This is a genomic window from Exiguobacterium sp. SH5S4 (assembly GCF_004337045.1).
In the GTDB taxonomy this organism is placed as follows: domain Bacteria; phylum Bacillota; class Bacilli; order Exiguobacteriales; family Exiguobacteriaceae; genus Exiguobacterium; species Exiguobacterium aurantiacum_A.
The window spans coordinates 171672-229054 of record NZ_SJUQ01000002.1; the positions used below are offsets into that span (position 1 = coordinate 171672).

59 protein-coding genes and 1 other annotated feature (2 of these 60 cut by a window edge) are annotated in these 57383 nt (G+C 52.9%); of the genes, 6 read left to right on the forward strand and 53 right to left on the reverse strand.

What is annotated here, in order from left to right; translation table 11 throughout:
- The 35 genes from EVJ32_RS02090 to EVJ32_RS02260 form a co-directional block, all read right to left on the reverse strand.
- On the reverse strand, positions 1 to 645 hold the 5' portion of the coding sequence (locus EVJ32_RS02090) for a DUF4097 family beta strand repeat-containing protein (protein ID WP_131456248.1). Its footprint begins 186 nt before the window's first position; the window shows 645 of its 831 coding nt (coding positions 1–645); its start codon is at positions 643 to 645; its stop codon lies off the left edge, out of view.
- Positions 646 to 748: 103 nt separating this feature from the next.
- Positions 749 to 1375, reverse strand: a complete 627-nt coding sequence (gene pyrE / locus EVJ32_RS02095; RefSeq protein ID WP_131456251.1) for an orotate phosphoribosyltransferase — start codon at positions 1373 to 1375, stop codon at positions 749 to 751.
- Complete coding sequence (gene pyrF, locus EVJ32_RS02100) at positions 1359 to 2063, reverse strand: orotidine-5'-phosphate decarboxylase (protein WP_131456253.1); 705 nt, start codon at positions 2061 to 2063, stop codon at positions 1359 to 1361. Before pyrF ends, pyrE begins: the two co-directional genes overlap by 17 nt.
- Entirely contained in the window at positions 2038 to 2964 is a 927-nt protein-coding gene (locus tag EVJ32_RS02105) for a dihydroorotate dehydrogenase (RefSeq protein ID WP_131456256.1), read from the reverse strand. The genes pyrF and EVJ32_RS02105 overlap by 26 nt, the downstream gene beginning before the upstream one ends.
- Positions 2961 to 3680 (reverse strand): dihydroorotate dehydrogenase electron transfer subunit, encoded by a 720-nt coding sequence (locus EVJ32_RS02110; RefSeq protein WP_131456258.1) that lies wholly within the window; start codon positions 3678 to 3680, stop codon positions 2961 to 2963. The genes EVJ32_RS02105 and EVJ32_RS02110 overlap by 4 nt, the downstream gene beginning before the upstream one ends.
- Positions 3677 to 6880 (reverse strand): carbamoyl-phosphate synthase large subunit, encoded by a 3204-nt coding sequence (carB, locus tag EVJ32_RS02115; RefSeq protein WP_131456260.1) that lies wholly within the window; start codon positions 6878 to 6880, stop codon positions 3677 to 3679. The genes EVJ32_RS02110 and carB overlap by 4 nt, the downstream gene beginning before the upstream one ends.
- Position 6881: 1 nt before the next feature.
- The gene (locus EVJ32_RS02120; protein WP_131456262.1) at positions 6882 to 7964 is read right to left on the reverse strand and encodes a carbamoyl phosphate synthase small subunit; all 1083 of its coding nucleotides are present in this window, start codon (positions 7962 to 7964) and stop codon (positions 6882 to 6884) included.
- Positions 7942 to 9222, reverse strand: a complete 1281-nt coding sequence (locus tag EVJ32_RS02125; protein ID WP_131456265.1) for a dihydroorotase — start codon at positions 9220 to 9222, stop codon at positions 7942 to 7944. Before EVJ32_RS02125 ends, EVJ32_RS02120 begins: the two co-directional genes overlap by 23 nt.
- Positions 9219 to 10124, reverse strand: a complete 906-nt coding sequence (locus EVJ32_RS02130; RefSeq protein ID WP_131456267.1) for an aspartate carbamoyltransferase catalytic subunit — start codon at positions 10122 to 10124, stop codon at positions 9219 to 9221. The genes EVJ32_RS02125 and EVJ32_RS02130 overlap by 4 nt, the downstream gene beginning before the upstream one ends.
- Before the next feature lie 130 nt (positions 10125 to 10254).
- On the reverse strand, positions 10255 to 11556 hold the full coding sequence (locus tag EVJ32_RS02135) for a uracil-xanthine permease family protein (RefSeq protein ID WP_070327546.1): 1302 nt from the start codon (positions 11554 to 11556) through the stop codon (positions 10255 to 10257).
- 49 nt (positions 11557 to 11605) lie between these two features.
- On the reverse strand, positions 11606 to 12139 hold the full coding sequence (gene pyrR / locus EVJ32_RS02140) for a bifunctional pyr operon transcriptional regulator/uracil phosphoribosyltransferase PyrR (protein WP_070327547.1): 534 nt from the start codon (positions 12137 to 12139) through the stop codon (positions 11606 to 11608).
- A 192-nt stretch (positions 12140 to 12331) separates the two neighbouring features.
- Positions 12332 to 13243, reverse strand: coding sequence for an RluA family pseudouridine synthase (locus EVJ32_RS02145; protein ID WP_131456269.1), 912 nt, complete (start codon positions 13241 to 13243; stop codon positions 12332 to 12334).
- On the reverse strand, positions 13243 to 13716 hold the full coding sequence (gene lspA, locus EVJ32_RS02150) for a signal peptidase II (protein WP_131456272.1): 474 nt from the start codon (positions 13714 to 13716) through the stop codon (positions 13243 to 13245). The genes EVJ32_RS02145 and lspA overlap by 1 nt, the downstream gene beginning before the upstream one ends.
- Before the next feature lie 59 nt (positions 13717 to 13775).
- Complete coding sequence (gene ileS / locus EVJ32_RS02155; RefSeq protein WP_131440331.1) at positions 13776 to 16502, reverse strand: isoleucine--tRNA ligase; 2727 nt, start codon at positions 16500 to 16502, stop codon at positions 13776 to 13778.
- Between the two features lie 49 nt (positions 16503 to 16551).
- Positions 16552 to 16772 (reverse strand) — a binding site (T-box leader).
- A gap of 2 nt (positions 16773 to 16774) precedes the next feature.
- Entirely contained in the window at positions 16775 to 17320 is a 546-nt protein-coding gene (locus tag EVJ32_RS02160; protein WP_016509011.1) for a DivIVA domain-containing protein, read from the reverse strand.
- Positions 17321 to 17338: 18 nt separating this feature from the next.
- Positions 17339 to 18109: a YlmH family RNA-binding protein gene (locus tag EVJ32_RS02165; RefSeq protein ID WP_070327551.1), complete on the reverse strand. Its 771-nt coding sequence runs from the start codon at positions 18107 to 18109 to the stop codon at positions 17339 to 17341.
- Positions 18110 to 18382, reverse strand: coding sequence for a YggT family protein (locus EVJ32_RS02170; RefSeq protein ID WP_070327552.1), 273 nt, complete (start codon positions 18380 to 18382; stop codon positions 18110 to 18112).
- Between the two features lie 4 nt (positions 18383 to 18386).
- Positions 18387 to 18854, reverse strand: a complete 468-nt coding sequence (locus EVJ32_RS02175) for a cell division protein SepF (RefSeq protein WP_070327553.1) — start codon at positions 18852 to 18854, stop codon at positions 18387 to 18389.
- Between the two features lie 23 nt (positions 18855 to 18877).
- Positions 18878 to 19531: a YggS family pyridoxal phosphate-dependent enzyme gene (locus EVJ32_RS02180; protein WP_070327554.1), complete on the reverse strand. Its 654-nt coding sequence runs from the start codon at positions 19529 to 19531 to the stop codon at positions 18878 to 18880.
- Complete coding sequence (gene pgeF / locus EVJ32_RS02185) at positions 19528 to 20289, reverse strand: peptidoglycan editing factor PgeF (protein ID WP_131456276.1); 762 nt, start codon at positions 20287 to 20289, stop codon at positions 19528 to 19530. Before pgeF ends, EVJ32_RS02180 begins: the two co-directional genes overlap by 4 nt.
- Positions 20290 to 20342: 53 nt before the next feature.
- A complete protein-coding gene (gene ftsZ, locus EVJ32_RS02190) occupies positions 20343 to 21488 on the reverse strand; it encodes a cell division protein FtsZ (protein WP_070327556.1) in 1146 nt (381 codons plus the stop codon).
- A gap of 47 nt (positions 21489 to 21535) precedes the next feature.
- Positions 21536 to 22825 carry a cell division protein FtsA gene (ftsA, locus tag EVJ32_RS02195; RefSeq protein WP_070327557.1) on the reverse strand — a complete coding sequence of 430 codons (1290 nt, stop codon included), beginning with the start codon at positions 22823 to 22825 and terminating at the stop codon, positions 21536 to 21538.
- A gap of 228 nt (positions 22826 to 23053) precedes the next feature.
- On the reverse strand, positions 23054 to 23824 hold the full coding sequence (locus EVJ32_RS02200; protein WP_131456279.1) for a cell division protein FtsQ/DivIB: 771 nt from the start codon (positions 23822 to 23824) through the stop codon (positions 23054 to 23056).
- Between the two features lie 13 nt (positions 23825 to 23837).
- Positions 23838 to 24914, reverse strand: coding sequence for an undecaprenyldiphospho-muramoylpentapeptide beta-N-acetylglucosaminyltransferase (murG, locus tag EVJ32_RS02205; RefSeq protein ID WP_131456281.1), 1077 nt, complete (start codon positions 24912 to 24914; stop codon positions 23838 to 23840).
- The gene (gene murD, locus EVJ32_RS02210; protein ID WP_236639464.1) at positions 24911 to 26248 is read right to left on the reverse strand and encodes a UDP-N-acetylmuramoyl-L-alanine--D-glutamate ligase; all 1338 of its coding nucleotides are present in this window, start codon (positions 26246 to 26248) and stop codon (positions 24911 to 24913) included. Before murD ends, murG begins: the two co-directional genes overlap by 4 nt.
- Positions 26249 to 26263: 15 nt before the next feature.
- A complete protein-coding gene (gene mraY / locus EVJ32_RS02215) occupies positions 26264 to 27223 on the reverse strand; it encodes a phospho-N-acetylmuramoyl-pentapeptide-transferase (RefSeq protein WP_131456285.1) in 960 nt (319 codons plus the stop codon).
- A gap of 21 nt (positions 27224 to 27244) precedes the next feature.
- On the reverse strand, positions 27245 to 28549 hold the full coding sequence (locus EVJ32_RS02220) for a UDP-N-acetylmuramoyl-tripeptide--D-alanyl-D-alanine ligase (RefSeq protein ID WP_201739051.1): 1305 nt from the start codon (positions 28547 to 28549) through the stop codon (positions 27245 to 27247).
- Between the two features lie 58 nt (positions 28550 to 28607).
- Positions 28608 to 30716 carry a penicillin-binding transpeptidase domain-containing protein gene (locus EVJ32_RS02225; RefSeq protein ID WP_236633991.1) on the reverse strand — a complete coding sequence of 703 codons (2109 nt, stop codon included), beginning with the start codon at positions 30714 to 30716 and terminating at the stop codon, positions 28608 to 28610.
- 38 nt (positions 30717 to 30754) lie between these two features.
- Positions 30755 to 31117: a cell division protein FtsL gene (gene ftsL, locus EVJ32_RS02230; protein ID WP_083273972.1), complete on the reverse strand. Its 363-nt coding sequence runs from the start codon at positions 31115 to 31117 to the stop codon at positions 30755 to 30757.
- A 23-nt stretch (positions 31118 to 31140) separates the two neighbouring features.
- On the reverse strand, positions 31141 to 32073 hold the full coding sequence (rsmH, locus tag EVJ32_RS02235) for a 16S rRNA (cytosine(1402)-N(4))-methyltransferase RsmH (protein WP_070327564.1): 933 nt from the start codon (positions 32071 to 32073) through the stop codon (positions 31141 to 31143).
- A gap of 168 nt (positions 32074 to 32241) precedes the next feature.
- Positions 32242 to 33798, reverse strand: coding sequence for a bacillithiol biosynthesis cysteine-adding enzyme BshC (gene bshC, locus EVJ32_RS02240; RefSeq protein ID WP_236633990.1), 1557 nt, complete (start codon positions 33796 to 33798; stop codon positions 32242 to 32244).
- Between the two features lie 24 nt (positions 33799 to 33822).
- Positions 33823 to 34182 carry a DUF3397 domain-containing protein gene (locus EVJ32_RS02245; protein ID WP_131456290.1) on the reverse strand — a complete coding sequence of 120 codons (360 nt, stop codon included), beginning with the start codon at positions 34180 to 34182 and terminating at the stop codon, positions 33823 to 33825.
- Positions 34176 to 35015, reverse strand: a complete 840-nt coding sequence (locus EVJ32_RS02250) for a ketopantoate reductase family protein (RefSeq protein WP_131456293.1) — start codon at positions 35013 to 35015, stop codon at positions 34176 to 34178. The genes EVJ32_RS02245 and EVJ32_RS02250 overlap by 7 nt, the downstream gene beginning before the upstream one ends.
- Positions 35016 to 35124: 109 nt before the next feature.
- Positions 35125 to 35298, reverse strand: a complete 174-nt coding sequence (rpmF, locus tag EVJ32_RS02255; protein WP_081338944.1) for a 50S ribosomal protein L32 — start codon at positions 35296 to 35298, stop codon at positions 35125 to 35127.
- A 22-nt stretch (positions 35299 to 35320) separates the two neighbouring features.
- Positions 35321 to 35848: a YceD family protein gene (locus EVJ32_RS02260; protein ID WP_070327567.1), complete on the reverse strand. Its 528-nt coding sequence runs from the start codon at positions 35846 to 35848 to the stop codon at positions 35321 to 35323.
- A gap of 157 nt (positions 35849 to 36005) precedes the next feature.
- Here EVJ32_RS02260 and EVJ32_RS02265 point away from each other — a divergent pair, with 157 nt between their 5' ends.
- Positions 36006 to 37136, forward strand: a complete 1131-nt coding sequence (locus EVJ32_RS02265) for a tRNA(Met) cytidine acetate ligase (RefSeq protein ID WP_236633988.1) — start codon at positions 36006 to 36008, stop codon at positions 37134 to 37136.
- On the opposite strand, the gene EVJ32_RS02270 is transcribed toward EVJ32_RS02265, so the two are convergent.
- The 5 genes from EVJ32_RS02270 to EVJ32_RS02290 are packed head-to-tail and all read right to left on the reverse strand — an operon-like array spanning position 37115 to position 39922.
- Complete coding sequence (locus EVJ32_RS02270) at positions 37115 to 38107, reverse strand: SepM family pheromone-processing serine protease (RefSeq protein WP_131456297.1); 993 nt, start codon at positions 38105 to 38107, stop codon at positions 37115 to 37117. The two genes, EVJ32_RS02265 and EVJ32_RS02270, sit on opposite strands and share 22 nt — an antisense overlap.
- Positions 38104 to 38598 carry a pantetheine-phosphate adenylyltransferase gene (gene coaD, locus EVJ32_RS02275; protein ID WP_016509015.1) on the reverse strand — a complete coding sequence of 165 codons (495 nt, stop codon included), beginning with the start codon at positions 38596 to 38598 and terminating at the stop codon, positions 38104 to 38106. Before coaD ends, EVJ32_RS02270 begins: the two co-directional genes overlap by 4 nt.
- 4 nt (positions 38599 to 38602) lie before the next feature.
- Positions 38603 to 39169, reverse strand: a complete 567-nt coding sequence (rsmD, locus tag EVJ32_RS02280; protein WP_131456299.1) for a 16S rRNA (guanine(966)-N(2))-methyltransferase RsmD — start codon at positions 39167 to 39169, stop codon at positions 38603 to 38605.
- A 53-nt stretch (positions 39170 to 39222) separates the two neighbouring features.
- A complete protein-coding gene (locus tag EVJ32_RS02285; RefSeq protein ID WP_016508973.1) occupies positions 39223 to 39486 on the reverse strand; it encodes a YlbG family protein in 264 nt (87 codons plus the stop codon).
- Positions 39470 to 39922 carry a YlbF/YmcA family competence regulator gene (locus EVJ32_RS02290; RefSeq protein ID WP_070327571.1) on the reverse strand — a complete coding sequence of 151 codons (453 nt, stop codon included), beginning with the start codon at positions 39920 to 39922 and terminating at the stop codon, positions 39470 to 39472. Before EVJ32_RS02290 ends, EVJ32_RS02285 begins: the two co-directional genes overlap by 17 nt.
- Positions 39923 to 40043: 121 nt before the next feature.
- Here EVJ32_RS02290 and EVJ32_RS02295 point away from each other — a divergent pair, with 121 nt between their 5' ends.
- Positions 40044 to 40799 carry an ATP-grasp domain-containing protein gene (locus tag EVJ32_RS02295; RefSeq protein ID WP_201738306.1) on the forward strand — a complete coding sequence of 252 codons (756 nt, stop codon included), beginning with the start codon at positions 40044 to 40046 and terminating at the stop codon, positions 40797 to 40799.
- A gap of 102 nt (positions 40800 to 40901) precedes the next feature.
- The gene (locus tag EVJ32_RS02300; RefSeq protein ID WP_131456303.1) at positions 40902 to 41252 is read left to right on the forward strand and encodes a YugN family protein; all 351 of its coding nucleotides are present in this window, start codon (positions 40902 to 40904) and stop codon (positions 41250 to 41252) included.
- 84 nt (positions 41253 to 41336) lie between these two features.
- Here EVJ32_RS02300 and EVJ32_RS02305 read toward each other — a convergent pair whose 3' ends face one another.
- The 9 genes from EVJ32_RS02305 to cyoE form a co-directional block, all read right to left on the reverse strand.
- The gene (locus EVJ32_RS02305) at positions 41337 to 41612 is read right to left on the reverse strand and encodes a hypothetical protein (RefSeq protein WP_131456305.1); all 276 of its coding nucleotides are present in this window, start codon (positions 41610 to 41612) and stop codon (positions 41337 to 41339) included.
- A gap of 5 nt (positions 41613 to 41617) precedes the next feature.
- Positions 41618 to 42232 (reverse strand): SCO family protein, encoded by a 615-nt coding sequence (locus EVJ32_RS02310; protein ID WP_131456307.1) that lies wholly within the window; start codon positions 42230 to 42232, stop codon positions 41618 to 41620.
- 20 nt (positions 42233 to 42252) lie between these two features.
- Entirely contained in the window at positions 42253 to 42714 is a 462-nt protein-coding gene (locus tag EVJ32_RS02315) for a DUF420 domain-containing protein (RefSeq protein WP_016509532.1), read from the reverse strand.
- Between the two features lie 23 nt (positions 42715 to 42737).
- Complete coding sequence (locus EVJ32_RS02320; protein ID WP_131456309.1) at positions 42738 to 43661, reverse strand: cytochrome c oxidase assembly protein; 924 nt, start codon at positions 43659 to 43661, stop codon at positions 42738 to 42740.
- A gap of 136 nt (positions 43662 to 43797) precedes the next feature.
- Positions 43798 to 44127, reverse strand: a complete 330-nt coding sequence (locus EVJ32_RS02325) for a cytochrome C oxidase subunit IV family protein (RefSeq protein WP_083273975.1) — start codon at positions 44125 to 44127, stop codon at positions 43798 to 43800.
- A 1-nt stretch (position 44128) separates the two neighbouring features.
- Positions 44129 to 44755 carry a cytochrome (ubi)quinol oxidase subunit III gene (locus tag EVJ32_RS02330; protein WP_131456311.1) on the reverse strand — a complete coding sequence of 209 codons (627 nt, stop codon included), beginning with the start codon at positions 44753 to 44755 and terminating at the stop codon, positions 44129 to 44131.
- Complete coding sequence (gene ctaD, locus EVJ32_RS02335; protein ID WP_016509535.1) at positions 44756 to 46624, reverse strand: cytochrome c oxidase subunit I; 1869 nt, start codon at positions 46622 to 46624, stop codon at positions 44756 to 44758.
- Between the two features lie 38 nt (positions 46625 to 46662).
- Positions 46663 to 47640: a cytochrome c oxidase subunit II gene (gene coxB, locus EVJ32_RS02340; protein ID WP_131456349.1), complete on the reverse strand. Its 978-nt coding sequence runs from the start codon at positions 47638 to 47640 to the stop codon at positions 46663 to 46665.
- Between the two features lie 96 nt (positions 47641 to 47736).
- Complete coding sequence (cyoE, locus tag EVJ32_RS02345) at positions 47737 to 48663, reverse strand: heme o synthase (RefSeq protein WP_071399537.1); 927 nt, start codon at positions 48661 to 48663, stop codon at positions 47737 to 47739.
- Positions 48664 to 48996: 333 nt separating this feature from the next.
- On the opposite strand from cyoE, the gene EVJ32_RS02350 reads away from it, so the two are divergent.
- Entirely contained in the window at positions 48997 to 49899 is a 903-nt protein-coding gene (locus tag EVJ32_RS02350) for a COX15/CtaA family protein (protein WP_131456312.1), read from the forward strand.
- Positions 49900 to 49965: 66 nt separating this feature from the next.
- Here EVJ32_RS02350 and EVJ32_RS02355 read toward each other — a convergent pair whose 3' ends face one another.
- From EVJ32_RS02355 to EVJ32_RS02370, 4 genes are all read right to left on the reverse strand, one after another.
- Positions 49966 to 51321, reverse strand: a complete 1356-nt coding sequence (locus EVJ32_RS02355; RefSeq protein ID WP_131456314.1) for a cryptochrome/photolyase family protein — start codon at positions 51319 to 51321, stop codon at positions 49966 to 49968.
- Positions 51322 to 51374: 53 nt separating this feature from the next.
- A complete protein-coding gene (locus EVJ32_RS02360; protein WP_070327582.1) occupies positions 51375 to 54824 on the reverse strand; it encodes a pyruvate carboxylase in 3450 nt (1149 codons plus the stop codon).
- A 26-nt stretch (positions 54825 to 54850) separates the two neighbouring features.
- The gene (locus EVJ32_RS02365; protein WP_131456316.1) at positions 54851 to 56086 is read right to left on the reverse strand and encodes an FtsW/RodA/SpoVE family cell cycle protein; all 1236 of its coding nucleotides are present in this window, start codon (positions 56084 to 56086) and stop codon (positions 54851 to 54853) included.
- Between the two features lie 86 nt (positions 56087 to 56172).
- On the reverse strand, positions 56173 to 56451 hold the full coding sequence (locus tag EVJ32_RS02370) for an Fpa/YlaN family protein (RefSeq protein ID WP_070327584.1): 279 nt from the start codon (positions 56449 to 56451) through the stop codon (positions 56173 to 56175).
- 172 nt (positions 56452 to 56623) lie between these two features.
- On the opposite strand from EVJ32_RS02370, the gene EVJ32_RS02375 reads away from it, so the two are divergent.
- Positions 56624 to 57091 (forward strand): hypothetical protein, encoded by a 468-nt coding sequence (locus EVJ32_RS02375; RefSeq protein ID WP_070327585.1) that lies wholly within the window; start codon positions 56624 to 56626, stop codon positions 57089 to 57091.
- Positions 57092 to 57238: 147 nt separating this feature from the next.
- Positions 57239 to 57383, forward strand: partial view of a multidrug efflux MFS transporter gene (locus tag EVJ32_RS02380; RefSeq protein WP_131456351.1) — the 5' portion only. It continues 1055 nt past the right edge of the window; 145 of the gene's 1200 nt are visible here — the first part of the coding sequence; its start codon is at positions 57239 to 57241; the stop codon falls past the right edge of the window.

The following is a 57383-nucleotide window of genomic DNA, read 5'->3' on the forward strand; positions in this document are numbered from 1 at the left end:
CTGGACGGTCAGCGCTTGGTTGACGACGACGTCACGGATTGTCGCGTCCCGATACGACCGGATGTCGCCCGTGACGACACGAACCGTCTCAAACGTGGCATCGCTTCTCGTCTCGACCCGAAGCCGGTCGCTTTCAAGTTTCTTCAGATTGACCGCGTTGGCATCGAGAACAATGGTTTTCGCGACCAACCCTTGTCCGGTCACTTGCTCAGCCGTCACTTCGATCGATGTCATCGAACTTGGCAACGCGACCCGGATTTTATAACGGGACGGCTCCGCGCTTGCCCGACTCCCGAACTGGCTCATCGGTCCATACCGTTCGACGACGGAAATCGTGTCCCCGACCGACTTCACTTTAATGCGACGTTCTTTCGAATTCGTCTGCAGTACTTCGATCTGAACTTTTTCGTTCGTGCTCCGGATAAATTCAACATTCCCATGCGCCGTCTCAAGCCGAAGCTTTTTCATCTGGTAACGGTCCTCATACTTGTCCCCTAGCGCCAACATGTGACTGAATACGAATAAATTCACGAAAAATAATAAAGGTAACACCGTGAGGACGAGACCGAATGCGATTTTGCGATGTTTAGGGATGTTTTGAAACCGTGCTTTCAATGACTGTCCTTTAATTCTAGAATACGCCATAGTTCTCTCCTTTTTCGACTGCTTTCCCTATTCTAACACGTTCAGTATCACATGTTGCCAAATGAAAAAGAATCCGCCCGGAGGTGGATTCTTCAAAAAATATTTATGAAGAAACTTGCTCACTCCAACCATGCGGATTAGTTCGCCATTCCTCCAACGAAGTAGCTTCTTGTTTAGTGATCATCCGTTTTTTGACAGCGACTTTAATCAACTCGTTGATCGTCGTCAACGCCGAATAGTGCAGCTCATATTCGAGTGAATTGATTGCCAGAACTGGGAGGTTATAAGAGAAAATTGCTTGAATCTTGACGACCTCTCCGCCCGCCGCTTGAATTGCTCGCGCCGCCTCCATGCTCGATTTCCCAGTCGAGAGCAGGTCTTCGATGACGACGACACGCGCTCCTTTGTCGAATCGACCTTCAATCTGGTTGCCTTTCCCATGTTTTTTCGCACCCGACCGGACGTAGATGAGTGGTAGACCGAGTCGGTCGGCTAAGAGCGTCGCATGGGGAATCCCGGCCGTCGCCGTTCCCGCGATGACGTCGGCGTCGAGCGGACGGACGGCGTCGACAAGTGCATCGATAATCTGTGAACGCACTTCTGGATAACTGAGCGTCAGTCGGTTATCACAATAAATCGGGCTTCTTAACCCGCTCGACCATGTGTACGGTTCATTCGGTGATAAGGTGACGGCTTCAATCGATAATAATGCCTCAGCGATTTGTCTCATACGTTTGGCTCCATTCCTTCATAAAGTATTCGTAAGCTGCGTTCGGATCGGCTGCCCGGGTGATCGGGCGCCCGACGACGATAGCTGATACACCGGCGTCAAAAGCGGCTTGCGGTGTCGCGACCCGGACTTGATCGTCTGTCGTTTCGTTGATTCGGATGCCGGGCGTCACCGTCAAAAACGGTGAACCGAGCGCTTGTCGAATCGCGCGGGCTTCGTGAACGGACGCGACGACCCCATCGAGTCCTGCCCGTTTGGCAAGTCCCGCTTGTCGCAAGACGGCCTGCTCGAGACTTCCGCCAATTCCGAGTTGTTCTGACAGCATCCGCTCGTCGGTCGATGTCAGTTGGGTCACCCCGATCAATGTGGTCGTGTCGTTCACATCACGCAACCCATCCAATGCGTAGCGCATCATCGTCTCACCGCCGAGCGTATGAACGTTCGTCATTTCAACGCCGAGCCGGCCGATTTGGCGGAGCGTCCGCCTTGCCGTCTCCGGGATGTCATGAACTTTGACGTCTAGAAAGACCGGGTAACCGCTCGCGACGAGTTCTTCGACGAACCGTCCACCTTCACGGTAGAACAGTTCCATGCCGACTTTGACGGCCGGGCGTTTGTCAATTTTTTTTAAGAGTGAAAACGCTTCGTCACGTGTTTCGACATCAAGCGCGAGATACAACCTGTTCATACGCCTTCCCCCTAACGTCTAAAATATGATCGATGCCGAGTTCATCGAGCCGGCCTGGCAACGCCTCGATGATTTCCTGACATACGTATGGGTTTTCAAAATTGGCAGTCCCGACCGCGACCGCCGATGCACCCGCATAGATAAATTCGAGCACGTCGTCGACCGTCCGCACACCGCCCATGCCGATAATCGGGATATTGACCGCTTGGGCGACTTCGTACACCATCCGGATGGCGACCGGCTTGATGGCCGGACCGGATAATCCGCCAATTCGGTTCGCTAAGATCGGTTGACCGGTCGTAACGTCGATCCTCATGCCGACGAGCGTATTGATCATCGTGATGCCGTCGGCGCCGGCCGCTTCGACCGCACGTGCCATCTCCGTGATCGACGTGACGTTCGGGGATAGTTTGACGTATACCGGTTTTGTCGACGCCGCCTTGACGAGGCGCGTCAGTTCGGCCGCCATCAAAGGATCGGTCCCGAACTGCATGCCGCCACACTTCACGTTCGGGCACGAGATGTTCAGTTCGAGTGCTTTCACGCACGGGTCGGCGCTCATTTTCCGCGCGACATGGATGTATTCTTCTGGGGTCGAACCCGCCACGTTGGCAATAATTTCAGTGTCAAACTTGGCGAGGAATGCCAACTTGGCTTCAACAATCGCGTCGACACCCGGATTTTGTAATCCGATCGCATTCAACATCCCTTGCGCCGTCTCGGCGACACGCGGTGTCTCGTTCCCGAACCGCGCCTCCCCGGTCGCCGCTTTGATCATGATGCCCCCGAGGATCGACAAGTCATACAGCTTGGCGAACTCTTCGCCGAATCCAAAACAACCGGACGCCGGCATGATCGGATTTTTTAACGATAAGCCGGGTAGTTCGATGTGTAATCTCATAACGTCACCTCTTCTGCCCGAAATACCGGTCCGTCACTGCACACTTTCACGTAACCGTCCGGCGCTTTGCACACACAGGCGAAGCACGCCCCGATGCCGCAACCCATCCGGTTCTCGATCGAGATGTAGCGTTCATTAATATGCGACGCAGCGACCGCTTTTAACATCGGCTCCGGACCACAGCTGAACAAGACGTCGGCGTCGATTCTAGCGAGCGGTCCGGTCACGAACCCCGCCTCTCCATACGTTCCGTCGACCGTCGTGATGATCGTCTCGCCGAGTTCGCGGAACTCGTCTTCATAAAATACACTCGCTTCTGAATCAAACCCGAGAATCGCCACCGTTTCGATTCCGCGCGCGGCGAGCATCCGTCGCGTGTAATAGAGCGGCGGCACCCCGATCCCCCCGCCGACGAGAACGACGCGCTTGCCGTCTTTTGCGAGCGGGAACCCGTTACCGAGCGGACCGAGGACGTCAAGTTCGTCCCCGGCTCGTCTCGTCGCGAGTTCGGCCGTCCCGGTCCCGACCACTTTGTACAGAAACGTGACGACGTCTGCTTCGACGTTAGCAACCGACAGCGGCCGGCGCAACAGTTCGGACGTCTTCACATGGAAAAACGTGCCCGGTGCGATCGTTCCATCACCGATTCGCACTTTCATTTCCATCGTCGCTTTCGCGATCTCCCGGTTCGATAAGATGGTCGCCCGTTGTCTCATACAGTCACCCCGAATTCGGTGAACGCCGGCAGGCTCGTCGTCTGGAACGATAGGCTCTCGATGACTTGCAAGAGCGCCTTCACCGTGTCGAGCGACGTCAAGCAGAGCACACCTTGCTCGGCCGCGGCCCGGCGGATAATGAATCCGTCTTTTGTCGCTAAGGCGTCGCGTGTCGTCGTATTCAAAACGATGTCGACATCGCCCCGCTCGATGACGCTCAGCATCGTCTCACCCGCTTCATGGATCTTCCCGACTTGTCGGACCGGCAACTCGACTGCCGTAAGTGCCATCGCCGTTCCTGACGTCGCCATCAGGCGGAAGCCGAGGCGGTTGAAGCGACGGGCGATGTCGAGCGCTTCGTCTTTGTCTTGATCAGCGACCGTCAACAAGACGTTTCCTTTCAAGGCGATCGTCATCCCGGCAGCGACGAGTCCTTTATAGAGCGCTTTTTCAAGCGTTCGGTCCGTCGCCATGACTTCCCCCGTCGATTTCATCTCTGGCCCGAGTGACGGGTCGACTTCTTTTAATTTCGCGAAACTGAACACCGGCACTTTGACCGAGATAGCGTCAGATTCTGGGTGCAAGCCCGTTCCGAGTCCGAGCTGCTTCAACGTCGTCCCGAGAATCGTCTGCGTCGCGATGCGTGCGACCGGCAGTCCCGTCACTTTCGAGATGAACGGCACCGTCCGGCTCGCCCGTGGGTTGACTTCGATGACGTACAAGTCGTCCGCATAGACGAACTGAATGTTGAGCAACCCTTTGATGCGGAACGCTTTGGCGAGTTTGATCGTGTAATCGACGACTTTTTGTTTTAACGCCTCGCTCAGCCGTTGCGGCGGATAGACGGCGATCGAATCGCCAGAGTGGACCCCGGCCCGTTCGATATGTTCCATGATGCCCGGGATGTAGACGTCCGTCCCGTCGCAGATGGCGTCGACTTCGATTTCGATCCCGGTCAAGTAGCGGTCGATGAGGACGGGACGATCTTTCGAGGCGACGACGGCGTGGCGCATATACCGCTCGAGCTCCGAACGCTCATAGACGATCTCCATCGCCCGGCCGCCGAGGACGTACGATGGGCGGACGAGTACGGGATAGCCGAGCATGTCGGCACAAGCGACCGCTTCCTCGACCGTGACCGCGGTCTTGCCCGGTGGTTGGGCGAGCCGTTCTTTCGTGAGCGTCGCCTCGAACGCTTTCCGGTTTTCGGCCCGGTCGATGTCTTCAAGTGACGTCCCGAGAATTTGTACGCCGTTCGCTTCGAGCGAGGCCGCTAAGTTGATTGCCGTCTGCCCGCCGAACTGGACGATGACCCCGAGCGGTCGTTCATTGCGAACGACTTCTAATACGTCTTCTGTCGTGAGCGGTTCAAAGTAGAGACGGTCTGAGATCGAGAAGTCGGTCGATACCGTCTCCGGGTTGTTGTTGACGATGATTGCCTCATATCCGGCGTCACGGATCGTTTGGATCGAATGGACGGTCGCGTAGTCGAACTCGACGCCTTGACCGATTCGGATCGGGCCTGAACCGAGTACGAGGATGGACGGTTTATCCGTTTTCACCGCTTCGTTCTCGACTTCGTACGTCCCGTAAAAGTACGGCGTCTCCGAGGCGAATTCGGCGGCACACGTGTCGACCATCTTATACACTGGCCGAACGTTCCACTCATCGCGTAACGACGCGATCGTCTCGACGGCTTGGTCCGTGATGCGGGCGATCATGCGATCACTGAACCCACGTTGCTTCACATCGCGCAACCGTTCCTCTGTCAACGGCTCGTCGCGCAACGCTTCTTCCTCACGCCAAATCCGATCGAGTTTTGATAAGAAGAACCGGTCGATTTTCGTCAAGCCGTGAAGCTGTTCTGTCGAGTAGCCGCGGCGAAGCGCCTCGTACAGCATCCACAACCGTTCGTCGGTCGGTGTCGTCAGTTCTCGTTCCAGTTGTTCAGCCGTCAATTCGGAAAGGCGTGGTACGTACAAGTCTTCAGTACCGAGTTCGAGCGAACGGACGGCTTTCAATAGCGCTTCTTCTAAATTTCGACCGATGGCCATGACTTCGCCCGTCGCTTTCATTTGTGTGCCGAGACGACGGTCCGCGGTCTCGAACTTGTCGAACGGGAAGCGCGGGATTTTAGCGACGACGTAGTCGAGCGCCGGCTCGAACGAGGCGTAACTCGTCTCCGTCACCGGATTTTTTAGTTCCGACAACTTGTAGCCGACCGCGACTTTCGCGGCGAGCTTGGCGATCGGGTATCCCGTCGCTTTTGAGGCGAGAGCCGAACTCCGCGAGACGCGTGGGTTGACCTCGATCACGTAGTACGTGAAGCTGTCGGGGTCGAGCGCGAACTGGATGTTACATCCGCCTTCGATGCCGAGCGCCCGGATGATGTCGAGCGAGACGCTGCGGAGCATTTGGTAATCACGGTCAGACAACGTCTGGGTCGGGGCGAACACGATCGAGTCACCGGTATGGACACCGACCGGATCGAAGTTTTCCATGGCGCAGACGATGATAGCCTGGTCGCTCGAGTCGCGCATCACTTCATATTCGACTTCTTTCATGCCGGCAATCGACTCTTCAAGCAGCACTTGCGTCACCGGACTCGCCTTGAGTCCCGATTCGACGATCTGCTCGAACTGTTCCCGGTCGTGGGCGATTCCCCCACCGGTCCCGCCGAGCGTATAAGCCGGACGAATGATAATCGGATAGCCGATCCGGTCAGCGAAGCTCCAGGCGGCGTCGAGTGAATGGACGATATCGCTGTCTGGGACGCCATGACCGAGCTTGTACATGAGATCGCGGAACTGTTCCCGGTCTTCTGCCTGCTCGATCGCCGACAGTTTCGTTCCGAGCAGTTCGACGCCGCAGTCGCGGAGCACGCCGCGCTTATCGAGCTCGACCGCCAAGTTCAGTCCGGTCTGCCCCCCGAGTGTCGCGAGAAGCGCGTCCGGACGTTCTTGACGGATAATCCGCTCCACGAACTCCGGTTCGAGTGGTTCGATATAGACGCGGTCCGCCGTCGACGGGTCAGTCATAATCGTCGCCGGGTTCGAGTTGACGAGGATGACTTCGTAGCCCTCTTCTTTTAAGGCAAGACACGCCTGGGTACCAGCATAGTCAAATTCTGCCGCTTGTCCGATGACGATCGGGCCGGATCCGATCACAAGGATTTTCTGAATATCTGGTCGTTTTGGCATGTCACATTCCTACTTTCTGTCTGTTTTCGTTGACGAGTGTCATAAAGCGGTCGAATAAGTCGTTGGCGTCATATGGTCCTGGCGCCGCTTCCGGATGATATTGCACCGAGAACGTCGGATGATGTAAATGTTTGACGCCTTCGATCGTCCCGTCGTTGACGGCGCGATGCGTCACGATGAGCGGCGTCTCAAGGAGCGACGTCTCGTCGACGGCGTAGCCGTGGTTTTGTGACGTGATCGTCACAGCACCGGTCTCAAGCTCGAGGACAGGATGATTGGCACCACGATGCCCGAACGGAAGCTTGAACGTGTTGGCACCGCTCGCGAGCGCAATCAACTGATGGCCGAGACAGATCCCGAACATCGGGAGTTTTGGCATGAGTGCTTCGATCAGCGGGAGCGCCGTCGGTACGTCTTTCGGGTCGCCTGGTCCGTTCGAGAGCATGACCCCGTCCGGCTCATACCGCATCACTTCTTCAGCCGTCACGTCGTGCGGCAAGACGACGACTTCACAGTCGCGCTTCAACAATTCACGCATGATTCCGAGTTTGGCCCCGAAATCGATGAGGGCGATCCGGCGGCCGCTCCCGGTGCTGACGTAAGCCCGTTTCGTCGAGACACGTGCCACTTGATCGGTCGGGAAGCTCGCTTCAAAGCGCATCGAAACGTCTGCCCACGTCGACTCACCGTCGATCAACACGCCGCGCATGACGCCGCGTGAACGAAGGTGACGCGTCAACATGCGCGTATCGACAGCTTCTAGACCTGGTATCCCGAAGCGTTCGAGCGTCTCCGGCAACGTCGCCGTCGAGCGGAAGTTCGACGGCAAGTCACACGCCTCTTTGACGATGAGCGCTTTTGCCATCGGGACGGTCGTCTCAAAGTCTTCACGGTTGACGCCATAATTTCCGATGAGTGGATTCGTCAGCACGATGAGCTGGTCACAATAAGACGGGTCCGATAAAATCTCTTGGTAGCCGGTCATTCCCGTTTGAAAGACGACTTCCCCGATCGTCTCGGCGTTCGCACCGAACGCCTTGCCTACAAATGCTGTCCCGTCTTCAAGCCATAATGTTCGTTTCATCGAATCTCCCCTTATATACGATTTCTCCGGCCACGATCGTCACGACTGGCCAACCTGTGAGTCTTTTCCCAGCGAACGGTGTGTTCTTCCCTTTTGACGCGAACGTCGCCGGGTTGACCGGACGCAACGTCTCCGTATCGATCAGCGCGAGGTCCGCCGCCCGGCCGACCTCAATCAAGCCGTAAGGCAGACCGAACACCTCGCTCGGTCGTCTCGTCATCCAGTCGATGAGCGCCGCCTCTTCCATTTGTCCCGTTTTGACGAACGTCGTGTAAAGGAGCGGGAACGCCGTCTCGAATCCGGTGATTCCGAACGGGGCGCGCTCCATCCCTTGTGCTTTCTCTTCAGCCGTGTGCGGGGCGTGATCGGTCGCAATCAAATCGATCGTCCCGTCGAACAGCCCTTCGAGCAACGCCGCGCGGTCGTCTTGGCTCCGTAGCGGCGGATTCATCTTAAAGTTCGGATCTAACCCCGGGATGTCGTCTTCCGATAAGACGAGGTGGTGCGGTGTCACTTCCGCCGTGACGTGGATCCCGGCCCGTTTGGCGTCACGGATGACGCGGACCGATTGACGTGACGACACGTGACAGACGTGATAGTGGCAGCCTGTCTCTTCGGCGATCAACACGTCACGAGCGATATGGATGCTCTCGGCGAGACTCGGGATGCCTTGGATGCCGTGCGTCTCACTAAACTTCCCTTCATGGACCGAACCGGCCTTGAGCGTATTGTCTTCGCAATGGGCCACGACCGCTTTCCCAAGCCGTTTCGCTTCCCGCATCGCCTGACGCATCATCGCCGCCGACTGGACGCCGACCCCGTCGTCTGTGAACGCGAACGCGTCCGCAAGTGACGGCATATCGACTTGCTCGACCCCGAGCTGCCGTTTCGTGATCGCCGCGTACGGGAGCACGCGGACGCTGGCGTCACGCTCGATCCGTGCGAGCAAGTCATCGAGCGTCGCCCGGTCGTCTGGGACCGGGCGTGTGTTCGGCATCGCGCAAATCGTCGTGAACCCTCCGGCCGCAGCCGCAGCCGTCCCGGTCTTGATCGTCTCTTTCGCCTCGCCACCCGGCTCGCGCAAATGGACGTGGACGTCGACGAGACCTGGGATCAACAGCTTCCCGTTAGCGTCAATCACTTCGTGTCCTTCGGTCGTCCCGTCGTAATCGACCGAACGGATCGTACCGCCCTCGATCAACAGATTGCTCGTCCGTTTCGTCTTCCCGTCATACCACGTTGCGTGTTGAATAATCATTGTTGTCCCCCTAATGCTCGATTTAAGATGGCCATCCGTGCGTAAACACCGTTCGTCATCTGTGGAAAGATGCGCGATGACGGATGTTCGATCAAACTGCCGGCGATCTCGACGTCCCGGTTGACCGGGGCCGGATGCATGATGATGGCGCCTTGTTTCATCCGCTCGACCCGCTCGACCGTCAAGCCGTAGCGCGCATGATAGTCTTCTTTAGAAAAGATGTCGCCCATAATGTGGCGCTCGTGCTGAACGCGGAGCAACATGACGACGTCGCAGTCCGGTAAGATGTCATCAAGGTCGCGGTGCGAAAGCCCCATCGAACCATCCCACCACGATTCCGGGCTACAACCGACGACGTTCGCTCCGAGCCGTTTCAACACGCCTGCGTTCGAGCGGGCGACCCGGCTATGGACGAGATCGCCGCAGATAGCGATATTCAAGCCTTCGAACGTCTTGAACTCTTCATAAATCGTGACGAGGTCGAGCAGTGACTGTGACGGGTGTTCCCCGCTCCCGTCCCCGCCGTTTAAGACTGGGATCGTCAGCTTGCTGACGAGCTCATGGTAGTATCCCGCTTCAGGATGGCGGATGACGAGCGCGTCGACCCCGATCGCTTCAAGCGTCTTGCACGTGTCGTATAACGTCTCGCCTTTCGTCACCGACGACGTCGCCACGTCGAACGGGATCTCTTGGATGTTCAAGTGCCGCTCGGCCATTTGAAACGAGTTTTTCGTCCGCGTCGAGTTTTCGAAGAACAAGTTCGCGACCGTCTTCCCGTCAAACAGCGGTGGCATGTCCCCTTGTTTGTAGCGGAGCGACTCTTCGATCATCCCCATGATCTCTTCGAGGGTGAGCGTATCTAAGCTGACAAAATGGTTCGGTTGTTGTTTGATCAAATTCATGTTCGTCTCCTCCTTTTGTTTGAAGGCAAAGAGAAAAGGCGTCTCTTCACCTACGTGAAGGGACGCCTTCATTTGGGTAGATTGCACCCAAATAAACGAGCCTTCACTTTGCCGACCTCACGGGATCGAATTAAAAGTTACTTGCCTGTTTCGTTTCTTCAGTTGTATCGACCGAAGCCGGTTCGACTTCTTCTTTCGGCAACACCGCGTTCAAAAGAATACCGACGACCGTCGCGAGCGCCATCCCTTGGACCGGGAAGCTGCCGAGTTGGACCATCGCCCCGCCGAGGCCGACGACGAGAATGACCGAGGCGATGATGAGGTTGCGTTTCTCGGCGAGGTCGACGTTGCTGTCGACCATCGTCCGCAGTCCGTTCGAGGCGATGACACCGAACAAGAGGATCGAGATACCGCCTTTGACCGGATTCGGGATTGTCGAGATGAACGCCTCGACGTGACCGAGGAAGCCGAAGCTGATGGCCATGAGTGCTGCTCCCGCGATGACGTAGACGCTGTACACTCTCGTGATCGCCATGACCCCGTTGTTTTCACCGTACGTCGTACACGGCGGTCCACCGAGCGCTGAGGCGACGGCTTTGCCGACGCCGTCGCCGAGGAGCGTCCGGTGCAGGCCTGGATCTTTCATCGTCTCGCGTCCGATGATTTTCGACGTGACCATTTGGTCGCCGATGTGCTCCGTCATCGTGACGAGCGCGACCGGGACGATGGCAAGGAGTGCCCCGACTTGCCACATCGGCATGTAGTCGACGAACACCATCGTGAAGTCAGGCAGTTGGAACAGGCTCGCTTGACCGATGGCCGAGTAGTCGATGATGCCGAACATGGCGGCGATGGCGTATCCGCCGACGATGCCGAACAAGATCGGAACCGCGCCCCATACTCCTTTTAACTTTGTCATCGCGAGGATCGTGATGCCGAGCGTGAGCAGGGCGACCGTAATGAACGTGCCGTTATACGCTCCGTCGCGGTTCATCGACATGTCGATGGCGACCGGTGCGAGCGATAAGCCGATGACCATGATGACCGGGCCGACGACGACCGGCGGCAACAGTCGTAACAACCAACCGACGCCCGTCTTAAAGATGATGAGCGACACGACACCGTAGACCGAACCGGCGATAATACCGCCGAACAGTGCGGCTTCGACGCCCCATTGCTGGCTGACCGCGATGATCGGTGCGATGTAGGCAAAACTTGACCCGAGATACGTCGGGACTTTGAATTGGGTGATGACTAGGAATGAGAGCGTGGCCACACCGGAAGCGACGAGGGCGACGGACGTGTTCAGTCCGGTCAAAATCGGGACTAAGATCGTCGCTCCGAACATGGCGAAGACGTGTTGCAGGCTGAAGAGCAGCCATTGCGGCAAGTGAGCGGGACGCTCGTGGATGTTGAGGATGGGGTTTTTCATAAATAGTTCTCCTTCCTGGCCTCTCTGGACCACCTTAAAGGTTTTGGATTTATTGCTGTTGGATGTACACTTCGTCTGTCGTGTCGACTTCACTGAGTCGGACCACGACTTGTTCTGTTTTCGATGTCGGGACGTTTTTCCCGACAAAGTCTGGGCGAATCGGCAACTCGCGGTGTCCCCGGTCGATCAAGACGGCGAGTTGGATGTAGTCCGGCCGGCCGTGGTCGACGAGTGCGTCCATCGCGGCCCGGACCGTCCGTCCCGTGTACAGGACGTCATCGACGAGGACGACCGTCTTGCCATTGATGTCGTGCGGGAGTTCGGTCGCTTTCACTTCTGGGTCGAGCGACTTCTTCGATAGGTCGTCCCGGTAGAGCGTGATGTCTAAGTTACCGAGCGCGATCGGTTTTCCTTCGATTTCTTCGATGCGATGGGCGAGTCGGTCGCCGAGCGTCTCACCGCGCGTTTTGATCCCGACGAGGACGACGTTGTCCGTTCCTTTGTTGCGTTCAATGATTTCATGGGCGATTCGCGTCAAGGCGCGTCGGATCGCGGCTTCGTCTAGTATGGTCGAGCGTTTCATATGATTCCTCCTCTCGTAATCTATAAAAAAAGAAGACTTCCTCATCCGGCTGGAAAGGAAGTCTTCACGAAGGCAAACAAGTGCCGTATATGATAGACGGTTGTGGCCGCGGCCACGATCCTTTCACAGCCTCTCTGGACTGGGTTTAAAGGTGTTATGCTTTCTAGACTATAAATCTGAATCGGTTGAAAGTCAACGTGTTTTCTCGATTTTGTCCAATTTTGCGAGCTCTGCCTCAAAGTCGGTCGGGAGTGCCGCCTCGAACTCGAGCCATTCGTTCGTCCGCGGATGATGGAAGCCGAGCGTGGCTGCATGGAGCGCTTGCCCGTTCAAATCGATCGTCCGACGCGGTCCGTATTTCGGGTCTCCGGCAAGCGGGTGGCCGATATAGCGCATATGGACACGGATTTGATGCGTCCGTCCTGTCTCGAGCTTGCACTCGACGAGCGTGAAGTCTTTGTAGCGTTCGAGCAGACGGAAGTGTGTCACCGCTTCTTTCGCGTTCTTGTCTGTAACCGTCATGCGCTGACGATCGTTCGTGTCGCGCCCGATCGGCGCCTCGATCGATCCGAGCTCATGGACGAGCTCGCCGTGGACGAGTGCGACGTATTCACGTTTGATCGTTCTGTCTTTCAACTGTTGCGCGAGTGACTCGTGCGCCATATCGTTTTTCGCGACCATGAGCAGTCCCGTCGTATCTTTATCGATGCGATGGACGATACCCGGACGCTTCACCCCATTGATGCCTGAGAGGTCGTCACAGTGATACAACAGCGCGTTGACGAGCGTGCCAGACGTATGACCGGCCGCAGGGTGCACGACCATGCCACGTGCTTTGTTGACGACGATGACATCCTCGTCCTCGAACACGACGTCGAGCGGAATATGTTCGGCGAGGACTTGGAGTTCGACGGCTTCTGGCACCGTCACGACGACTTCGTCCCCTTCTTGCAGTTTATAGTTCGGCTTCACGACTTGACCGTTGACGAGCAGGTCCCCCGCCTTGATCCAGTCTTGGATTTGCGAACGTGACCAGTCACTTCGTTCGCTCATCCATTTATCGATCCGTGCCTTTTCTTCGGCGACAAATGTGTAAGTTTCCATTACGATTGTCCCCTTTCTTTGTTTAATTTTTCTTCGAACAAGACGCCGATGATCATAAAGATGACCCCGAACGTGAGTGCCATATCGGCGACGTTAAAGATTGGGAAGTTGTAGCCAAACGGGTACGTGTCGACGAAGTCGACGACCTCGCCCCGGAACAGACGATCGATAAAGTTGCCGATCGCTCCGGCGAGCAGTAAGCCGATACTGTAGCCGAGCAGTTTGAACCCGTTCACTTCTTTATGCAAGAAGTAGATCAGACCGACGACAACGACGGCGGTGACGACGAAGAAGAACACCATCTGTCCTTCGAGCATGCCCCAGGCCGCGCCTCTGTTGCGGTACGATGTCAAATAGAGCCATCCCGGGATCAATTCGATCGATTGACCGATCGTCATCGTCTGGACGACGATCCATTTCGTCACTTGGTCGAGCAAAATGAGAACGACTGCTAATCCGTAATAACGTTTCATCAAATTCTCCTTTCAAGTCATAAGAAACCGGAGTGGACTGTGCGCCACTCCGGTCCGGCTCATGCGATGACTTCTGTACAGCGCGGGCAAAGTTCTGGATGATCTGCGTTCTGACCAAGTTCGGTCGAGTACGTCCAGCAACGGGCACAAGCGGCACCGTCTGCTTTCGCGACGCTGATCTTCGCCGTCGCGTAGTCGACGTCGGCCGTATCGACGTAGTCGAGTTGTGACACTTGCAGGAGTTGACGAACGTTATCGATCGTGTCGAGCAGCGCTTTCGTCTCACCCTTCGGCGCGACCTGAAGTTTCGCTTCGAGCGGTTTCCCGATCAACTTCTCGCCGCGGGCGATCTCGATCGCTTTCAAGACGTCGTCGCGGAACGTGAGGAATTTCGACCATTTCGCGAGTAATTCCGTCTCTGCTTCCGTGAGCGGCGCCACTTCTTCAAGGTCCGACAAGAAGACGCTATCCGCCGTCTTGGCCGGGATTTCTTGCCAGACTTCGTCCGCCGTATGCGGGAGGACCGGGGCAAGCAGTTTCGTCAACGTGATGACTGCATCATACATGACCGTCTGAACGGCACGACGACGCGCATCGTTTTCACGTTCGATGTAGAGGATGTCTTTCGTGAAGTCGAGATAGAACGACGACAACTCGTTGACACAGAAGTTGTGGCTCATGTGGTAAACAGCCATAAAGTCGAACGTATCGTACGCTTTGACGACTTTCGTCTGAAGTTGTTTCAGCTTCGTCGCCATGAAGCGGTCGGCTTCCGGCATATCTTCGAACGCGACGCGCATCGACGGATCGAACCCGTTCAAGTTACCGAGCAAGAAGCGTAACGTGTTACGGATCTTCCGGTATACTTCTGACACTTGTTTAAAGTTGTCATGCGAGGCGCGGACGTCTGACTGATAGTCGACAGACGCGACCCAAAGACGTACGATTTCAGCACCGTACTGTTTCACGAGGTCGTTCGGTGCAATCGTGTTGCCGAGCGATTTCGACATCTTCCGGCCGTCGCCGTCAAGGACGAAGCCGTGACTGAGGACGTTGCGATACGGTGCTTTGCCGGTCGTCGCGACTGCAGTCGACAGTGACGAGTTGAACCAACCACGGTATTGGTCCGAACCTTCTAGGTACAGGTCGGCCGGACGGCGCAAGTTGTCGCGCTGTTCGAGCACGCCTGCGTGTGACGAACCTGAATCGAACCAGACGTCCATGATGTCGACTTCTTTACGGAACTCGCCGTTTGGACTGTTCGGATGTGTGAAGCCGGATGGCAACAAGTCTTTCGCTTCGCGCTCGTACCAGACGTTTGATCCGTGCTCATGGAACAAGTTGGCGATATGGTCGATCGTTTCGTTCGTGATGATCTCCGTTCCGTCTTCTGCGTAGAAGATCGGGATCGGCACACCCCATGCCCGCTGACGGCTGATGACCCAGTCGCCACGGTCACGGACCATGTTGAACAGGCGCGTCATGCCCCATTCCGGTACCCAGTTCACTTCTTCGATCTCACGCAACATGTCGCTGCGGAAGTCTTTGATCGAAGCGAACCATTGCGGTGTTGCCCGGAAGATGACCGGCTTTTTCGTACGCCAGTCGTGCGGGTACGAGTGCTTGATGAATTTGAGCTTCAACAAGTTGCCATTTGCTTCGAGCTTCATGCCGATCTCTTTGTTCGCATCTTCATAGAACAGTCCTTCAAAACCTGGTGCTTCGTCCGTCATATACCCACGGTCGTCGACCGGGCACAACACGTCAAGTCCGTACGCTTGGCCGACACGGTAGTCGTCTTCCCCGTGGCCAGGTGCGATATGGACGCAGCCTGTCGCTTCAGCCGTGACGTGGTCGCCAAGGATGAGGAGTGACGTCCGGTCGTAAAGCGGGTGCTGTACCGTCATGTGTTCGAACTCGCGTCCGTTCCAAGATCCGCTCACTGAGTACTCATCCCAGCCAAGTGCTGTCGTCACTTCTTCGACGAGCGTCTCGGCAACGATATACCCTTTGCCATCATGCTCGATCCGTGTGTATGTCAGCTCATCGCTGACAGCGATCCCGAGGTTGGCCGGAATCGTCCACGGTGTCGTCGTCCAGATGACGAAATGGTCGGTCGTCCCGAGGACGCCTTTGCCATCGACGACTTGGAACGCCACATAGATGGCTGGTGATTTTTTGTCATAGTACTCGATTTCCGCCTCAGCGAGTGCCGATTCAGAAGACGGTGACCAATAGACCGGTTTTTTCCCTTTATAGATGTATCCTTTTTCAGCCATCGTGCCGAACAGGCGGATTTGCGCCGCTTCATATTCAGGCTGGAGCGTGATGTATGGATTGTCAAAGTCAGCGAGCAGTCCGAGACGCTTGAACTGTTCACGTTGTGAGTTCACTTGCTCCATCGCGTAAGCGGCACATTTTTCGCGGAACTCGGCGACAGTCATCTCTTTACGGTTGACGCCTGCTTTTTGAAGCGCGTTCTCGATCGGAAGACCGTGTGTGTCCCAACCTGGGATCATCGGTGATTGATAGCCGTTCAACGACTTGAAACGGACGATGATGTCTTTTAACACTTTGTTGAGTGCATGGCCCATATGGATGTCACCGTTTGCGTACGGAGGTCCGTCATGTAGAATGTATTGCGGCTTTCCTGCATTCTTTTCTTGAACGCGGTTGTATAAGTCCATCTGCTCCCAAGCCTCGTGCATTGCTGGCTCGCGCTTCGGCAAATTTCCACGCATCGCGAATTCTGTATCAGGCATCAATAATGTGTCTTTGTAGTTCATTGAAACTCCTCCTGCATCTTTTTTGAAAAACAAAAAAAACCCGCCCCTAAATAGGGACGAGTTCATCGACTCGCGGTACCACCCTACTAATCTCAAGTAGACCTTGAGACCGCTCTCGGTAACCGATAACGAGGTCAAGCGGTCACGCTTACTCAATTCAGCATGACACTCATAGGGGATACCAAATAAAGTCTTTCTCTTAGGCTTGCACCTTCCCTAAGTCGCTTCGTAGGTGTGACTTTATTGACGTGTCCTAATCAACGTATTGTTTATTATCCGTGATGTTTGTTTGGTGTGACTTCGTCGTCATTATACGCAAGTTCACTCGTATCGTCAAGAACCGTCTGGACAGGCGGCTCTCCGACAATCGTGTCCCATTCGGTACTATTTAGAAGTTCCATCTGTGCGTCGACGAGAACACGGAACCGGGTCCGGTACAGTTCGACTTTTTTCAACATTTGAATGACTTCACGCTCTGCCATCTGCTCTTTACGCGACGCTTCCTCTTCTCGGGCGAGCGCTTCGCGTTCAGCCTGCTTCAAGATGAGGCTGGCTTCTTTGGCCGCATTGGTCTTGACTTCTTCTGCCGCCTCTTGTGCGACGATAATCGATTTATTCAATGTGTCTTCCATCGAGGAGAAGTAGTCAATACGGGCTTGCATATCGTTGACGAGTTCTTCGTACCTTCTATTTTCACGAATCAATAGCTCAAACTCTTTAATGATTTGATCTAAAAATTCATTGACCTCATCGATATCGTACCCGCGAAAACGAGTCGAGAACTCTTTGTTATGAATATCAATCGGTGTCAACGCCATTCGACTTTCCTCCTAAATTCAACGTATGATGCCATACTGGATTTTTATTTTCTCACGCTTTGTCGAGCCGAGGATTGCCGTCAATTTGACACGACCGTAACCCCGGATTGAAACCAAATCGTCTGGTTCGAGTAAAAAACTCGCGTCCGTGATCGCTTTATGATTGACTTTGCAGTCACCATGTTTGACGAGCGCCTGTGCTTTCTGGCGCGACAGACCGAGCACCTCGCTCACGACCGCATCAAAGCGGAGTGAGGAGACGATGCCAAACTCGTCGCTCCATTTGACTTCTGGGACGGTCAAAATCGATGCGGCCGGCACATCAGACAACCGCACCCGGGCTTTGCCGACGCGATCCACGTTCATTTCGATGAATCCAGCCGCATCAGCCGTCGTCGCGAACTGAGCGATCCCGTCAGCGAGGACAACGTCGCCAAACTTTTGCCGCTTCAGGCCCGCGTTAAGAAGCGTGCCTGTCACTTGGCGGTGGGTCAAGTCGACAAACTTCGTCGGATAATCGATTTGAAGAATCTTGACTTCAAAGTCGTTCACGTCGAGCTCATAGTAGTCGGGCGTCAATAAAAGCCGTTTCCGCTCAGCTCCAGGGAAACCGCCGTCCTCGTAGATGGCGAGCCGTTTGCCAACGAGTTGCCTGACGATTTGTTGCTCACGTGGGTCTAAAAAATCCGTCAATTTAAACAAGTAGTTGTCCTCGACTTGTCGCACCCAGTCGAGCACTTGCTCGACAAACGGGCGTTCATTCGGTCGATAATGATCGAAGACGCTCATTTACAGACCGAAAATCGCTCGCACTCCTGCTTGCGCCATACGAAGCACGAACAGGGCGACGATTGGAGAAATGTCGAGCATACCGCCGATTGGCGGGATGATCCGACGGAACGGGTTAAGAAACGGCTCACACAAGTATGTCAAAATTTGTCCGAATTTTGATTCTCTCGCATTCGGGAACCACGATAATAAAATATAGGCAATCAAGACCCAACTATAATATCCAAGAAGCGTAACAATCGTATTGCCTAATGCAGGGATCGCATTTTCCATTCATTTACCACCCTTTACTGTTTAGTTCGTCCTCCGAAATCAAATTCGAAATCGATCCAGTCAATTCGATATTGTTCGGAGCACATAGAATCGTGTTATGTCCAATCGACGTCATCGTTCCTTCTAGGGCGTAAACGACACCCGACAAGAAGTTTACAACTTGACGAGACTGCTCTTTCGACATGCGCTGAAGGTTGACGATGACGGCACGATTTTCTTTCAACTGGTCGCCAATATCTTGTGCCTCGGCAAAGACGCGCGGTTCAGCAAGAACGACTTTCGAACGTTCTTTCTTCTTCGTGTTTAGCGCGACGAGGTTGTTCGATGGTTTCGGACGCTCCTCGGTTTTGACGAGCGCATCAGTCGTCGGTTGAGTGTTCGTCTCTGCGACAGCATACTCTTCCCCTTCATACGCGTGATTCGGATCTTCCTCAAGTCCAAAGAAGTCTTTCATTTTGTTTTTGATTGACATAACGGATTCCTCCTTAGAATATATTATTGCACAAGTACGGTCCCAATACGAACAAACGATGCGCCTTCTTCGATTGCCAACTCGTAGTCGTTAGACATACCCATCGACAATTCGTTGCATGGTGCATGTTCGAAGCGATTTGCCGCGACGCGGTCGCGCAATTCGCGTAAAGCACGGAATGTTTCACGGATCACACCTTCATCTTCTGTGAACGGAGCCATCGTCATCAGTCCGATGACCCGAATATGGCGATACTGTCTACAGTTCTCGATGAACGGGATGACTTCCTCTTTTTCAAGCCCATGTTTTGACGTCTCGCCCGATACGTTCACTTGGACGAAACAATCGATGACACGGTCGGACCGTTTGTCAATCTCTTCGGCGAGCGATAATCGGTCGAGCGAATGGATTGCGGCAACATGATCGATGACTTGTCTCACTTTGCGCGTCTGTAGACTGCCGATAAAATGGAACTTGGCGTCCGACGGCATCGCATTGACTTTCTCGAGCAAGCCTTCCGGACGGTTCTCACCGAAATCACGGACACCTTCTGCGTAAAGCGCGTTCGCGACGTCGACACCGACCGACTTCGTGACCGCAATGAGCGTCACCGCTGTTTCCGATTGAAGGTTCTCAATATTCTGTCTCACTTGTTTGACGTTATCAGCTATGCTCACAATTTCTTCTCCTTGACGAGGACGGCGGCAAATCGACGCTTGGCGTCTCCGTTCCGATACGAGAAAAAGTCTCGATTGGAAGCGGTCGATAAGTTCGACTGCGTGACGTCCATGTTTCTTTCGACAGCGAGTGTCTCATTGACTCGTTGCAATGACAGATTCGCATGACGTTCTGATTCGTTATACACCGAGGCCGCATATGCTTCGGGCGAGACGGCATTGACGGCATCGAGGACACGGCGGTCGACTTCATAATGCTCGGCCGTGATGGCCGGTCCGACGTACATCTCGATGTCGTGTTCCGGAACCCCGAGCCGAGCGAATGCGTCCGCCATCGAAGACACGATGTTTCCGACCGTCCCTTTCCATCCGGCATGAGCCATGCCGATGATTCCGTGATCTTTCGCACAAAAGAACAACGGGACGCAATCGGCGAACACGAGAGCGAGTGGCAAATCGGTAGCGGTCGTGACGAGTCCGTCAGTCGCTTGAATCGCCTCATCGTATCGATAGGCGCCTTTGCCCTTGTCCGCTTCGTCGACGGTCGCGACACGCGTCCCGTGCACTTGATCGGCCCAAACCGAATCGATAAGCGACAAGTTTGCTTCGGTGAAGAAACGTTCCCGGTTGGCAATGACTTGTTCCGCGTCATCGCCGACGTGCAGACCGACATTGCCTTCATTGTGTCCATCCGTCCGCGTCGTCACATAAGCCAGATAGCGATACGCCTCGGTTTCCCATGTATGTATGAGTTGCATACCAGTCTCCTTTTTTAGAAAAAGGGGGTGCCGAGAACGGCACCCCCTGTTGTTTAGTTACGGCGTTGTCTTACGAACGCTGGGATGTTGATCGTCTCGTCTGGGACGTCCCCACCATAGACTGGTCTATGGAAGTTCCCTTCTTCTTGTTGAGCAGGTTCAGTCGGTTTCGGTTGAACTTCTTTGTTCGCCTCAGGCTCCGCTTGTTTCTTCGGTTGCTGAAGGAACGGGTTCGTGCCTTGTGACTCTTCCGCAAACTCAGTCGCGATGACAGTGACGATGATCTCCTCGTTCAAGTTTTCGTTGATGACCGAACCAAAGATCAAGTTCACTTCTTCATCAGCGGCGCTTTGAACGATTTGAGCAGCCTCTGTTACTTCATACAAGCTGAGGCTGAGTCCACCTGTAATGTTCATCAAGACACCTTTCGCGCCTTCGATCGAAGACTCGAGCAGTGGAGATGAGATCGCCTTTTTCGCTGCTTCGATGGCACGGTTTTCACCAGTCGCCACACCGACACCCATGAGCGCCGATCCTTTTTCCGTCATGATCGTTTTCACGTCGGCGAAGTCAAGGTTGATCAAACCAGGGATGGCGATCAAGTCTGTGATCCCCTGGACACCTTGGCGAAGCACGTTATCCGCTTCGCGGAACGCTTCGATCATCGGCGTGTTCCGCTCGACGATTTCAAGCAACTTGTCGTTCGGGATGACGATGAGTGTATCGACTTTTTCTTTGAACGCTTGGATTCCGTGTTGCGCATGCTGCATCCGTTTGCGTCCTTCGAACATGAACGGTTTCGTGACGACACCGACTGTGAGCGCTCCGATTTCTTTTGAAATCTCAGCGATGACTGGTGCAGCGCCCGTACCTGTTCCCCCACCCATACCGGCAGTGACGAAGACCATATCGGCACCGTCAAGTGCTTCGATCAATTGCTCACGGCTTTCTTCAGCCGCTTTCTTACCGATGTCCGGGTTCGCACCGGCACCAAGGCCGCGTGTCAATTTAGCGCCAAGCTGAAGCTTGACGTCCGCTTTCGACATATTGAGTGCTTGTGCGTCTGTATTGACCGCGATGAACTCGACACCTTGCACTCCGTGCTCGATCATTCGGTTGACGGCGTTTGAACCACCACCACCGACTCCAATTACTTTAATTTTTGCTACGGCGTCAATCGCCTCATCAAAGTACATCATTTCAGGTATCCCCCTACGTAATTTCCAATTGTTAACACATCATCAGCTTACACGCCAAATAATTTTTCCATTAAACGCCCGAATCCATTTTTAGATTCGCGCTCTGTTGTTTCAGGCTCGTCATCACGATCGATGTCGCGTTCTGTCCCGCCAGTTGGTGTCGGAACAGTCACGCGCTCATCTGGCTTCTCAAGTTGCGACTTCGAGACATGATGGTCGCTCATGAGCACATACTTGAGAACGCCGACAGCCGTCGCGTATTTCGGATGTCTGACACCAATCGACGAAGGTTGGTAGAGTCTTGTCTTTTGACCCATGACGCGCGTCGCCAATTCCTGGATGCCAGGCAAGGCAGCCGCTCCGCCACAGAGGAGATAACCTCCGCTGAGCGGTGGAACACCTACCTTTTGCACTCTATTCAACACGAGTGTGAACATTTCCTCTATTCGCGCCTCTAAAACGTAACTAATTTCTGTTTGTGGCTCGAATGCCACTTCCCCATTAATATTCGTGAATGAGAATCCTTCAGAAGCGTCCGCCATTTCTTCGAGCGCGAGTCCGTATTCTTCTTTCGCCACTTTTGCGTCTTGGTACTTACAGTTGAGTTTATATACCAAGTCTCGCGTCATGTGGTCCCCGCCGACTGGGAGGATATACGAGTAGACGAGATCACCGCGATAAAATACAGAGACGGTCGTCTTTTCGTGTCCGATGTCGACGAGGCCGATCCCAAGGTCGATTTCATCGACGGAAGCAGCACTCATTCCGAGCGCCAAGTTACCGAGTACAAATCCTTCTAGCGTAAGGCCTGCCCGTTCAATCGAACGACGGATGCTATGTAGGACCGTTTTTGAACCCGTTACCATTTTTCCGTGCATCTCTAACCGGTAGCCGAGCATACCACGGGGATCGACGACCCCTGTCTGTTGGTCGACTGTGAACGACGTCGGGATGACATCGATGACGCTCATCTCATCCGGCAAACGCATCACTTGCGCCGAATTGATGACTTCGATGACGTCGACGTCCGTGATCTCTTGGTCTTCTCGTTTCACCGATGCGATCCCATGACACGGGGCAATTTGGATATGTTCCCCTTCGATGGCAACATATACCGAACGAACTTGATCACCGAGCGCCGCTTCGGCATGTTCGACGGCTTGCTTAATGGCTTGAACCGTTTTATCGATGTCGACGACGGCGCCACGTTTTACTCCTGCAGACGGGGCGCACCCCTCCGCCAAAATGTTAAGCGTTCCTCCGAGCAATTCGCCCACGACGAGCTTAATTTCTGACGTTCCTATATCCAATGCGGCAACATAACCGTTCGCTTCCAAAAGGGAAACACCTCCGCGCTTAAATTTCTGTTTCTGAATTTCCGTTACATTGTTACAGATATCCAAAAATATTGATAGGTCCGGCAAGATATCTCACGTCTAAGTTTACAACAAATAACATAGTGAGAAAAGGTAGAATCCTACAAATTAAGCGGTTTTGGGGTGTCAATTCGATTACAAACCATAAAAAAACAGTCCTTACGTGTCTAAGGACTGTAAAAAATCAGATTATTCTTTCGTTTTTTCGTAAGGGACGAAATAAAAGCCTCCGTCCATGACGACGGTTCCGCGTTGACCTTTTGGGATGTTTTCAAAGATATCCCCGTATTTTGAGACGGTTTGGCTCAGTTTGAACGTCGGTGTGAGCAACGTGTTTCCATCGTTCATATAAATCTCATACCGGACTGGTTCATCCTTTTTTTTCGAAAAGACGATTTCAGACATCCGGGCCCGCATCGCGTCATCGACTTGCTCGAGTTCACTTGCCACTTTCTCGAGCTCGGCGACGTCCGTGAACTCACGTAAGAGCGGACCATCCTGCAACTTCTCCGGATCATCGATTTGTCCGGTCGGGTGAAGTGATCCGTCTGCGAGCACGACGACTTCTTCTGAGTCGTTTCGCGAGTAGGCGATCATCTTCTCTTCCTCGATGTCCACGGTGACGATGTTATACCAAGACCGATCGACTTTGACGTCCCGCACTCCCGGGAGTGCGCGAATCGTCTGCTCGATGTCGTTCGGAGAGATGCGAACAATCTTTGAAGACGTGTCGAGATCCGTTCCCTCAAGGACGTAAGCTTCAGTCAACCAGTCGAGTCCGGACACATTCACTGCCTTCACGTCAGAAACCGACGTCTGCATATAGACGACGAGTGCGATGAGCACGGCAAACAAGAGTAGAATCGTCGCCAAGCGTCGATTCGCTTTTTTGCGCCGTTGGTCCTTCATATACGGAATACGATCTTCCAAACTGCGAACGGTATTCTGACGCGTCTCCATTAACTTCTCTCCTTTATCGGCTTACTTCTTCAACAAGATCGGCGAGTGATTCCGCGGCGTGCGGGAATCCTAATCGCTTCGACGCTGCGGCCATCTCGTCATGGTGATTCAAGACGTGACGGATCGACGCGACGAGCGTGGCGCCTGTCAACGCTTGCTCTTTAATCAGCTCAGCGGCACCGCTCTCGACGAGCGCCGACGCATTTTTCGTCTGATGATCCGCTGTCACGTAAGGGCTCGGGATTAAAATGCTCGGCAAACCGAGCGCAGTCAATTCCGAGATTGTCGAAGCACCGGCCCGTGAGACGACGAGACTCGCACAGGCGAGGAGTTCTGGCATATCGTAGACGTAGGGCAAGATTTGGACGTTATCTGAGCTCGGCGCTTTGGCGACGACATCGTCAAAATGCACTTTTCCGGTCACATATAAGACGTTCACAGGTTCAGTCGCGAGTTCCGGGATCGCCTCGATGACCGCTCGATTGATCGCTTCCGCCCCACGGCTGCCGCCATAGATGAGAACAATCGGTCGTTCGTCAATCCCGTACTCGGTGCGCAGTTTCATCTCGTCTGCCGTTGTCTTCAAGACCTCACTACCCCGTGGATTCCCGATGACTTGCACGTTCGCCCCTGGGAAATGTTGTTCAGAACCGGCGAACGACAGCGCGACACGATCCGCTTTTTTAGACAAAAACTTATTCGTCAGTCCCGGGATGCTGTTTTGTTCATGCAAAATCGTCGGAATACCGAGCAGTTGTGCGGTGAAGACGACAGGCCCGGACACGAAACCGCCCGTTCCGATGACGACGTCAGGTCGGAACGCTTTCATGTCTTTTCGCAATGCGAGAACCGATTGGACGAACCGATAACCCGTCTTGACGTTCTCAATCGAAAGCGACCGTTTCAAGCCACTGATTCGAATCGATTTGAACGGGATCCCCGCTCGCGGTACGAGATCGGCTTCAAGCCCGTTCTCGGTCCCGATATAGAGCACCTCTAAATCGGTATGCCGCTCTTTCAACGTATCGAGCAGGGCGAGCGCCGGATAGATGTGACCACCCGTCCCTCCACCAGAAATGATGACTCTCATCGGTTTGCCTCCTCATATGCGTTCACGAGCTTGACGAAATGTTCGCCTCGTTCTTCAAACGTCTTATATTGATCCCAGCTCGCACAGGCCGGCGACAGCAAGATCACGTCGCCTGCAACGGACTGTTCAAACGCGAGCGGCACCGCCTCGTCGAGCGTGGCGACGGCTTGCGCCGGAATGTTTTCTGATTCACTTAACGTTTTGAACCGTTCAGCCGTCTCGCCGTAAGCGATGACAGCTTTCACCCGTTTCATCGCCGGAACGAGTGATGTCAGGTCGGCTCCACGTTCGAGCCCGCCGCATAACCAAACGATCGGTGATTCGAAACCAGTGAGCGCCGCTTCGGCAGCGACGTTGTTCGTCGCTTTTGAATCGTTGTAGACGCGACGGCCAAGCACACGGCCGAGGCTCTCCGTCCGATGGGCGACGCCGCCGAACGTGCGCAAGACGTGCTCGATATGATCAGTCGGGATGTCAAACGGCTCGATCAACAAGAGCGCGGCCAATACGTTCTCGACGTTATGGGCGCCTCCAAGCGCAAGTTCTGACACCGGCATGATCCGTGCGCCATGCAAAGTGATCCATCCTGAATCGACATGCGCGTCACCGGCTTCATAGCCAAACGTTTGGGCTGAAAGTCCAGTCGGCACTCGCTTCATGACTTCTCGATCCTCACCTTTGACGACGACCCGGTCTGAAGGCGTCATGTTTTGGAACAGATTCGCTTTCGCGTCAGCGTATGATTCAAAGTCACCGTGATAGTCAAGATGGGCTTCTGACAAGTTGAGCAGTGCTGCCGAGCGGGGACGGAACGCTTCCACTCCCATTAGCTGAAAGCTCGATAGTTCGATCACGATCAGGTCGTCCGGTGCGGCTTGCGTCGCGACTTCGATGGCCGGAAACCCGATGTTCCCCGCCACGTGGACAGGACGTTCGCCACCTTTTAACAGCTCATGAACGAGCGTCGTCGTCGTCGTTTTACCGTTCGACCCGGTAATGGCGACAAAATCTGCCTCTGTTGCCAAATAAGCGAGCTCGACTTCCGTATAAATCGGGATGTGACGCGCAATCGCTTCTTCTAGTAACGGGATCTGATAAGGGATACCCGGATTCTTGACGATCAGTTCAGCTTCGTCTAACAGTTCAAGCGGATGCGAGCCGAAGACAGTTTTTACGTTTAGCGCTTCAATCTTTGCCTGCTCTGCTTCTGTTGGCTCACTGCCCGTATTGATCACTACGTCTGCGCCGACCGCCTTTAAATAGGCGGCAGCTGCGATACCGCTCCGAGCCGCCCCGAGTACGAGGACTCGCTTACCATTCCACTGTTGATTCATGTCTTCCACCATCCATTACATGAGAAGTAACGACAATACTGCCGTGATCAAGCTAATTCCACTGAACGTCAATACGATGCGCCATTCTGACCAGCCGACCATCTCGAAATGGTGGTGGATCGGACTCATCTTAAAGATCCGTTTCCCCGTCGTTTTAAACGAGATGACCTGCAAGATGACACTGAGCGTCTCGATGACAAAAATAATGCCGACGAAGACGAGCAATAATTCAAGTTTCAACATGAGGGCGAGACCAGCGACCGCTCCGCCTAAAGCGAGCGAACCCGTGTCACCCATGAAAATTTTCGCCGGGTATTTGTTAAAGACGAGGAACCCAAAGAGTGCTCCGACCGTACTAAACGCAAACCAGGCGATGCCGACTTCGTCTTGCCCTAACGCATAAATCCCAAAGAACGCAAACGTCGGGATGGCCGAGAACGAAACGAGACCGTCCAAACCGTCCGTCAAGTTGACGGCGTTCGAGAAGCCGACGAGCCAGAAGATGACGATGGCGATGTAGAACCAGCCCGTGTCAAACGCGATCGATGTGAACGGAATGCTGATTGTTGTGTCGAGCCCGCCGCCAAGCGATAAGAACCAAACGAACAACACCGAGACAATGATTTGGCCAATCAACTTTTGGAGCGATGTCAATCCAAGGTTGCGTTTGTTGACGACTTTAATGTAGTCGTCGAGGAATCCAATGATCCCGAACGCGAGCGTGACGAACAAGAGCGTCCCGAATCCGGCGACCGCTTCTCCAAACACGATCGAAACGAGAAAACCGACAAGAAGTGCGAGCAGGATGACGATCCCGCCCATCGTCGGTGTCCCTGATTTCTTTTGGTGCCAATCCGGACCCTCGTCCCGGATCTCTTGACCAAACTTTAAGTTACGAAGCGCCGGGATGGCCCGCGGCATGACGACCAATACGGTCAATAATGAGCTGATTAAGACGATTAAACTGATTAACATATTCGTACCTCACTACTCTATTTATTGGACTAAACGCTCAAGCGCAAGTCCTCGCGATGCTTTTAACAATATCACAGTCTGTGGCCGTTGATAACTGCTGAGGAGTGCTTTCGCTTCCTCTACCGTTGGGACCATCGTCACATTCACGCGCGGGTCACTGATCCCTTGTGCGATCCATTTCGCTTTGTCGCCGATCAGCACGCAATCGGTCACAGGCGCCGTGATGACGCGGCCGACACTCTCGTGCTGGGCCTGTTCATCTGTCCCGAGCTCGTACATATCCCCGAGGACGAGGACACGACGGCTAAAGCCTTCTAACGTTTTCACCGTCTCGATGGCGGCAATCATCGATGTCGGGCTCGCATTGTAGGCGTCATTGATCAAATGCGCGTCACCGAACATTTGCTTCTCCATCCGCATCGATGTCAATTGAACCCGATTCAGACCGCGTTGGATCGTCTCGTGATCAAGACCTAATTTGAGTCCGCACGCAATCGCATATGCCGCATTCCGGATTTGGTGGGCTCCGAGCACTTTTAACTCATAAAACTCGTGATTATAGCGGAAAATCGAGGCGTCAAACGTCGCTTCGACGACTTCAAGTTTCCCATCTGCCGTCGCGTCGTAACCGACTCGGTAACCTTCGTTGGCCAAAAGCGGCTCGTCGGCATCGACGATGAGCACCCCGTCCGGTTTGAGCCCGGCTTTAATCTCAAGTTTCGCTTTAGCGATCCCTGAGCGACCGCCGACTTGTTCGCCGTGCGACTCGCCGATGTTCGTCACGAACGCGACGTCAGGCTTGGTAAGCTTCGATAACAACTCGATTTGCCCAAATCCGTTCATCCCCATCTCGAGCACCGCGACTTCCGTATCACGAGGCATTCGCAGTACGGTCAGCGGCAGACCGACGTCCGAGTTGAAGTTTCCAGCCGTCTTGTGCGTTTTGAACTTTTCCCCGAGAACGACGGCAACCATGTCTTTCGTCGACGTCTTGCCGTTTGAACCGGTGATCGCGACCACGAACGGATCGATTTCAGCCAAGTATCGTGCCGCCGCTTCTTGCAGCGCCTTTAGCGGTGACTCGACCGGAATCGCCACAACCCCTTCCGGCAGCGGACGCCCCTGCTCCCAAAACGTCACGATTGCGCCTTTTTGGACGGCCGCATCGATGAAGTCGTGGCCATCGACGCGAGCCCCGATGATCGGCACGAACAATCCGTCCTCATTACCGTCCCTCGAGTCGGTCGCGACATGACGGACCTCACGTGTGTCGTCCGTCTCCATCCCAAACCAAGAAGCAAGTGTTTGTATCGTTAACTGTTCCATCCTTATTTCCTCCTGTGACAAAGGAAAAGAGAGCCGAGGCCCTCTTCATCCCTATGCGTTAGTTCGACGGTGATTGGAGCCTCACTTTGAGTGTCGCCCCGTTCTTGACCGGCTTGCCTTTCCCGATTGACTGGGAAGTGACAAAACCCGTTCCGTCTATTTCTAAATTCAATTGATAGAGCGTCGCCAATCGTTTCGCATCACGAAGCGACCAGCCTGATAGGTTCGGCATCGTGAACGAGTCCTCCGTCTTCAACAGGAGGCGCTCCCCGACGACGTACGATTGCCCTTCGACCGGGCTTTGAGCGACGACATCGTCCCCGCTACCGAGTAAGATCGGTTCGAACGAAGCGGCTTTCGCCTGCTTGACCGCCTCATCACGACCAAGCTCGACGTATGTTTCCGTCGTCTTCGTCGACGCATCGATTGTTTTTGTTTGTTTTTCCGGTTCGACGCTTCGATAGCGCAACGCCACGTCCATGACATCCTTGAACAGCGGCGCCATGATGCGCGGACCCGTCGTCGACGAGTCGCCGTTCGGTCGGTCGACCGCAATATACATGACGAGTTCCGGATCATCTTTCGGTGCCATTCCGACGAACGAGTGGATGTACTGACCGCTCAAGTACTTCCCATTTTCGGCAATTTGAGCCGTCCCGGTTTTTCCGATGACGCGATAATTATCGAGCGCATACAGTTGACCGGTTCCGAGATCACTATTGACGACACCGTCGAGTGCTTCGCGTGTCAGCTTGGCCGTTTCTTCCGTGACCGGTTGACCGACAGTTTTCGGATTGGTCGTCCGAATCGTCTCGCCCGTTTCACGGTTGACGACTTTTTTAATCACGTACGGTTGTTTCATCGTCCCATCGGTCGCAATCGCGGAAGTCGCTTGTAGGATTTGCATCGGTGTCATCGCCGTCGATTGTCCCCATGCTGTGATCAACACGTTCATCGGGCTATCGAAGTCGTATTGACTGTTCACTTCTCCCGGCAAATCGACGCCTGTTCGTTGGTCGAACTTGAACGCCTTGAAGTAATCTTCGTATCGGCCGAGTCCGAGTCGTTCATTCGCTAAAATCGAGAAGGCGACGTTCGAAGAGTGCCAGACGCCTTCCACCATAGGAATCGTACCCCATCCAGTGACGTTATAATCATTGAACACCGTCTTGCCATACTTGTAAGACCCGGATTTATACAGCTCGTTCGGGTTGTAAACACCTTCATTGATCGCTGCGGCGAGTGTGAAGATTTTCATCGTCGAACCCGGCTCAAAGCGAGATGAGACAGAGAAGTTGCTGTAAGACGTGATCTCACGGGTATTCGGATCAAAAGACGGACGATCGGACAAGGCGATGATCTCACCAGTCTTTGGATCCATGATAATCGCCGTCGCATTTTTCGGTTTATATTCTTTATACAGTTCATCCATTTTCGTATCAAGCAGTTGTTGGATGCGATGATCGAGCGTCAACTGGACGTCCGCCCCGTCTTCCGGGTCGATTTTTAGTTGTTCATCGCTCGACACGAGCTGTCGGCCTGCTAAATCTTTCTCGAAACGATATAAACCGTACGATTCACTCAGCACGTCATTGAGCGATTTTTCGATTCCAAGTTCTCCGACGAGTTCGATGCGCCCATTTTGATCAATCTTTTGGGCGTAGCCGACGACGGATGAAGCAAAGACTTTATTCGGGTAATAGCGTTTCGGTTCTTCCACGAACGTGATGCCCGGAATCTCAAACGCATCGATCGCTTCTTTTTGTTCGACCGTCAAATCCCGGCCCGGTACCCCGAACTCAATTTGACCGCGATCGACATTTTGTTCGAGCCGTTTCAAAATATCGGCTTCGGTCATCGGGATGACCGTCGCAAGCTCTTTAGACGCGTCCTTGAACTCGTCAGGCAAGAGCGTCTTGTTTTCGACCCGCTCTCCCCCTAACTTCAAGACCGCGACAATCCGGTAGGACGGGATATTGATCGCAATCGGTTGCCCGAACCGATCAAAAATCTCTCCACGCTCCGCCTTAAGTGTACTGACAGCCTTCCAGCGCTCTTCTTCAGCGAAAGCGAGCATGTTCTCCCCTTTGTACGTCTGAAAGACGGACAAGTAGAGGAACCAGCCAACAAAAAATAAAAAGAGTGGTGTGAAGCAAACGATCGCCACCCACGCCACTCTTTTTTTACTCTGTTGTAGAGAATTCATCAGTCGATCACCAAAACATTCTTTTCATTGAACTGCATGCCGAGCTTGTCAGCAATCGCATAAATTCTCTCAGGTGAGCTTAGTTGGGCAATCTCATACTTCAGTTCTTCATTCTCTTTCGAGATCGTGTTCATCTCTTGGTTGATGACAGCCGTATCTCGCATAATATTGTACGCTTCGTTATGTTTCGACACCGTGATGCCACCGAACAAGACGACCGAGAAAATCATCGTCGGGTACAGGATGGATTCGAACAAGGTCAACGTACGTCGTTTCGGAGCTGGTATTGGTCGTTCTTGCGGAATCGGATTTCGATTCGGTGAAATTTGAGGCTGCAGAGCCTTGCGGGCAGCTTCTGGCATCAGGTATCCCTCCTACGTACAATCTATTTTTGTTTTTCAGCGATCCGAAGTTTGGCCGACCGGGCCCGGCGGTTGTCTTCAAGTTCGTTATCTCCGGCAGTGATCGGCTTGCGTGTGATCAGCTTCAATTCCGGTTCGAACTCTTCTGGGATAATCGGCAATCCTTTTGGCAACTGTGGATACTGGCTCTTCTCTTTGAAAACCTGCTTACAGATGCGGTCTTCAAGTGAATGGAACGTGATCACACAAATCCGTCCACCGATGGCGAGCATGTCAATCGCGTCTTGGACGGCACGATCGAACACGTTCAATTCGTCGTTCACAGCGATGCGGATCGCTTGGAACGTCCGTTTCGCCGGATGGCCGCCTTTGCGTCGCGCCGGCGCCGGAATTGCGTCTTTAATCAATTCGACGAGTTCGAACGTCGTCTCAATCGGCTTGACGGCACGGGCTTGTTCGATTTTACGCGCAATCTGTTTCGAGAACTTCTCTTCCCCGTATGTAAAGAAAATGCGGGCGAGGTCCCCGAACGGCCATTCGTTGACGACGTGATACGCCGAAAAATCTCGTGACCGGTCCATTCGCATATCGAGCGGAGCATCAAAATTATAGCTAAAGCCGCGTTCTGCCTCATCTAACTGTGGTGAAGAGACACCGAGGTCAAATAATACTCCATCGACTTGTGTCACACCTCGTGCCGCTAACTCATCTTTCAGATGGACGAAGTTGCTCTTTATAAACGTAACCCGGTCCTCATATGGAGCCAAACGCTCAGCGGCGTGCGTGAGTGCGACATCGTCCTGGTCGAAGGCGTAAAGATGGCCCGTCGTCAGGCGTTTCACAATCTCTTCGCTATGACCGGCTCCCCCTAACGTACAATCGACGTAAATTCCGTCCGGTTTGATGTTCAGTCCATCAACAGACTCCATTTTTAAAACCGTTTCATGCTCAAACATACAAAAACCCTCTCAACCTACATTTTTCAACTAGTTTATTACATTTACTTTATCATAAAAATGTCAAGCTACGCATTGGTTTTTAGCGAAAATAGGAAACAAAAAGGTAACAAACAAAAAATGGTTCTCCAAACAAGTGGAGAACCTCGATCATTTACGATTTCACAATCAGATTTTGACTAAACAGCGCTCCCATTCCGCCTGTTCATAGGCGGCGCGTAACCGAACGAATAAATCGTCTCCGTGACGATTCATCAGTGGGACCATCGACCAGATCCGCTCTTGCGGTGCGTCCATCGGCAGCAAGCGTGTCGACAGATGGATCCGGCGTCGATTCAAACGATACTGCTCGCGCTTCGCCTCGGCCCGCATCTCGTCAGCGAGACGGTCAAGGATATGCCGCGCGTTCGTCTCAAAGCGATGCCCGCGCTTTCCTGCCTCATGCCCGATTGCTTCAGACAGCGTGCGGTAGGCATACAGACTTTGGTCAAACGACTCGTCATCGAACGAATGGTCCGGGAGCGGATTCGTCAAGTAATCGACGAGCGTGGTCCCTTCTTGAGCGAGTTTTTTCTCGTCGTTCGTCGACATGACAACAGCGCCAAGTCTCGGGATCAACAACGGCATCTTCCAACCGAATACATGAAACAACGGACGAAGTTGGAGCCAATAGGCGATTTCACCCGGACCGGCGACGTATGCGAGCGTCGGGAACAAGTAATCTTGCATGAGCGGCCGGGAGACGACGTTATTCGAGAACCGTTCGGGATGCTCGTCAATTTCGTGTAACAGTTCCGCCTCCGTGAAGCGGTGACCGCGTTTCGTCGTGAAGACATCTCGTTCTTTCGTCAACAATTCACGCGTCCCGTCATGATAAAACACGTGGGCCGCATCGCGGTTCAGTTCTACGGACGGCATGCCGTCCTCGAATGAGTCGCGGAGCACTTCGTGCATGCGGTCGTGTTGCACGATCAACTGTTTGAACGCCTCACGTTCGAGCCGACGTACGTCAGGCTGATGCGGGTCGAACAGGAGAAAATCGTTCCCGACGAAACGTCGCATCATCTTCCCAAAAAATTGTGCGAACGAATGACTCGCTTGGAGTAAGGCGACAAGCTCACGATAAAGCGTCGCCGTATGGACAGTCTCTGTCTCCGACACGAACAGACGTTGCAACATTTGGACGAGTTCGATTTTGAGACGGTCGAATTCGAGTTCTCCGACCGATGCTTTCCCTGCGAGCGGAACGGTCGATAACGCTTCTTTCCGCAGTTGCCGTGACAACGGCTGGGGGGCGTACACATGGTTGATCTCGGCGAAGTCATGATCCTCGGTCGCCATCCAAAAAATCGGGATGACCGGCTTACCGAGCACGGCCTCCGCCTGTTTCGCTCGTTTGAGCACGGTTAACAGCTTATACACCGCAAACAACGGGCCCCCGAAGACGCCGACTTGCTGTCCGGTCACAATCGTGAACGCCTCGCCTTTCGCGAGCGCGTCGAGTTTTGAGTCAAGCACGTCCGAGAGCGGACCGTGAACCGTCTGTTGCGCCCGAAGAATCTCTGCTAACGATTCCAGATGCGGGTATGAGCGTCCTTCAAGCTCGCTCGCTCGAGCTTCGAGCTCGTCCATTCCTTTATAGTCCAGCCACTTCGTATATCCCGCTTCGATTTGGATCATCGGGGAAGATGGACTGTACATGGCGTCTAGCGACTCTATCCTCACGTATAACGACTTCCTTTCAAACGGTCAATGAATCATTTCATTTGCGACACCGAGCGTGAACAACACGGCGTGTAACGGGACGAGTAGTAAAAATAACAATCGCCAGCCGTGTACGAACATTTTTGTATATAAGACTTCTTCGTGTCGGACTCGCTGCCAAATCGCATTTGCCGGAAAAATAGCGCAGCAGACGGCTAAGAGCAACCAAAAGACGTCGTCCCCGACGAGTGTCTCTAATAGGACCGCACACGCATAAAACCAGAGGAACACTCCGGCATCGCAGACAAGTTTAAACGTATTGACCGATTTCGGCATGATTTTTCTAAGTATCATATACACCATAAACCATATGACAAGCGGAAATGAAACGATATACACTAACACGATGCGCTCGCTCCTATTATCAATTTTTGCATGAGTGGGATGACCGTCAGTTTTCGGCCTCTGTCCTCGGCCCGTTTCAAGAGCGGGGTCAAGATGGCATCGACCTCGGTCATACGTCCGGCCTCGATATCTCGAAGCATCGAAGAGCGGTTTTGAGCTGTCTTCTCGATGATCGTCTCAATATATGTATAAGGCACGAACTGATCGAACAGCGGTGTCAGCTCCTCATAGATCGCTTGCGCGACTTCGCGGCAAGGCGGCTCGGCGACGGCTCCGTTCGGGACGCGACAAAGTGCGGTGATCGGATTGATGATCGCGTTCGCAAACAACTTTTCAACGACGACTTGTTCGATATCCGCTTCCCACACGACTTGGAGCGGCGAGGCGATGAACGTGAGCGGCTGTAGAGCATGCAAGCTCCCGATCCGAACTCGGCCGAGACCGCTATGGTTAATTCGATTTTCGTCTCGCGTCACCCCGTGCTCGATGACGCCTAAGTGGAACCCTCGTTCCCGAGCGTACTCGAGATGGGCAATCCCGTTCGAGCAGATGAACACAGGGACGTCCCCGGTAAGTCGTTCTGTCGCCGCGCGCACTTGGTGCGCTTTCGTCGTCACGAAAAAAACGTCCGCTTCCGTCTCGTTGAGTGTATGTACCGGTTTGAGCGGGACAGCGACGGTCCCCTGCGTCATACCGGCTCGTTCGATTATGACGTCTCTCGTTTCTTCGCCTCGACCGTACAAGGTGACGCTATAGTCTTTCGCGAGTAACGACGCCATCAACATCCCGACAGCCCCGTTCCCGATAATCCCAATTCGTTTGATCGGCTTCATTCGCTATCCCTCCACAAACAGTGTGCACAAAGAATTTTACCACAATCTGTTTCCAGGACCACACAATTAAAAAAAGAAGCGATCTCCAAGGAGACCGCTTCTTTTCGCATTATTTGCTTGTTACTTCTTTACCGTTGTAATGTCCGCAAGATTTGCAAACACGGTGTGAAAGTTTCATGTCGCCACAGTTCGGGCACTCGTTCATACCAGGTACGTTAAGTTTGAAGTGAGTACGACGAAGACGTTTGCGAGTTTTCGACGTTCTACGGAATGGTACTGCCATCGTTGTCCACCTCCTTGAAAAGTTAGCCGTTCTCGTCCTCTTTTTTAGAGAACAAGTCAGCAAGGCCCGCGAGGCGCGGGTCAATTTTTGGTTGGTCGTCCGGCTGTTCGTCAATGAGAGACCAGCCTTCCCCTTCAACCTGAGTTTTGTCTGTTTCGTTCCCGAAAATTTGAATCGGGACTTCTAACATGATGAGCTCTTTTACGATCGGTCGCAGATCAATCGTATTTCCTTCTGGCAAATTGACATCATCGAATTGCTCCGTATAACGCCCATTCTCCAAAAAGAAAGGCTCGAGCGATTCAATATCAAATTCAAAGACGACATCCTCTAACGTACGCGCATCTGGCAACGTCAGGTCCCCTTGAACCTTCAAATTGAATGTAACTTGATTAGATGTGAACGACGCATCCCCGTGCACATGCACCGGGCGAATCGAACGGATATCCGGATGGAGCTGAGTAAGCTCTTCGAGTTCAACCATCTCATCGATGGAAAAACTGTCATCCTGGTTTCGTAGCTTAAGTAGCTGTGCAATAGACCACTTCATCCGAATCACCTCAATTGCAACAATATGAATTATAGATAGGCCAACTTGTTTTGTCAATGTTTTTTCTTTACACTAAAATCAGTTGGCGACGGCGCTTTGCCAAAGCGTACTTACCTATCTTACACCAATCCAATCGACAATGCAAAGGAGTAAATTTATGAAAAAGACGGCCATCATCGCGGAGTACAATCCGTTCCATAACGGACATCTCTATCAGGCAAAAACAGCTCGAATCGAAACGGGTGCCGACGCCATGATCGCCATCATGAGTGCCCAGTTCACACAGCGCGGTGAACCGGCTGCTTTTGACAAGTGGAGCCGGGCAGCGGCAGCAGTCAAAACAGGGGCGATCGACCTTGTGATCGAACTGCCGACTTGTTACGGCGTCCAACGCGCCGACCGGTTCGCGAGTGCGGCTGTCGCCATCGCGGAACAAATCGGATGCCAAACGCTGTCGTTCGGCAGTGAGAGCGGCGACGCCGATGCGATCCTGCGCGCGGCACACGCTGGCATCGAAGCGTCACCCGCCTATCACGACGCGCTCCAACACGCCTTAAAAGCAGGCAAGTCATCCGCCAAAGCATCGAGCGAGGCGTTTGCGGCCCTTTATCCAACTTTTGATTTGACGCTCCCAAACAACATTCTCGCCTATCATTACGCGAAAGCCGCTCGCACCATCTCACTCCATACCGTAAAGCGTCTTGGGGCCGGTTATCACGATACAGGCGTCTCGGACGTCATGTCGGCAACGGGCGTCCGGGCCCACTATCTCGAGACCGGGAGTGTCCGGGCTGTCCCAGAAGCGACACGGGCGTTATTCCAGCAGACGTCGATGGCCCACTGGTCGCTCTATTGGCCTGTCTTGCAATTCAAGTTACGGACGATCCCGAAGTCAGAGCTCGAACAACTCGTCGGCATTGACGCTTCGTTGTCCCCTCGCTTGATCGAAGCCGGTCTCGCACCGACGTTCGAACAAGCTATGGGCGGTCTGTTGACGCGACGCTATACACGTACCGCCATCCAGCGCGCTCTCGTCTCGGTCCTCATCCATTGGAAACGTGACGAACTTCCGGAACGATTTGACGAAGTCCCATACGTCCGTCCGCTCGCATTCAATGCGATTGGCCGTAGCGTCTTGAAAGACATAAAAAAAACGGTCCCGCTCGTCAGCAAGTACCAGTCTGATTTAGCGTTCGAAGCTCGTGTGACCGAGGCGTACCGGTTACCTCTCGGCAACCGGTCACTGCTCGAGCATATGCAAACCCCTCAATTCATCGACTCCAAATAATCGATGGCGTCCTCGACCGTTTCGACCGGAACGACTGCAATATCGCTCTCGATCCGGTCGAGTGATTCCAGCGCTTCATCATAATTCGAACCGGCCGGCACGAAGAACACCGAGGCACCGGCTCGGTCAGCCGCGACGATTTTTTGCCACGCCCCACCGATCGGACCGACGTTTCCTTCTTCATCGACCGTACCAGTACCGGCAATCGTCTCACCGCCCGCCAAGTCACCCGGCGTCAACTGATCATAAATCTCTAGCGTGAACATGAGCCCGGCCGAGGGCCCCCCAACGTTCGTCAGTTCAAACGTGACGTCCGGTTCTGTGCGCACATCTTGCACCGGCAGTGGCTCATAAATCCCGAGACCGACACGGCTCCCGCTCCGGTCGAGCGGTTGAACGAGTGTCTTCACGACACGTTCCCGTCCATCCCGTTCGAGCGTGATCGTCACTTCATCGCCCGTCTCGAACGCCGAGACGCGATCGATGAAATCAAGACGTGACGCGAACGATTGGCCGTCAAGCGCTGTAATGACGTCACCTGGTTTAAGGACGTTCGCCGCGAGCGACCCGGTGATTGGAGCCGAGACGTACATGCCGTCAAACGTGACGGTCACGTCCTCTTCGGCTAGACCGTACGCGTATTGGATGGCTGCTTGCTGCGACGATGACATGAGCAGCTGCTGTCTTCGCTCGTAATCGTCTTCCCCTTCGCCGTCATACAAATAGCGACTAGACGGACTCGCTTCCGTGAACGGCGTGAACCAGCTCCCGACGAGCCAAAGCGGTGTCGCCCGTCGTTGCGAGATCGTGACCATCATCAGTTCACCCGCATCTTTCGTCCCGTCTTCAACCGTCATAAAGTTTTCGATGGTCGTCGCTTCGCCCGGATACGTGATGTAATAAGGTAACGGGGCAAATAGAAAGATGAGCACGGCGACGAGGATACCGAAGCCGATCTTCAGCGGCTTCATTGCTGTTGACTCACTTCATATTTTTTCCGAAGTGCCTGTTCGACTTGTTCGGGAACGAGTTCAGCGACCGAGGCGCCGTATTTGGCGACTTCTTTCACGATCGACGAACTAAGGAACGAGTATTTGCTATTCGTCATCATAAACAGCGTCTCGACGTCCTCGTTTAACTTCTTGTTGATCGAAGCGATCTGAAGTTCGTATTCGAAGTCAGAGACGGCCCGAAGACCGCGGACGATCGTCGCTGCTTCTCGTTTAGCGGCATACTCGACGAGCAGCCCGCCAAACGCGTCCGCTGACACGTTCGGTAAATGCGATGTCACTTCCCGAATGAGCGTGAGCCGCTCTTCGACGTTGAATAACGGTGCCTTGCTCGAGTTTTCGAGCACCGCGACGATCACTTCATCAAAGATGGCTGCCGCCCGCTCAATAATATCTAAATGTCCGTTCGTAATCGGGTCAAAGCTCCCCGGGCAAATCGCGATCCGTTTCATATGTTCACTCCTCGGTCGTTGCGTACTCGTAAAGGCTGATCGTAATAACAGACGAGTAGCGTTGAACCTTAATTTTTTCGAGCAGACCGACCCGATCCGGCAACGTCGTCTCGCTGCCATGTTCGCAGACGACGACGCCGTTGTCTGTCAACAGTCGGTTCGATTCAATGAGTTGTAAAAACGATTCATGTTCTTCCTCATGGTACGGCGGGTCCATGAAGATGAGTTTAAACGACCGCCCCGCCTCGGCGAGTTGGTCGAGGACGGCCCGCGCGTCTTGCCTTTGAACCGTCGCCTGTGCCTCGTAACGCGTCGCCCGTAGATTGTCCTGTATCGTTTGAATCGCCTTCCCATGACGATCGACGAAGACGGCACGGTCGCACCCCCGTGATAACGCCTCGATCCCGAGACCGCCACTCCCCGCGTAAAGGTCGAGGGCATCCCCCCCGGCGAAGTAAGGGCCGATGATATTAAACAATGATTCTTTTACTTTATCTGCCGTCGGTCGTGTCGTCGACCCTGGGACCGCCTTTAGGCGCGTCCCTTTTCGTTCTCCTGAAATGACTCGCATCGTTGATCCTCCATTAGAAAAGATGAAGGCGTCACCACCTTCATCTCGCCCGTTTATTTCTGCTTTGGCTCGTACGTCTCGGCAATGAAAGGCCGTTCGCTCCGAACGACCGCGTCGACGAATGGCAAGGCACTGATTTTCTCGATGATCGTCTCATGGTCTTCTAAGTCCGTATATAAAAAGGCGTACTTCTCACGCTTCGAGACGTAATATAAGTTTGCGTAGCGACGCAGTGCTTTCACTTGTTTGAGCGACTGCACGTAAACGACGAGTCCGATTCGACCTTTTAACTCGAATGATTCAGCCAGCACATCCACAACTTCCGCCTCCTCCGCCACAGCTTCCGCCACCGGAACAGCCACCCTCATCGAAGAACGGGTTGCCGGTAGGGACTTTGATTTTTGGAGATACCGAGAACGCCAACAGCTCACTCACTTCTCCGAGTAACTTATCCAAGTTACGTTCCGCCTTTTTGAAGGCGGCCACTTCCGGTTGCACGTCGAGACGACGCTTCACGAGATGCATCTCTTTTTTGATACGATCGTGATCCGGGTGATGTTTCCCGAACCGTTGCACGTACTCATAATCTTCTTTCATTCGTAAAAATTCCCGTTCGACTTCCTGGGCTTCTTTCGAGCGAGCGCGAGCTTGTTTTGTCGCGATATATGTTTGGAACGATTCGCTCGTCTCGATCAAGGCAGTCAATGCTTCTGTTTGATCGAGCAAATCAATCGTCTGTTCAGTAATAATCATGGCTTTCACCCTTTCTGACATGATTTTACCACAATTGATTCCCTCTGTGAGCAATCGGACTTATAATTGAACGTGACGTAAATGCAGAAAGGAAGTGAACCACCGCTTCGTGCGGTGTACAATGAAAAAAGTCTCGTTTAACATGATTCGCTCGGCCGGTATGAAAACCGACTATGCGAAACCAGAATATTATTATGATCAGCTCGATAAAGTCCGGGCGGCCGATCTCGTCCTCTTCCCGGAGTACTGGATGGTCAACTCGATCATTTACGGGTTGAACAAACCGATCTTCCCGTCTCCGGCGACGTACCACCTCGGGCACGATAAAATCGAGATGACACGCGCTTTCACAGCGACGTTCCCGCATCGCATCCCGAAGACGTTAATTTACGGGAAGAACCCGTACACGATCGAACGCGTCATTGAAGAGTTCGAATACCCGTTCGTCGCCAAGACCGCCAAGTCCTCGATGGGTCAAGGCGTCTGGCTCATTAAAAATGAACAAGAATGGCTCGAATACGTCGACAAACACGAGACGTTTTACGTCCAACAGTTCATCCCGAACGACCGCGACCTGCGCATCATCGTCATCGGCGAAGAAGTCGTCGGTTCTTATTGGCGCGTCAGTGAGGCCTTTTTAAACAACGTCGCCCAAGGTGCCCACTTCTCGTATGACGATATCCCAGGTCACGTCGTGGAAGAAGTGCTCTCGATCGCAAAGACACTTCACATCAATCACGCCGCGTTCGACGTCATCGTCTCAGGGGATAATTTTTACATTTTGGAATTCAACGTCTTCTTCGGTTCAGAAGGATTGATGCCGCTCGGCGTGAGACTTCCCGACAAGATTGCGGCGTATCTCGAAACGATGTCTTGACCGTTCATCTTTTTTTCACAATTTGAACACACGTTATTCCAAGAACGTTTTCGAATATGATATGATGACATATGAGGTTTATTAGGGAAAAGGGGGATTATGATGAAATTTGAGCAGTTCCACATCGAGGGAAAAGAGATCCGCTTCGGTTTGCTCGAGACGATCATGGATCATCATCATTTCATCCGTGAAGGCGCTTGGGACTATGAGCGTGCGACGTATGATATGAAGTACGAGAAGCAATCGACGGGCGAGACGTTTTACCTGCGCTTGCCGGTTTATGCGATTGAAGGCCAAATCGAGGACCGTCATGCGGTCGTTAAAATGGTGACACCGATTCTCGGGAAACATTACTACCCGCACGGCGTCGAGTACGACGAAGAGTTCCCAGAAGAAATCGTTCGCGACTGTGAGCGCCGATTGGCGGCACTCGCCGAGACGTTAGAAGTCTAACCCCTTTCATAACTGAAAGGGTTTTCTTATGGCCACTCAACAAAAATGGAGAACCCGCTGTGGGTTCTCCATTTTTACATACACTTAACGACTTGCAATGACGTTTAGCGTCACGTCGACTTGTCCGAGCAATAGATCGAACTGGTCGCGGACGTAGAGGTACAATCGCTCTGCCTCGCTGAGCGAGACGGGTGCGCTCAGTAGATAATCGTACCGCTCTTTCGAGAGCGACACGATTTTCACTTCACGCAATCCGAATTCGATCGCGCTGCACGCAATCAAATCCTCGATCGCCCGCTCTGCAATCGTCACATCTCCGTATGAATAATCGTTTCCGATGACAGCCATCGTATCGTTCATCTTCTTCACTCCTTTTCTGCAACGAGCACCAACACGTCCTCCATAATGGTTTCGATGTCGACTGGTTTTTCTCCTGTCGTCGCCATTTGCGCGACTGCACGAACATCGTGGTGACGGTCGATGATATACATCGTCGTCGCGTGGGTGACAAGTCCACTATTCGCTTTCGAATAATAGAACTGAAGCTGACGAGTGATCCGGTCGATGTCGGCTTTGTCACCGGTCAACATCTTCCATCCAGTTGGCTCAGCTTGGAACGCCGCTCCGTAGTTCTCAAGTACCGGGATCGTATCGACTTCCGGGTCGACCGTGATGGCGACGAGTTCGACGTCAGTACCGTACAAGTCGTTCGCCTTCAAGTCTTGCTCGAGTTTCATGAAGTCGCGTAGCGTGAGCGGACAAATGTCGGGACAGTTCGTATAAAAGAACGTGACGATTTTGACTTTGCCGTTATCTGAGTTATACGGTTGGCCATCGAGCGCGTTCGTCAACGTGAACGGGGTCGGCTCTTGGATGACCGGCAAATCATCTTCTTTGAAGAAGAGGAAATACGAAGCCGCTCCGATAGCGATCAAAATGACGACCGTCAACCCGACCGTCAAGTAACTATTCCGTTTCATGCTCATCCCCCTCTCTTCGGTCATCCTCCGATGATGGCCCGGAAGACGTTCGTCGTCTCACCCGGTTCAAACGCCACATAGAGAAGAACATAGACCATCACACCTGTAATGGCTGTGAAAAACCAGACGACTGATGCTTTCGGTCCGATTTTACGATGTTTCTCGATCTTGTTTTTATAGCCAAGATAGAGTGTGATCAATCCGAGGATACCACCTGTCGTCGCCAGGATGATGTGGAAAATCATGAAAGCGAGATAGTACGGCTTCACTGAGTCCGGACCTCCGAATGCGGTATTCCCAACAAAGATCGTCCGCGAGACGTAAAGGATAAAGAACGTCGTCGCCGCGACGGCAGCTGCTGTCATGACTTTCTTATGCTTTTCAATATTGCGGCGGTCGCGCGCGATAATCGTCCAGCCGATCGCGACCAAAATCGCACTGATTACAATGAATGTCACACTAATTAAGGCAAGATAGTTCATCGATGTTTCCCCTTTGACTTAGTTCATTTTTTCTCTTTCGGTTCGTTCGGTGTGAATGACATGCCTTCGTCAAGCGCGAGCGATTTCGTTCGGCGTACCCAACCGAAGAACGTCCAGCCGAAGAAGAAACCGTACACGACTTCCTGCCCAAGCTTCATCAATACCCCGCCGAAGCGCTGGTCTTCGAGAGCGCTGTTCGTCGCACCCATCAAGGCGTTTAAGTCAAGACCGGACACGTCACCGTTCGGCATACAGTATCCGAGCACCGTCGCGAACGTCTCAACGTCCGTATAGGCGTCATAGAGAATTCCTTGACTGAAGATGATGAACGCACAAGCAGGCGTCAATAGCACGCCGTTTGCGATGATGTACACCATCCGTTTCAAATCGGACATCCCCTCTTCTTCATCCGAGAGGAACGGGGCGATGACCGGATACCACATCGTCAAACTGAAGACGACGAGAGCCCCGTGAAAGATGCGATGCACCCCGTAGTTCGTTAACACGTAATCAAAGATGAATGGCATGTGGTAAAACGTAAATAACGCGTTGAACAACACGAGCGCGATCAGCGGTTTTGTCATAAACTTGAGCGCCGCCCCGATCACTTTATAACTAAATAATTTTTCAAATACCCAATACGGCAATCCGTAAATGACGAGCGCCGGAGCTAACACGTAGACGAGCACCATCTGCAACATATGCACCGAGAAGATGATGTGCGCGAGCACGTCGACTGGACTACCAAATCCGATGTAATAGAGCACGATCGCAAACAACATGCTGAACTTTTGTAGCAACGTGGTCGACTCGTACCCTCGTTTCGCCATTCTCTCTGTGACGAACGCATAGAGGACGTACAACCCTACCATCAACAATCCGAACAACGGACTCCAAAGCGTTGTCCATTCGAACTGTTTGAGTAGCTCTGATGTATTCCAGAGCATCCCTTCACCCCTTTTCTTTCTCTCCCAAACCGATGAAACCGTTCACTTCAAGATTACTATTCCTTTATTTTTGAAGTAAAGCAAAAAGGACTGAATCATCTATGTTTCCACAGATGTTCAATCCTTTGTCACATTTTTACCAAATGAGCAAACGGAGTGCCGCGACAGTGATGATGGCGACGAAAATACCAAGCCACATCATTCCGACAATCCACGTGTTGCCACGGTTGTTCATATGCATGAAGATATACAGCTGCAAGAACACTTGGATGATGGCGAGGATAATCAAGAAGCCACCCGCCGCCCATACCGGCATGAGCTCCGCGTAGACCGCGCCGAACGCGACAAACGTGAGCAAAATCATCATCGCGAAACTGATCAACTGAAGTTGATACTCGCGTCTCGACTCTGCCTTCACTTCAAGCTCTAACTGTTTGTGTGTTTCGTTCATTGGATTTTTTTCCATGTCAGCTCACCATCCCTAAGAGATAGACGATCGAGAAAATGAAGACCCAAACAACGTCGATGAAGTGCCAATATAAACTCGACACGTAGAACTTCGGTGCGTTGTAGACATCGATCGGACGGTTCCAGTTGCGGATCAACAGCGTCGTGATCCAAAGGAGACCGAACGTGACGTGAGCACCGTGGAATCCGACGAGCGTATAGAAGGCAGATCCGAACGCACTCGACGTGAACGTGTGACCGATATGGTAGTAGTGGATGAACTCGTAAATCTCAGCTCCTAAGAACCCTGCTCCGAGAAGAAGCGTCACGATCAACCAAAACTTCATGCGACCTGGATTGTTCGCTTTCATGTTCATCATCGCGAGCACGCTCGTGAGCGAGCTCGTGAGGAGGAGCATCGTCATCATGAAGACGAGCCCCATCTCAAAGATGTTGTACGAGCGAAGTTCCTCTGGCGCGCCAGAATTTAGAAGCCCGACGTACGTTCCAAACAACGAGGCGAAGAGAACGGTCTCTCCTCCAAGGAAGAACCAGAAGGCCACATATTTATTTTTCCCTTCCAGCGTGGCTTTCTCTGGATTGGCCGGAATACCGGTCACTGGGTGTTTTTCGACTGCATGTGCCATTTATTGTTCTCCTTTCTCACGAATCGCTTTCAAATCCGCTTCGATTTGTGATTTTGGAATGTAGAATCCGTGGTCGTCGATCCATGAACGGAGGAACATCGACACGAACGTGATGAGTAAACCGATGACGATAAGTGACCAACCGACAACCGGGTTGTCCATTTGGAAAATCGCGCCAAGTCCAGCGATGAATAACCCGAGTGACATGAAGAACGGGATCAATGAGTTATTCGGCATGTGGATGTCTGACACTGGTTCAGCGACAGAAACCCGTTTGTTACCCGCCATCTTCTCGAGCCAGAACGTGTCCAACCCTTTGACGAGCGGTGTTTGTGCGAAGTTGTACTCTGGAGTCGGCACAGGAAGTGTCCACTCGAGCGTACGTCCGTCTTCCCAATGGTCCGGTTTGACGACGTCTTTCGACAAGAACGCCTTGACGACGGCGATGAGCAAGATGATCGTCGACACACCCATGAAGAAGGCACCGATCGTCGACAGCAAGTTCATCGTCTCAAACCCTTGATTCGGCAAGTATGTGAAGACGCGGCGTGGCATCCCGAACAATCCGAGGAAATGTTGCGGGAAGAACGTCAAGTGGAACCCGATGAAGAACAACCAGAACTGCCAGTAGCCAAGCTTCTCAGAGAGCGCTTTGCCGAACATGAGCGGGAACCAGTAGAACAGTCCTGCGAAAAGACCGAAGACGACCCCACCGACGATAACGTAGTGGAAGTGGGCGACAACGAAGTAACTATCGTGGTACTGATAGTCAGCCGGTGCGACCGAGAGCATAACCCCTGTCATCCCTCCGACGAGGAACGATGGGATGAACGCCACCGAGTAAAGCATCGCAACGTTGAACTTGATCTGCCCACCCCAAAGTGTGAACAGCCAGTTGAAGATTTTGACCCCTGTCGGAACGGCGATGGCCATCGTCGCGACGGCGAAGATCGAGTTCGCGACCGGTCCGAGACCGACGGTGAACATGTGGTGAACCCAAACCATGAAGCCAAGGAACCCGATGAGCATCGTAGCGAATACCATCGTCGTGTAACCGAACAAGCGTTTACGGGCAAACGTCGGAATGATTTCCGAGAAAATACCGAACGCCGGTAAGATCAAGATGTAAACTTCCGGGTGACCGAAGATCCAGAAGAGGTGTTCCCAAATGACGACGTTACCGCCCATTGCCGGATTGAAGTAAACGGCACCGAACAGACGCTCGAACATCAACATGAACAAGCCGACTGTAAGCGGTGGGAATGCGAAGACGATCAACGCCGAAGCGACGAACGTCGTCCACGTGAAGAGCGGCATCCGCATGAGTTTCATGCCTGGTGCCCGCATGTTCAAAATCGTGACGAGGAAGTTAATCCCGGCCATGAGTGAACCGAACCCTGAGATTTGAAGACCGAGGGCGTAGAAGTCGACCCCTGTCGCTTCCGGTTGCGTCGAGAGCGGCGCGTAAGCCGTCCAACCCGCGTTCGGTGCAGCGCCGAAGAACCAGCTAAGGTTCAACATGAGGCCACCGAAGAAGAACAACCAAAAACCGAGCGAGTTAATGAACGGGAACGCGACGTCGCGCGCCCCGATTTGAAGCGGCACGACGGCGTTCATAAAACCGAATAGCATCGGCATCGCCGCAAGGAAGATCATCGTCGTCCCGTGCATCGTGATCAACTGGTTGAACACTTCGCCACTGACGAAATCGTTCATCGGACGGACGAGTTGCCAACGAATAAGTAACGCTTCAATTCCACCGAGAAGGAGGAAGAAGATTCCTGAGAACAAATACAAAATACCGATTTTTTTGTGGTCAACCGTCGTAACCCAATCCATGATGCCATTGTATTTACGCGGTTGCTGCATAGCAGTGGTCTGTGCCACGTGAAATCCCCCTTTTCCCGTTAGTCAATCTTCTGATCGTACAAGAAGTCAACGAGTGCATCTAACTCTTCATCACTGATTTGGCCTTCGCTGAAGCCAGGCATGAGCGCGCCTTGTTTTAATTCTTGTGGATCACGAATCCATTCTTTCAACTTTTCTTCGTTGTTTTCGAGGTAACCCGCCAACCACTCGCGGTCACCGAAGTTCGTCAAGCTCGGCGCGACTTTACCGCCACCGTGGCAGCTCAAGCAACTTTCGACGTACACTTGCTCACCTGTCGTCAAGTTTTGATTGTCGGCGACAAGTTTTTCTGTGTTTTCGTCTTGCTTCGCTTTCATGTCTTCGAGCCACTGATCGTAATCAGCTTGCTCGAGGGCGATGACTTTGAAGTCCATGAGCGCGTGCGATGGTCCACAAAGCTCGGCACACTTACCGTAGAACGTACCAGCTTCGTTTGCATGCAACCACATCTCGTTATCTAACCCTGGGTTCGTATCCGTCTTACCAGACAAAGCCGGTACCCAGAACGAGTGAATGACGTCTTTTGATGTCAAGTTGATACCGACCCGTTTACCGACCGGGATGACAAGTTCTTGTCCTGTGACAACACCAGCGTTCGGATATTCGAACTCCCACCAGTACAGGTTGGCTGTAACGTTAATTTCTTCTTCTTTTTTCGCTTCTTTCGCTTTCGCGAGTTCGACAGTCGTTGTGATTGTCGGAACAGCGAGAATGATGAGCAAGATGATTGGAACGACTGTCCAAATCATTTCGAGCGTGCTGCTACCTTCCACTTGCTTCGGAATCGATTCATCTTTCCGACGGAATTTCATGAGCACGTACACGTAAATGACCGTTACGATGACAAGTACAAAGAGCATGATTGCCAAACTGATGAGAATGATCCGGAGCTGAATTTCAGCGCCTTCTCCCATCGGCTTCAATGCAGACAATCCCTCTACGCCGCACCCTGACAACAGCAGCGCGAACATCATCATCGGGACGATGCCAAACAGAAGCTTCTTAAATGATTTCACAACAATCCCCACTTTCTCCCAAAATGATGTGCAATGGTTTCTATATAGTGAGTGCGATTACCAAAGTGCCGTCAATACCAGCGCGACAATCCACACGACTAAATAAATTAATGAATAAAAGAACATTTTGTTAGCCCACTTGATCTCATCTTCGGCTTTAAACCCTTTCAAACCGAGATATAACCAGTAGCCCCCAAGACCGGCCGCAATGATCACGTAGACCGTACCGTAATGCATAAACAAGAGCGATGCTGGAATGAGCGTCGCAATCCACCAAATGATTTGCCGCTTGGTGATCGCGAAGCCGTTTACAACGGGCAGCATCGGAATGCCTGCCGCCCGGTATTCCTCGACGCGTCGCATCGCGAGCGCGAGGAAGTGTGGCGGTTGCCACAAGAACATGACGAGGAACATGAGCCAGGCGTCGATATGAAGCGCCGGGTCAATCGCGGCCCATCCGATCAGCGGTGGAACCGCTCCGGAGATACTGCCGACGACCGTGTTCAACGTATGTGTCCGTTTTAGCCACATCGTATAAATAACGACATAAAAAAATGCCCCGATTAAACCGAAGACTGCTGCTACGTACGACACGATCAATAAAAGTAATGTCCCGACCGCAAGTTGCGTAAGTCCGAGAAGTAAAATGCGCTCCCCTGAAATTTTACCGGTGACACTCGGTCGATTGTCTGTACGTCCCATCAAGTAGTCGATATCACGGTCCACGAAGTTGTTTAGGTAACAACTCCCGGAAATGACGAGTGCGCTTCCTAACATCGTTAATAAGAGCTGTGGCCAAACTTCAAACAAATAAAGCACTGGCGTGTCACTCTGGTATGTTGTTGCCACAAAGAAACCGGCGAACACTAACAAAAGGTTAGCGCGTACGATTCCCATTTTTGCCAAAGCAACATAGTCACGGAACGAGGCGGCGGATTCTGTATAGTCTACTTCTGCCACTGTTCCCGGGTTGACTTTTGTCATGCTGACCCCCCCACATAATCACGAAATACTCGTATTCTTTTCACAGAAAAAACACAATATGAACAAAGTACACCTAACTCATTACAAAGATACCATATTTCCAAAAAGAATACGTCGTTTATGCTTGTAAAATAGCGAGTTTTTTATGGCGGACGTGTGATAATTGTCACAGTAAAATTCCTGTACCGATACTAGGATAACGATTTTGATAGCGATTGCAAGCTTTTCCATTTCGTTTTTCCGGACTAAAGCCGTATAATAAGTATGGCGAAAAAAATAAAAACATACAAGGCACAATTCTAGTGATTTTTCTCAAAAAGCAGGTGGAAACGAATGCATAAAAAACTCGCACTATTCTCAAGCCTTGTCACCCTCGGTATGATGCTCGTCTTGATCATGGGCGGTACTGTTACGAAAACCGACTCAGGTGACGGCTGCGGGGCAGACTGGCCGCTCTGTCACGGGAAACTGATCCCGACGAACCCGAGCGTCGAGACGATGATCGAATACAGTCACCGTGTCGTTTCAGGGATTGAGGGACTCCTCATCATCGCCTTGACGATTTGGACGTTCACGGTCGTCAAAAATCGATTCGATGTCAAAGTGTTCGCGTTCCTCGCGTTTATTTTCATGTTGATCCAATCGATCATCGGCGCCGGAGCCGTCATCTGGCAACAGTCGGACGCGATTCTTGCGCTCCATTTCGGGATCTCGCTCGTCTCGTTCGCCTCGCTGCTCATCTTGACGATTCTTTTATTCGAAGGTGAACGGGTACACAAAGCCGTGTCCGAAAAATTAAAGATTCACTTGTACGGGTTGACGATTTACACGATGGTCGTCGTCTACACAGGAGCTTACGTCAGACACCTCGGTGCGACATACGCTTGTGTCGGTTGGCCGATCTGTGAGCAAAACGTGTGGACGTTCGAATCATACGTTCAAATGGGCCATCGCATCATGGCGGCACTTCTCGTCTTCTACACGCTCTACGTCCTCTATTTGGCCCGACGCGAAACGAACCGTCTCGTCGAACGGGGCATGTGGGCCTCACTATTCTTCATCATGCTTCAAGTCGGCACGGGTGCATGGATCGTCCTTGGCGGCCACGCCACATACGTACCGCTCTTGCACGCTTTCTTGATCACGTGCTACTTCGGAATCATCTCGTACTTGGCGTACCATGCGTATCGAAGCACCAATCGAGCGGTAGACGCAGCTCGAAAAGAAACGGTCTGACGAATCAAACCAAATCACGAATCACAAAAAGGAGCGGGCGACCGCTCCTTTTTGTATGCCTATCTGTCACTGCGCGTCCTTGAACCGCTCGAGCGCCCGTGCACGCGCCGCCTTATGATCGACGATCGGTTCGATATAACCGTCCCGATCTGACGGGTCCGGAAAGTGGATCGCTTTCCTGTCAACGTCAGCCAACTCGGTTACATATTTGCGGATAAACGTCCCGTCCGCGTCGAACTTCTCCGACTGGATCGTCGGATTAAAGATCCGGAAATACGGCACGGCGTCCGTTCCGACCGAAGCTGCCCATTGCCATCCGCCGATGTTCGAGGCCGCCTCGTAGTCGATCAACTTCCGTTCGAAGTAGCGCTCGCCTTTGCGCCAGTCGATCAACAGATGTTTCGTCAAAAACGAAGCGACGATCATCCGGAGCCGGTTGTGCATCCAGCCGGTCTCGTTCAATTGACGCATCGCCGCGTCGACGATCGGATACCCGGTCTCGCCACGGCACCATTTCTCAAACTGGTCGTCATTGTCTTCCCAGTCAAGGTGTTTATATTTGTCGTTGAACGGCCGGTCTTTCAGTCCCGGGAACTGGACCATGATCATATAGTAGAACTCGCGCCACAATAGCTCATCGTAATACGTGTCACGTCCTGTTGACTGCCGCGCCTCGAGGACGGCTGCTGCGACCGTACGAATCGACAACACACCGGTCCGTAAATACGGTGACAGCCGGCTCGTCCCGGCGATCGCCGGGATGTCACGGTCTTCGGCGTAACTCGTCACCCGGTGTTCCACAAAATCGCGTAACCGTTTCATGGCCACTTCCTCTCCGAGCGCTTTCCACGAACGTTCACACCGGTCAAACTGCTGTTTCAATTCATCAGGTAGTTCATGTTTCTTCGTCGCGAGTTGTTTCAATCGAGCGACGTCGACGTCGTACGGTTGCGGCGGCGTCTCGGCGTACACCGCTTTTTTGAATGGCGTGTACACTTTATACGGAGTACCGTCTTTTTTCGTGAACGCGTTCGGGGCGAATAAATGACGGTCGAGCAAACGGATGACTAACACGTCTCCCCCCAGCGCTTCGATGACCGCATCGTCACGTTGTTTGAACGGCTCGACATACTCAGCGTTAAAATAAAGCGCGTCGAGTCGTCCGAGCTGCTCGACAAACGCTTCCGTTGAGTCGGCAACAATGGTGCGCAGCCCTATCTCTTGATCGGTGAGCTCCTGCATGAACTGCTTCATCGTCGCGAAAAAATAATCGTGTCTCGTCTCGAACGGCTCGCAGTATTTCGGATTGAGCCAAAAGACGAACTCGATGTCATCGTCGTCGGCGGCGTCTTTCAAGACCCGGTGTAACATATGGTTGTCACTTAATCGAAAATCTGACCGGAACCAACATACTCGTCTCATCTTCCCCACTCCCTATCTAAAAAAGAAGCATAGCGTGGCTATGCTTCTTTTGATTATACAAATTCAATCAGTAAGTCGTCACTTTGGATTGTGTCGCCTTCTTTAATATGGATCGCTTTAATCTCACCGTCTTGCGCGGCTTGGATCGTCGTCTCCATCTTCATCGCCTCAGTGACGAGAAGTTGTTCCCCACGATGGACCCGGCTTCCTGGTTCGACGAGTACTTTCAAGACCGAACCTGGCATCGAGGCACCGACTTGTTTCGAATTCGAGCGTTCCACTTTCGGTCGGCTCGTCGTCGCCGACTTCACGTTGACGTCTTTAATCTCGATTTCACGCGGTACGCCGTTCATCTCATACGAGACGAGGCGGATCCCGTCTTCGTTCGCAGCGCTCACTTGAACGAGCTTGATGATGAGCGTCTTCCCTGTCTCGATTTCGACTTGGATCGTCTCGCCGACGTTCAATCCATAGAAGAACGTCAACGTGTCAAGCACCGAGACGTCACCGTACGTGTTCGTATGGGTCACGTAGTCCTCGAACACTTTCGGATAAAGCGCGTTCGCGAGCAGTTCAAAGTCCGTCACCGGACGTTCGAGCTTCTCAAACAACTTCGTTTGAGCCGCTTCAAAGTCGTACGGCTTGATCAGTTTACCTGGACGGACCTCGAGCGGCGTCTCACCTTTGAGAATCGCTTGTTGGACGTCTTTCGGGAACCCTCCTGGAGGCGACCCGAGCTCACCGCGCATCATCTCGACGACCGAGTCTGGGAAATCAAGTTGATTTCCTCGTTCGATAACGTCCTGTTCGCTCAAGTTATGTTGAACCATGAAGAGTGCCATGTCCCCTACGACTTTAGACGACGGGGTCACTTTGACGATATCGCCGAACAACATGTTGACGCGGGCGTACATCGACTTCACTTCACTCCAGCGGTCACCAAGACCGACCGCTTTCGCTTGTTGCTGCAAGTTCGAATACTGTCCGCCCGGCATCTCATGCTCATACACCGATGGATTCGATGCACGCATGTCACTTTCGAACGGTTCATAGTTATGACGCACGTCTTGCCAGTAGTCACTGATGACTTCGTAGTGCTTCGCATCGATCTTCGGCTGGCGTTCGTGATGGTCGAGTGCGTAAATCAAACTTCCACCTGAAGGCTGCGACGTCATACCCGACATCGAGCTCGCTGCGACGTCGACGATATCGACGCCCGCATCAGTCGCCCGTGCGTAAGTGAAGATCCCATTCCCCGAAGCGTCGTGCGTGTGCAAATGAATCGGCAAGTCGACGGCGTCTTTCAGTGCCGACACGAGCGCATACGCCGATTCAGGTTTTAAGAGGCCAGCCATATCTTTGATTGCAAGAATATGAGCTCCGCTCGCTTCGAGCTGCTTGGCGAGATCGACGTAGTACGGCAAGTGATACTTCGGACGGTTTCCGTCATACAAGTCACCGGTGTAACAGATTGCCGCTTCTGCGACTTTCCCTGTCGGCAGCGTCGCGTCGATCGCGAGTTTAATCGATTCGATGTTGTTCAAGCTGTCGAAGATACGGAAGATGTCGACACCGGCATAAGCCGCCTCGTGGACGAACTTCTCGATGACGTTGTCGGCATAGTTTTTATACCCGACGGCGTTGGCACCGCGAAGGAGCATTTGAATCAAGACGTTCGGCATTTTCTCACGAAGGCGCATGAGACGTACCCACGGGTCTTCCGAGAGGAAACGGTAGGCGACGTCAAACGTTGCCCCGCCCCACGCCTCGACCGAGAACAGTTCTGGCATGAGTTTACTCGTCGGCTCGGCGATATTCAAGATGTCTTGCGTCCGCATCCGTGTCGCGAGGAGCGACTGGTGGGCGTCTCGCATCGTCGTATCCGTCAAGAGTAGCTCTGGTTGACGTTTGATCCAGTCAGCCAAACCGTCTGGACCGAGTTCTGTCAGGATTTGTTTCGTCCCCGGCTTCGCTTCGGCCGGAAGGTTTTGCGGAATCCGGACCGAGCGGCTGATCGGCTTATCTTTCAAGCCGACACCCGGGAATCCGTTGACGGTGACGTCCCCGATATAGTTGAGGAGTTTCGTCCCCCGGTCTTTCCGTTTCGGGAAGACGAACAGTTCGGGTGTATCATCGATGAACGACGTACTATAGTCCCCGCTAATAAAGTTTTGGTGCTTCATGACGTTGATCAAAAACGGAATGTTCGTCTTGATGCCGCGAATCCGGAACTCGTTCAAGTTACGGACCATCTTCGCTGCCGCTTGTTCGAACGTCATCCCATGCGTCGACAGCTTGACGAGGAGCGAGTCGTAGTACGGCGAGATTTCAGACCCGACGTAGGCGTTCCCGCCGTCGAGACGAACCCCAAAACCGCCTGGCGAACGATAGGCCATGATTTTCCCTGTGTCCGGCATGAAGTTGTTAGCCGGGTCTTCCGACGTGACACGGGATTGGATCGCATAGCCGAGCAGTTTGATATCTTCTTGCTTCGGCATGTGAATCACGTCACCGTGAAGCGACTCGCCTTGGGCGATCATGAGCTGTGTTTGGACGATATCGAACCCGGTAACCATCTCAGTGATCGTATGTTCGACTTGGATCCGTGGGTTGACCTCGATGAAGTAGAACGACTCATCCTCAGTGACGAGGAACTCGACCGTCCCTGCGTTCACATAGCCGACGTGACGCATCACTTGAACCGCCGCGTCACAGATTGCTTGACGAGACGCCTCCGACAACGTCACACACGGTGCGACTTCGACGACTTTCTGGTGACGACGTTGAACCGAGCAGTCACGCTCAAACAAATGGATGATGTTCCCGTGATCATCCCCGAGAATTTGCACCTCGATATGCTTCGGACGTTCAACTAATTTTTCTATGTACACTTCGTCCGAGCCGAACGCTTGCTTCGCCTCTGACTTGGCACGTTCAATCAAATCTTTCATCTCGGCCTCGGTCCGGATGACGCGCATACCGCGTCCGCCGCCGCCCATTGAGGCTTTGACCATGAGCGGGAAACCATGCACGTTCGCAAAGTCGAGCGCGTCTTCGTACGAAGTCAATGGACCGTTCGAGCCTGGAATGACCGGTAGCCCGGCTGCGATCGCGTTTTGACGAGCCCGAACTTTATCTCCGAACGCGTGCAGGTGCGATTCGTCCGGTCCGACGAAGATGATGCCTTCTTCGCGGCAACGACGAGCTAGTTCAATGTTTTCCGATAAGAAACCGTAACCCGGGTGAATCGCGTCACTCCCCGATTGCTTCGCGATTCGAATGACGTCTTCGATGTCGAGATAGGCGTCGATCGGTTTCTTGTTGAGACCGATCAAATACGCTTCATCGGCTTTAAAACGATGTAACGACCCACTATCCTCTTGCGAATAGATGGCGACAGTACGCATTCCTAATTCTGAGGCTGCCCTAAATACACGAATGGCAATCTCTCCACGGTTGGCTACAAGCAATTTGCTAATTGATTTCAACCTAAATCCCCCCATTTTGGAAATCGTTTACATATACATCTTTACCTTACTACATGTAGTGATGCATTTTGAACGTTTTCTTCTGATTTTTCGCGAATTCCCGCGCGGCGTGTCGCCTCTCGGTGACGGTTACGCATCGAGATACTGCTGAGCACACCGAGAATTCCCATCGTCATGATCAGCGACGTGCCGCCGTAACTGACGAGTGGAAGCGTCACACCCGTACCCGGGAACCAGCCCGACATCGCCCCGATATTGATTCCGGTTTGGACCATGATTTGCGCGGCAATCCCGAACGAGACGAACATCGCAAAATGGCTGTCGGTATGGTTGGCGATATTTACTGCCCGGAACGCGATGAAAAAGAGCAACACCAAGACGACGAGGACGCCGATAAAGCCAAGTTCTTCGGCGATGATCGACATGATATAGTCCGTCTCCGGCTCCGGCAAATAGCCATACTTTTGATAACTATTCCCAAGTCCGACGCCGGTCAATCCCCCATGCACGATCGAGATGATCGACATGAGAAGTTGATGCCCGTAGCCTTCTGGGTCCATGAATGGATTGAAGACGACGTTAATCCGACTAACTTGGTTTTCTGTGAAAACAAACGTATACATAGCATAAACAAAACCAATTCCAGCAATAATCACCGGGATGATGATGCGAAGCGGGGCCCCGGCAGCTAACCACATCATGAACATAATTACCCCTAAGACGAACAATCCGCCATGGTCAGGCTGTCCATTTATGACGAAGGCATACGGGAAAAAGTAGAACAAACCCGGGATGATGAAGAAAGCCCCGATTTGGGCGCGTAGCTTTTTCCGTTCGATCGCCGCACGGCCGATTCGGCCCGGCCATCCTGTCAGTTCACGATTCCATAACTGATGGTAGTAGTTGGCGAGCAATAAAATTAACACAAACTTAGCGATCTCGATTGGTTGGATCGTGAAACCGCCGATGATGAGCCAAGCCCGGGCACCGTTCAGCGGAGGCATCGCCCAAGTGACAAACAGTAGAATGACCGAGAGCGCATACAGGCTTCGCAACACGTTCTTTTTGCGGAAGTTTTCATACCGGAACATCGTCGCGATCAAATAGACGACAATCCCGAACCCTGCATAGAACAGTTGACGATAAAACAAGCCGCTGTTCGCGTAATCCCCACGATTCCAAACACTGGCGCTGTAAATCATGATCGAGCTGATCCCAACGAGCAAGAGCACCGCAATGAACAGTGAGAAATCAAAGTACCGAAACCGAGTTTTCATGTTTTCACTTCCTTATGTACAGCAATCCGCAACCCGTTATAAAAAAATACTCAAACAGCGCCGCCTGCACAGTTTGAGTATAAGGTTCATAATTCTGAAGCTTCCGCGAGCGCGGATAACTTTTGTTCCAATGAATCGATCAGTTGCTTGCCTTCGACATCTGAAATAAGTCCAAGCCGGACCGCAAAATCGATTTGGCGCGACAGACCGAACATATGTGTATCAAGTACCTCTTCATAAAGCGGGCACTTCGGCATTTTCAAGTTTTCTAATTGTACCTCAATCAAGCAACGGATTTTTTCAGCATCTGCTTCAAGCAAGTGAAGCGCCTGTTCCCGTTGGACTGCAGCCAAATTTGTCGCCACTACGACCCCTCCTCCGTACAATGACAGACTGTTTGTCATAACTCAACTGTACATTATATTTCATCATAATTCAATGAACAGTCTAGATTCAAAGCGTGTTTCTCGCAGTTTTCCTTTTTGCACGGAAGAGCTGTATAATATACATTGTATCGCTAGTTAAGGGGGAGTATCAATGATTTTTCCGTTAGATGGAGCGGTCCGTCACGCGCTGACGATTGACCCGACCGTATGGATTTTTGACGAACGTAAACGCAAAGTCGACGAACTCGACCAAGCCGTCGAGAATGACTCAGACGCCTACTATGCCAAAATGGGGAAGGCATGGGACGACGGATTGACACTAGGGACGCGCGTCGACCACAATAAACCGATGTCGCGGGCCGACAAAGACGCTGCGCTTCGTGACTCGTTCGCGATGCCGTTCGCACCATTTCTCCAAAACGCCGAGCCGCTCAATACGGCGACGCACGTCAGCTTTTATGGGGAGACGGTATTGACGATCCCACTCGCCGAAGTCGGTTCGATTTATCTTCAGTTTTCACAAGATGGAAAAGTGTTGGCTGACGGACCGGTCTATGCACTCTACAACAACCAAATCATCCGTCAGGTCGACCATATCGTCGTCCGAACGGATGGCTGATGAGAAGGCACTCGCCGTCTCAGGCTGTTGACGAACGAGGTCGCTATAAGCGATCTCGTTCGTCTTTTTTTTGGACTTTTTACTTCACAAAGTGTAACATGTGTGATATCGAAATCTACTCTATGCAGAAAGGTCGTGACGCTTACGATACCTTTATGGAAAAAGAACTTGATCATCGTTTGGATCGGCAGCTTCTTGACGGCTGCCTCGATGAGCCTCGTCTTACCGTTCCTGCCCTTATTTATCGAAGAGCTCGGTGTGACCAACCCTGACCACGTCGTCACCTGGTCCG

Coding starts and splice junctions, on each gene's coding strand:
- pyrE (WP_131456251.1), bottom strand. CDS start 1,375: ATGAGACAAATCGCTGAGGCATTATTATCGATTGAAGCCGTCACCTTA.
- pyrF (WP_131456253.1), bottom strand. CDS start 2,063: ATGAACAGGTTGTATCTCGCGCTTGATGTCGAAACACGTGACGAAGCG.
- EVJ32_RS02105 (WP_131456256.1), bottom strand. CDS start 2,964: ATGAGATTACACATCGAACTACCCGGCTTATCGTTAAAAAATCCGATC.
- EVJ32_RS02110 (WP_131456258.1), bottom strand. CDS start 3,680: ATGAGACAACGGGCGACCATCTTATCGAACCGGGAGATCGCGAAAGCG.
- carB (WP_131456260.1), bottom strand. CDS start 6,880: ATGCCAAAACGACCAGATATTCAGAAAATCCTTGTGATCGGATCCGGC.
- EVJ32_RS02120 (WP_131456262.1), bottom strand. CDS start 7,964: ATGAAACGAACATTATGGCTTGAAGACGGGACAGCATTTGTAGGCAAG.
- EVJ32_RS02125 (WP_131456265.1), bottom strand. CDS start 9,222: ATGATTATTCAACACGCAACGTGGTATGACGGGAAGACGAAACGGACG.
- EVJ32_RS02130 (WP_131456267.1), bottom strand. CDS start 10,124: ATGAATTTGATCAAACAACAACCGAACCATTTTGTCAGCTTAGATACG.
- EVJ32_RS02135 (WP_070327546.1), bottom strand. CDS start 11,556: ATGAAAAACCCCATCCTCAACATCCACGAGCGTCCCGCTCACTTGCCG.
- pyrR (WP_070327547.1), bottom strand. CDS start 12,139: ATGAAACGCTCGACCATACTAGACGAAGCCGCGATCCGACGCGCCTTG.
- EVJ32_RS02145 (WP_131456269.1), bottom strand. CDS start 13,243: ATGGAAACTTACACATTTGTCGCCGAAGAAAAGGCACGGATCGATAAA.
- lspA (WP_131456272.1), bottom strand. CDS start 13,716: ATGAAACGTTATTACGGATTAGCAGTCGTTCTCATTTTGCTCGACCAA.
- ileS (WP_131440331.1), bottom strand. CDS start 16,502: ATGAACTACAAAGACACATTATTGATGCCTGATACAGAATTCGCGATG.
- EVJ32_RS02160 (WP_016509011.1), bottom strand. CDS start 17,320: ATGGCGTTGACACCGATTGATATTCATAACAAAGAGTTCTCGACTCGT.
- EVJ32_RS02165 (WP_070327551.1), bottom strand. CDS start 18,109: ATGAGCGTCTTCGATCATTATCGACCGAATGAACGCCCGTTTGTCGAG.
- EVJ32_RS02170 (WP_070327552.1), bottom strand. CDS start 18,382: ATGGAAAATGCGATCCCTGCATTAGGCAATACGATTGTTACGCTTCTT.
- EVJ32_RS02175 (WP_070327553.1), bottom strand. CDS start 18,854: ATGTCAATCAAAAACAAAATGAAAGACTTCTTTGGACTTGAGGAAGAT.
- pgeF (WP_131456276.1), bottom strand. CDS start 20,289: ATGCAACTCATACATACATGGGAAACCGAGGCGTATCGCTATCTGGCT.
- ftsZ (WP_070327556.1), bottom strand. CDS start 21,488: ATGATGTACTTTGATGAGGCGATTGACGCCGTAGCAAAAATTAAAGTA.
- EVJ32_RS02200 (WP_131456279.1), bottom strand. CDS start 23,824: ATGGAGACGCGTCAGAATACCGTTCGCAGTTTGGAAGATCGTATTCCG.
- murG (WP_131456281.1), bottom strand. CDS start 24,914: ATGAGAGTCATCATTTCTGGTGGAGGGACGGGTGGTCACATCTATCCG.
- murD (WP_236639464.1), bottom strand. CDS start 26,248: ATGAATCAACAGTGGAATGGTAAGCGAGTCCTCGTACTCGGGGCGGCT.
- mraY (WP_131456285.1), bottom strand. CDS start 27,223: ATGTTAATCAGTTTAATCGTCTTAATCAGCTCATTATTGACCGTATTG.
- EVJ32_RS02220 (WP_201739051.1), bottom strand. CDS start 28,549: ATGGAACAGTTAACGATACAAACACTTGCTTCTTGGTTTGGGATGGAG.
- ftsL (WP_083273972.1), bottom strand. CDS start 31,117: ATGCCAGAAGCTGCCCGCAAGGCTCTGCAGCCTCAAATTTCACCGAAT.
- rsmH (WP_070327564.1), bottom strand. CDS start 32,073: ATGTTTGAGCATGAAACGGTTTTAAAAATGGAGTCTGTTGATGGACTG.
- EVJ32_RS02250 (WP_131456293.1), bottom strand. CDS start 35,015: ATGAAGCCGATCAAACGAATTGGGATTATCGGGAACGGGGCTGTCGGG.
- rpmF (WP_081338944.1), bottom strand. CDS start 35,298: ATGGCAGTACCATTCCGTAGAACGTCGAAAACTCGCAAACGTCTTCGT.
- EVJ32_RS02260 (WP_070327567.1), bottom strand. CDS start 35,848: ATGAAGTGGTCTATTGCACAGCTACTTAAGCTACGAAACCAGGATGAC.
- EVJ32_RS02265 (WP_236633988.1), top strand. CDS start 36,006: ATGAAAAAGACGGCCATCATCGCGGAGTACAATCCGTTCCATAACGGA.
- EVJ32_RS02270 (WP_131456297.1), bottom strand. CDS start 38,107: ATGAAGCCGCTGAAGATCGGCTTCGGTATCCTCGTCGCCGTGCTCATC.
- coaD (WP_016509015.1), bottom strand. CDS start 38,598: ATGAAACGGATCGCGATTTGCCCGGGGAGCTTTGACCCGATTACGAAC.
- rsmD (WP_131456299.1), bottom strand. CDS start 39,169: ATGCGAGTCATTTCAGGAGAACGAAAAGGGACGCGCCTAAAGGCGGTC.
- EVJ32_RS02290 (WP_070327571.1), bottom strand. CDS start 39,922: ATGATTATTACTGAACAGACGATTGATTTGCTCGATCAAACAGAAGCA.
- EVJ32_RS02295 (WP_201738306.1), top strand. CDS start 40,044: ATGAAAAAAGTCTCGTTTAACATGATTCGCTCGGCCGGTATGAAAACC.
- EVJ32_RS02300 (WP_131456303.1), top strand. CDS start 40,902: ATGAAATTTGAGCAGTTCCACATCGAGGGAAAAGAGATCCGCTTCGGT.
- EVJ32_RS02305 (WP_131456305.1), bottom strand. CDS start 41,612: ATGAACGATACGATGGCTGTCATCGGAAACGATTATTCATACGGAGAT.
- EVJ32_RS02310 (WP_131456307.1), bottom strand. CDS start 42,232: ATGAAACGGAATAGTTACTTGACGGTCGGGTTGACGGTCGTCATTTTG.
- EVJ32_RS02315 (WP_016509532.1), bottom strand. CDS start 42,714: ATGAACTATCTTGCCTTAATTAGTGTGACATTCATTGTAATCAGTGCG.
- EVJ32_RS02320 (WP_131456309.1), bottom strand. CDS start 43,661: ATGCTCTGGAATACATCAGAGCTACTCAAACAGTTCGAATGGACAACG.
- EVJ32_RS02325 (WP_083273975.1), bottom strand. CDS start 44,127: ATGGAAAAAAATCCAATGAACGAAACACACAAACAGTTAGAGCTTGAA.
- EVJ32_RS02330 (WP_131456311.1), bottom strand. CDS start 44,755: ATGGCACATGCAGTCGAAAAACACCCAGTGACCGGTATTCCGGCCAAT.
- ctaD (WP_016509535.1), bottom strand. CDS start 46,624: ATGCAGCAACCGCGTAAATACAATGGCATCATGGATTGGGTTACGACG.
- coxB (WP_131456349.1), bottom strand. CDS start 47,640: ATGATGATGTTCGCGCTGCTGTTGTCAGGGTGCGGCGTAGAGGGATTG.
- cyoE (WP_071399537.1), bottom strand. CDS start 48,663: ATGACAAAAGTCAACCCGGGAACAGTGGCAGAAGTAGACTATACAGAA.
- EVJ32_RS02350 (WP_131456312.1), top strand. CDS start 48,997: ATGCATAAAAAACTCGCACTATTCTCAAGCCTTGTCACCCTCGGTATG.
- EVJ32_RS02355 (WP_131456314.1), bottom strand. CDS start 51,321: ATGAGACGAGTATGTTGGTTCCGGTCAGATTTTCGATTAAGTGACAAC.
- EVJ32_RS02360 (WP_070327582.1), bottom strand. CDS start 54,824: ATGGGGGGATTTAGGTTGAAATCAATTAGCAAATTGCTTGTAGCCAAC.
- EVJ32_RS02365 (WP_131456316.1), bottom strand. CDS start 56,086: ATGAAAACTCGGTTTCGGTACTTTGATTTCTCACTGTTCATTGCGGTG.
- EVJ32_RS02375 (WP_070327585.1), top strand. CDS start 56,624: ATGATTTTTCCGTTAGATGGAGCGGTCCGTCACGCGCTGACGATTGAC.